Raw genomic sequence first — 57,671 nt, 5'->3', positions numbered from 1 at the left:
TCGATGTAGATGTTATCCCGGGGAATGCCGGTCGCAATCAAGTCATCCCAGGTATTCTTGGCCTGGTCGCGATCCCGATAGGCGCCGTTTACTGTTTTGCTCATGAGTGAAACCTCCTGTTTGATTTCGATTTCCTTACATCTGAAAGAATAGGCAGGGAGGGTGGAGCTGTGCAAATATTGATCAACCGGAAATTGACGGAGAGCAAGACTGGAAGGCTAAAGCAAAACGCCCCAGCCTGTGGGGTGCACAAACTGAGGCGCTTTGGACTTTATTTGGCACGGCTGGGAGGATTATTCGGGCCTTTGGCCCTCACCCCTTCGGGGTCGCCGTCGCATTGCTCCGGCGTTCCTCAACCCACTGCGTGGGTTTCGGTCGAACCTCTTATCGGTTCAAATCCTCCCAGCTATACAAAGCAAAACGCCTCAGCCTGTGAGGTTCACAAACTGAGGCGTCTTGATCCTAATATGGCGCGGCTGGGAGGATTCGAACCTCCGACCGCCTGGTTCGTAGCCAGGTACTCTATCCAGCTGAGCTACAGCCGCTTAAAACTTGTGGCAGGTTGATCGATGGCGCGGCTGGGAGGATTCGAACCTCCGACCGCCTGGTTCGTAGCCAGGTACTCTATCCAGCTGAGCTACAGCCGCACATTGATCACTTGCTGTGGTTGAGTGCTACTTCAACCTGTCTCTCTTTCCTCAAAAAGGAAATGGCGGAGAGGGAGGGATTCGAACCCTCGGTACGATTGCTCGTACGGTTCCTTAGCAGGGAACTGGTTTCAGCCACTCACCCACCTCTCCTTGAGAACGGGGCGTATACTACCATAATTTTTCTGTTTTCATAGGGTTGACACGAGATTTTTCGGGCCCGTTTCCCCACACCATCAAAAAAGCCGTTCAGGTTTCCCTTGAACGGCTTTCTGACTCTCAGCTGTTGCCGGGCTCGGGCTCTTCAGAGCCTTTTTCCGACTGAATCCGCTGGTAGATTTCTTCACGGTGTACCGCGACTTCTTTCGGGGCATTGACGCCAATGCGCACCTGATTGCCTTTCACTCCCAGGACGGTGACGGTGATATCGTCGCCGACCATCAGAGTTTCGCCCACGCGGCGAGTCAAAATCAACATATCCCTTACTCCCTATCCAGAGCTACCTGTTCCGATAAATGGTTTTTTGATCTATTTATTGCTTTTATAGTGGGATCACTTACTGATCTGTAGACGCACATTCCCTTATACGGTGCACGTTTGTCATAGGCTCAGTATATGACGCCCTTTTTTCGGAGGCCCCGCAGACCGACCTTTTATCTGCGGTTTTCAGGCCTCTTCCGATACCGCGGGCTTGTCCAGTTCAAATGCACTGTGAAGTGCGCGAACCGCAAGCTCAAGGTATTTCTCGTCGATCACCACGGAAATCTTGATTTCTGATGTGGAGATCATCTGGATATTGATTCCCTCGTTGGACAGCGCCTCGAACATCTGAGTGGCCACACCAGCGTGAGAACGCATACCGACACCCACGATACTGACTTTGGCAATCTTGCTGTCACCGGCCACTTCACGAGCACCCAGTTCGTCTGCAACACGCTGAAGCACTTCTTTCGCACGCTTGAAATCATTGCGATGGACGGTGAACGTGAAGGCTGTGCGGTTATCCTCACCCACGTTCTGCACGATCATATCCACTTCGATATTGGCGTCACTCACCGGCTTCAGAATACGCAGCGCGCTGCCCGGGGTATCCGGTACGCCGGCAATGGTCAGTTTGGCTTCATCACGGTTAAAAGCGATGCCGGAAACAACCGGTTGTTCCATGGCGTTTTCATCCTCAAGAGTAATCAGGGTGCCCTCGCCTTCCTGGAAGCTGGAAAGAACCCTTAATGGAACGTTGTATTTACCTGCAAATTCTACAGAGCGGATCTGGAGCACTTTCGAACCCAGACTCGCCATTTCAAGCATTTCCTCGAACGTAATCCGTTCAAGCCTGCGCGCAGTGTCGACAACCCTTGGGTCGGTTGTGTAGACACCGTCAACGTCAGTGTAGATCTGGCATTCGTCTGCCCTGAGCGCTGCCGCCAGAGCCACCGCTGTGGTATCGGAGCCGCCACGCCCGAGCGTAGTGATGTTTCCACTCTCGTCTATGCCCTGGAATCCGGCAACCACAACCACTCGACCAGCATCCAGATCTTCGCGCATGCGCTGCTCATCGATCTGTTTGATCCGCGCCTTGGTATGGCTGCTGTCGGTCAGGATGCGCACCTGAGAACCGGTGTAGGACCGTGCTTCACAACCGAGCTTCTGCAGCGCCATGGACAGGAGCGCAATGGTTACCTGCTCACCAGTGGATACCAGCACATCCATCTCACGCGGTGTCGGCTCCTCCATGATGTTGTTGGCCAGGGCGATCAGCCGGTTGGTTTCACCGCTCATGGCGGAAACCACGACAACAACATCATGACCTTCCTTCCGAAAACGGCTCACCTTCTCGGCTACCGCTTCAATACGCTCGGTTGTTCCAACCGATGTGCCACCAAATTTCTGAACCAACAGAGCCATTATTTTCCCAATATCCGAAACGGGGACTCACAGCGGAGTGACACTCCGCCACTAAGAAGAAACGGGCGAGATTATAAACCCCAGCCCGCCGACAAAAACAGTTGCTTAAGCGATATTTTTCTCGACCCAGCCGGCAACACCCGCCAGGGCATCCTCCAGCTTGGATGGATCGTTGCCACCACCCTGAGCCATGTCGGGTCGCCCCCCGCCCTTGCCATCGACCTGCGCGGCCAGATGCTTCATGAGGTCCCCGGCCTTGATCCGGCCCGTGGCCGATTTTGTAACACCGGCAACCAGAGTCACCTTGCCATCTTCCACGCTGGCCAGAACCACAACGCCCTCGCCCAGCTTGTTCTTCAGCTGATCAGCCGTCTCCATCAGGGCCTTGCGGTCAGCACCTTCCAACTCGGAAGCCACCACCTTGAGCCCGCCGACGTCGACAGCGGTGCTGGCCAGATCGGTACCGGCCGAGGAAGCAAGTTTTGCCTTCAGCGCGCCCACTTCCTTCTCAAGCTGACGGTTGCGGTCAATCGTCTGCTGGACCTTTTCAATGACCGACTCGCGGGAGCCTTTCACCAGACGGGCCGCCTCGCGAAGGGTACGCTCGGTGCCGTCGATCCAGTCCAGCGCGCCCATGCCGGTAACGGCTTCGATACGACGGACGCCGGATGAGATGCCACTTTCAGAGGTAATACGGAAAAGGCCAATGTCCCCGGTACGGGAAACGTGCGTACCACCACACAGTTCAACGGAGTAATTGTCGGTACCCATGCTGAGTACCCGAACCACATCCCCGTACTTTTCCCCGAACAGCGCCATGGCACCCTTTTCCTGGGCCTTTTCCATGTCGGTAATTTCGGTCTGGACCGGGCTGTTTTCCAGGATCTGCTCGTTCACCTGGCGCTCAATCTCGCGAAGCTGCTCCGGAGTAACGGCCTCGAAATGGGAGAAATCGAAACGCAGTTTATCCGGGTCCACCAGTGAACCTTTCTGGCTAACGTGCTCACCCAGTACCTTGCGCAGGGCCGCGTGCAGTAGGTGCGTAGCGGAGTGGTTACGCTTGGTTCGCTCGCGACGGGCGTGATCAATCCGCGCATCGACTTCCAGCCCCGGAAACAGCTCGCCCTCGATCAGGGTGCCAAGGTGCAGGTGGTTATCCCCCTCCTTGCGGGTATCCGTTACCTTGAACCGGCCGCCGCTCCAGGTCAGCAGACCAGTATCGCCGACCTGGCCACCAGACTCGGCATAGAACGGCGTACGTTCGAGCACCACAACGGCCTCATCACCGGCTTCGGCGGTCTTTTCCTCGCCGTTCACGATGACTGCACGGATTTTCTCGTGGCCGTCAATGTGCTCGTAACCGGTGAACTCGGTCTTGCCCTCGAGCTGTAGGCCCGCGGCGTTGTAGTCGATGCCGAATTTGCTGGCTGCCCGGGCGCGCTCGCGCTGACCTTCCATCGCCTTCTCATAACCTTCGTAATCCAGCGTCAGGCCTCGTTCGCGAGCGATGTCGTTGGTCAGGTCGACCGGGAAACCATAGGTGTCATAAAGCGTGAAGATTGTCTCGCCCGGAATCTCGGCACCCTTGAGTTCGGCAATGTCCTGCTCAAGCAGACGCAAACCCTTGTCCAGCGTCTTGGCAAACTGCTCCTCTTCCTGCAGCAGAACCTTTTCAATCTGTTTGCGGCTGCTGACCAGCTGCGGGAAGGCCTCGCCCATCAGCTCGCACAGTGCACCGGTGAGTTTGTAGAAAAACGGCCCGGTTGCACCCAGCTTGTTGCCATGGCGTGCCGCGCGGCGAATGATACGGCGCAGCACAAAACCGCGCCCCTCGTTTGAGGGCATGACGCCGTCCGCGATCAGGAAGGCGCAGGAACGGATGTGGTCCGCGACCACACGCAAAGATGCTTCCGTGGTTGCGGCACCGCCCAGAATCTGTGAGGCGGCTGCCAGCAAATCCTGGAACAGATCAATTTCATAGTTGCTGTGAACACCCTGCAGAACCGCCGTGATGCGCTCCAGACCCATGCCAGTGTCAACAGACGGCTTGGGCAGCTTCAACATCTCACCGTCAGCGGTGCGGTTGTACTGCATGAACACCACGTTCCAGATTTCGATGTAGCGGTCACCGTCCTCTTCCGGTGATCCGGGGGGACCACCAGCAACATCCGGGCCGTGATCGTAGAAGATTTCGGTGCAGGGACCGCAGGGACCGGTGTCCCCCATCTGCCAGAAGTTGTCTGAGGCGTAACGGCCGCCTTTGTTATCGCCGATACGGACGATACGGTCTGCCGGCACGCCGATTTCCTTGTTCCAGATGTCGAAGGCTTCGTCATCTTCCGCGTAAACGGTAACCCAGAGTTTCTCCTGAGGCAGGTTCAGCCAGTTCTCGCCGGTCAGGAATGTCCAGGCGTAGTTGATGGCTTCCCGCTTGAAGTAATCACCGAAGCTGAAGTTGCCCAGCATCTCGAAGAAGGTGTGGTGACGGGCGGTGTAACCGACGTTTTCGAGGTCGTTGTGCTTGCCGCCAGCGCGGACACATTTCTGGGACGAGGTTGCCCGGGTGTAGTCGCGCTCTTCACGACCCAGGAACAGGTCCTTGAACTGGTTCATTCCCGCATTCGTAAACAACAATGTGGGGTCGTCCGCAGGTACCAGCGAACTACTTGGAACAATGGTGTGACCTTGCTGCTTGAAATAATCGAGGAATGCCTGTCGCAACTCTGCGGTTTTCATAGCCCTTTGATACCTTTCCAGAAACCCGGCGGAAATGCCGCCCGGTCCGCGATTGAATACGGATACTTACATGCTTGTGCAAATCCGCTACTCTAGCACACGCCGAGAACAGGAAAAACGTGAAACATCACAGGAGATTCCATGCCCCGACGCTTCCATGACGCCGAGGAACTATTCCCACCAGCCACCGCCCTCAAACGTGCCCTTGCCATTATTTACGACGGTTTGATCAGCATTGCCGTGCTGCTTGTCGCTACCTGGGGATACACCATGGTGGCTGGCTGGATCACCGGCTGGGACAGGTACGAACAGATGGCCGAGGCAGGCCAGCTTTCCGGGGACCCGGGGCTGACGTTCACGTTGTTCCTGATCCTTTACCTGTTCTTTGCCTATTTCTGGACGCGCATTGGCCAGACCCTGGGGATGCAGGTCTGGCGGATTCGAATTGAAAACATTGATGGTACTTCGGTGAGCTGGAGCAAGGCGCTCAGGCGTTACGTGACGGCGGCGGCTGTGATCTTCCTGACACTTCTGGGCAGCTACTACCTCGGAGCTGCCACCCTGTTTCTGGGCATCCCGGCTATTGTTGCGCTGTTCTATCCGATCAATGGTCTGTCCATTACCGACCGCCTCTCTGACAGCGTGGTTGTATCCATACCCAAAGAAGCGACCAAAAAGTAATGGTTTAGCCGGTGGGATAGCAGGGCTGGTCAACCAGCCCGCCGCATCAGGATGCCACCAGCCACGGCGCTTACCGCGATGGGCACCAGCACCGCAAGCATTGGGTTGAACCCGTATACAAGGCTCATTGGCCCAAGAAAATCCTGCATATATTTGAACAGAAGCCCCACCAACAGCCCGGTAAACACCCGGAATCCCATGGTTACCGAGCGCAACGGCCCAAAGATGAAGGATATTGCCACCAGCACCATGACCGCCGTTCCCAGAGGCATGAGCGCCTTCTTCCAGAACGCCAGCCAATAGCGGGAGGCGTTGAGGCTTTGCTCGCCAAGATAGGTGGCGTATGTGTAGAGTCCGGTCATCGAAAGATTCTCAGGCTTCACGATCAACACGCTGAGAACGCCGGGCGAGAGGCCGGTTTCCCAGCGCAGGGTCCGGTCGTCAACGCGTACTGTCCGATCATCCTCGAAGCTCGTGGTGCGAACATTCTCCAGCAACCAGTGGTCGCCCTGATAAATCGCTCGCTCCGCAAAACTTGCGGCCAGCAGCTGCCGATCATCATCAAACTGGAAACGCGACACTCCATGCAGGACGCCATTCGGTTGCACGGCATTCAGATGGATGTATGAATCCCCTTCCTTGTGCCAGACCCCCGAAGCCGACGCCACGTTGCTACCGGCGCCCAATGCCACCGCCTTGTAACTCTGGGCCACGCGCTCGGCAGGCGGAGCCAGATATTCGCCTATCAATACACCCATAACCACGATAACCAGCGCCGGCTTCATTGCGGACCAGACAATACGCTTGAGCGATACGCCGGCAGCCCGTACAACCGTCAACTCCGAGGAACTGGCCATAGAACCCAGGCCCACCAGGCAGCCCATGAAGGCACCCAGCGGCAGATAATCGTAGATTCGTCTTGGCAGGGTCAGAAAGACATACCAGAGTGCGTCCTGGATCTGGTAGTTGTTGCGGATGTCATCCAGTTCGGCGATGAACGCAAAAATGAGATCAAGGGACAACACCACCATCATCACGAGGAACATCGCACCGCCAACCGTGCGCATTACATACCCGTCAATCTTGCGCACGAGCACCCCCATCCCGAATCAGGCGCCGGCGGTACAACCACGCTGGGCCGAACTGAAGCCATAGCCCGAAGCCGAGGAACAACGCGTGGACCCAGAGCATGCCCAGCCATTCCGGGACCTTGCCGGCCGCCAGCCAGTCCCGGGCGACAATGAGCAGCCCGAGATAAGTAATGTAGACAAGCATTGCCGGTAACAGATGAAAGAACCGGCCCTGGCGTGGATTCACGCGGCTCAGCCTCACTGCCAGCAACGTCACAATTGGCACGATGAGCGGCAGCGAAAAACGCCAGTGCAGCAACGCACGATCTTCCAGGCGGTCTGACTGCATCAGGCTCCAGGTACTGGCGCCCTCTTCCCGCTGCTTGGTGCCAGCCTCGCCGCCCTCAATCTTCAGACCGTAGGCTTCGAAATCGATCACATTGTAATTCAGCTGGCCCGCGGCGCCCTCAAAGCGACCGCCGTTTTCCAGAATGAGAAAACGGCTGCCGGTTTCCGGATCGATCAGCTGGGAGCCGGAATCTGCGGTTATGATCGTCAGGCCACGCCCGTCCGGCGCGTACTCGGCGATAAAAACGCCCTGCAACTGGCGCTTGTCTTCACTCAAAGCCTCGGTATAGGTCACCCGTCCGCCAGAGGAAAAATCCTGGAAGCGCCCGGGCGCAAGCATTTCAAACTCGGTTGCCTTTCGTTGTTCGTTCAGAATTTCCTGAACCTGATTCATTCCCCAGGGCGACACGTAAAGACTCATGGCACCGACAATGATCATCACTGGCAGACTGCCCAGAAGCGTTTTTCCCAACAGTGCCTTGTCACTCACCCCACAGGCGGACAGGACCGTCATTTCGCTTTCGAGATACATACGCCCATAGGCGAGCAGGATACCGATGAACAGCCCGAGGGGCAGAATCAGCTCAAGAAAACCCGGAAACCGAAAGGCCATGATCTCCAGCAGCACACCGGCCGAAATGCTGCCCTGGGCCGCACTGTCGAGATATTTCAGGAAACGGCCACTCATGAACACCAGCAGCAGGATGCCCGAAACGGCAACCATGCTGATCATGATCTGGCGTATGAGGTAACGGAAAATGATGCTCAAATCGGTCTCTCTGGCGGTATCCGCTGAAACGTGGAGGTCGCTGGGAACTGCGCGTATTCTATGTAACCTTGGTGCCGAATGACAGAGTAGCGGCATTACACCGGCATGAAGGCACACACAGGCACGGAAGCGGCGCCAATCGCTTGATAATTTCCCCGCAAGCCCCAATGCTAGACTAGATCACAATCAAGAACGATTCCCGCCGCCGGCGGGAGCCTCGTGAACAATCAACAGGAGTTGCCATGAATTTCAGCCTGAGCAGTAAAGCCATCGCCAGCACCAAAGCAGACTGTCTCGTAGTTGGCTTGCCTGAGAAAGGCACCTGGCCCGATTCGACGAATCAGGCCGATGAGGCTCTGGGCGGGATGATCAAGACACTCCAGAAGGCCGGTGACCTGTCCGGCAAGAATGCCACGACGCTGACCATTCCCCTGACCGATCAGCCCTGGACTCGCCTGCTTGTGGTTGGTACTGGCAAGGATGAAGATCGCAGCCCCGCCAACTACCGTAAAGCGTTGATCGCGATGATGACCGCGCTCAAGGACGGTCCGTCCAAAAGCGTCGCCATCGCCCTCGCAGATACCCCTGTAACCGGCGAAGAAGCTGTGAGTTCTGAAGCAGCCCGTCTCAGCCTGATTGGCCGGACCCTTGAAGATCAGCTTTACACCTTCAGCGACTTCAAGAGCGAAAAACCCGCCGCCCGGAAGCTCAACAAAGCTATTGTGCATGCCTCCAGTGCCGGCAAGGCCCTCAAGGATGCCTTCAACCTCGGCCTGGCCACCGGCCGTGGTATGAATCTCACCCGGGATCTGGGCAACACGCCGCCCAACATCTGCCACCCGGAATGGCTGGCTCAGCAAGCCAAGAAGCTGGCCAAGGATTACGACTGCATCAAGACCGAAGTGCTTGACGAAAAGCAGATGGAAAAGATGGGCATGAACACCATCCTGGCCGTGGGCAAAGGCAGCACCCAACCGCCGCGACTGATCGTGATGGAATACCGTGGTGGCAAGGCCAAGGACAAGCCCCACGTACTTGTGGGCAAAGGTATCACCTTCGACACCGGCGGTATCAGCCTCAAGCCCGGCGAGGGCATGGATGAAATGAAGTACGACATGGGCGGCTCCGCCAGTGTCTTCGGCGCCATGAAAGTGCTCGCCGAAACCCAACCCAAGATCAACGTGGTGGCTGTGATTGCCGCAGCAGAGAACATGCCGGATGGCGGCGCTTCCCGCCCTGGCGACATCGTGACCACGCTCTCCGGCATGACTGTTGAAATCCTCAACACCGACGCCGAGGGGCGCCTGGTATTGTGCGATGCCCTCACCTACGTGAAGAAGTTTGACCCGGCCGCCGTCATCGATCTGGCGACCCTGACCGGCGCCTGCATCATTGCACTTGGCAATCACGCCACCGGCCTGCTGGCCAACAACGATGAACTGGCCAACGAGCTTCTTGCTGCCGGCGAGCGTGCCGGTGACCGGGCATGGCGCCTGCCGCTCTGGGACGAATACCAGAGCCAGCTCGACAGCAACTTTGCCGACATGGCCAACATCGGTGGCCGCCCTGCAGGGACCATAACAGCGGCCTGTTTCCTTTCCCGCTTTGCCAAGGACTATCGCTGGGCGCACCTGGACATCGCCGGCACCGCCTGGCACTCCGGCAAAGCCAAGGGCTCATCCGGTCGCCCGGTGCCCATGCTGGTCGACTACCTGATGTCCCATGCAGGAAAGTAAGCCCTCCAGCTCTTCGGAGACCGGCAGCCCGGCTGCCGGCCACTCCGGACAGGAAGACCGGAACCAGCGCTACTGGTTTCACATCCTTGCCCAGAACACGCCCGCCGCACGCAATCTCCACGCTGCAAAACTCGTGGACAAAGCCTGGCAGCAGGGCGACCGCGTGTGCGTCGTGTGCGATACCATGCAACACGCAGATGAGCTGGACGACCTGCTCTGGAACTTCAGCCCGGACGCATTCATCCCCCATAGCGTTGTTCCGGACTCCGCCACAACCTGCTCCGACCCCGTTGGCATTCTGCTTTGCCCGCCGGCGCCAGAGGATTGGGATACCGTGATCATTCTCTCCGCAACCTTGCCGGCGGATGCCGACCGGTTCAAGCGACTGGCCCTGGTTGCCCATAACGACCCGAATGTTCTTAATCAGGCGCGGTCACACTTCAAGCAATTGCGGGCACTGGGGATTGAACCCCGGGTGCATGATCAGAGGAAGCGTTAGGTTCGCCGCAAACAGGGCGACCATGTATAATCGTGCGTCTCAATTTTCCCTTGTGAATCAACCAACGGTCACTGCAGAACCCCATGGAAAAAACCTACCAGCCAGAAAACATCGAGCGCCAGTGGTACGAAAACTGGGAATCCAAAGGGTACTTCCGCCCCAGCGGTGAAGGCCAGTCCTACAGCATCGCGATCCCGCCGCCCAACGTAACCGGCAGCCTGCACATGGGCCACGCGTTCCAGCACACCATCATGGACACCCTCACCCGCTTCAAGCGCATGCAGGGCCGTAACGCACTGTGGACGGTTGGTACCGACCACGCCGGCATTGCCACCCAGATGGTGGTTGAGCGCAAACTCGCTGCGGAAGAGGACAAGACCCGCCACGATCTGGGCCGGGAAGAATTCATCAAGCGCATCTGGGACTGGAAAGAGCACTCCGGGGGCACCATCACCCGCCAGATCCGCCGCCTTGGCAATTCCGTGGACTGGGACAACGAACGCTTCACCATGGACGACGGCTTCTACAAAGCCGTTCAGGAAGTGTTTATCCGCCTGTACGACGAGGGACTTGTCTATCGCGGCAAGCGGTTGGTGAACTGGGACCCGAAACTGCACACCGCCATCTCCGATCTGGAAGTTGAAAACAAGGAAGAAAAAGGCTTTTTCTGGCACCTGCGTTACCCGCTGGCTGACGGCACGCAAACCCAGGATGGCAAGGATTACCTGATCGTTGCCACTACCCGGCCGGAAACCATGCTCGGTGACACGGCCGTGGCCGTGCATCCGGAAGACGAGCGTTATCAGCACCTGATTGGCAAGCACGTGATGCTGCCGCTGGTGAACCGCCGTATCCCCATCGTTGCCGACCATCACGCCGATCCGGAGAAAGGCTCCGGTTGCGTGAAGATCACGCCGGCCCACGACTTCAACGACTATGCCGTGGGCAAGCGCAACAATCTGCCGATGATTAACGTCATGACCCAGGACGCCAACATCCGGGACGTGGCCGAGGTGTTCAATGCCGACGGCACCGAAAACACCGAACTCGACGGCACCATGCCGGGCGCCTACGCTGGCCTGACCCGCGAAGCGGCGCGCAAGCAAATCGTTGCCGATATGGAAGCCGAGGGGCTGGTCGAGAACATCGAGGATCACGCACTCAGCGTTCCACGCGGTGACCGGTCGGGCCTGATTATCGAGCCCATGCTCACCGACCAGTGGTTTGCCGATGCCAAGACCCTGGCCAAGCCGGCCATTGAAGCGGTGGAAGACGGTCGTATCCAGTTCGTACCCAAGCAGTACGAGAACATGTACTTCGCCTGGATGCGCGATATCCAGGATTGGTGTATCTCGCGCCAGCTCTGGTGGGGCCACCGCATTCCGGCCTGGTACGACGCCGACGGCAATATCTACGTGGGCCGCAGCGAAGATGAAGTGCGCCAGAAGCACAACCTGGACGCCAATGTCGCCCTCGAGCAGGATGAAGACGTTCTTGATACGTGGTTCAGCTCTGCCCTGTGGACGTTCGGCACCCTGGGTTGGCCAGAGATCACCGAGCGCCTGAAAACCTTCCATCCGACCGACGTGCTGGTCACCGGCTTCGACATCATCTTCTTCTGGGTAGCCCGGATGATCATGATGACCATGCACTTTATGAAGAACGAAGACGGCAGCCCCCAGGTGCCCTTCCATACCGTCTATGTCACCGGCCTTATCCGTGATGAGCACGGCGACAAGATGTCCAAGTCCAAGGGTAACGTGATCGACCCGCTGGACATGATCGACGGCATCAGCCTGGATGACCTGCTGGAGAAACGAACCGGCAACCTGATGCAGCCCAAGCTGGCCGAGAAAATCGGCAAGCGCACCAAAAAGGAATTCCCGGAGGGCATCACCGCCCACGGCACCGATGCCCTGCGCTTCACCCTTGCCGCCATGGCAACGACCGGCCGCGACATCAACTGGGATATGAAGCGCCTGGAAGGCTACCGCAACTTCTGTAACAAGCTCTGGAACGCAGCCCGCTACGTGTTGATGAACACCGAAGGCGAAGACTGTGGCGTGAATGACGAGCCCGTGGAACTGTCTCTGGCAGACCGCTGGATCATCAGCGAGCTGCAGAGCTGCGAGCAGGACGTGATCCGTCACCTGGACCAGTACCGCTTCGATCTGGCGGCCTACGCGCTCTATGAGTTCATCTGGAACGAATACTGCGACTGGTATCTGGAGCTGTCCAAGCCTGTGCTCAGTGATGAAGACGCCAGTGCCGAAGCCAAACGTGGCACCCGTCGCACCCTGGTGCGCGTACTGGAATCCGTTCTGCGCCTGGCGCACCCGATGATGCCGTTTATCACCGAGGAAATCTGGCAGCGGATCGCGCCCCTGGCCGGCAAGACTGGCGACAGCATCATGCTGCAGGCCTACCCGCAACCGGATGCCACCAAGCAGGATTCAGCGGTTACCGCTGATATTGAATGGCTCAAGGGGGTGATCGTTGCCGTGCGGAACATCCGGGGCGAAATGAACATCTCGCCGGCGAAGAAGATCCCGGTATTGCTGCGTGGCAAAGACGCCGAGGATCAGCGCCGCATGAATGACAATCGCCAGTTCCTGAGCTCCCTGGCCAAGCTGGAGAGCCTGGACTGGTTTGAGAGTGACAAAGCCCCCATGTCTGCCACCCAACTGGTGGGAGACATGGAAGTACTGGTTCCCATGGCCGGCCTGATTGACAAGGAAGCCGAACTCAAGCGTCTGGACAAGGAGCTGGAACGCCTGCAGAAAGAGATCGGTCGCCTGGAGGGTAAACTGGGTAACGAGAAGTTCACGGCCAAGGCTCCGGCCGAGGTGGTCGAGAAGGAACAGGAAAAACTCCGGGACGCCCAAAGCAGCCAGGCCCGCCTGAGCCAGCAAAGGGCCGATATCGAGGCCATGTAACCGGCATGATCGGTATTCTCGGTGCAGGCTCTCTGGGAAGGCTCTGGGGCGCAATGCTACCCAACGGTTGCGTTGCCTTCGTCGCCAAACCGGGCGAGCCCACCGACTCAAGCGTCGATTACCGTTTCCGGCCCTTTGAGGGGCCGGAATCCTCCATACAGATTCCCTTCCTCACGACCGGCGACACGCCGGACCTGATGCTGGTGACAACCAAGGCCGGTGATACCCTGAGCGCTGTAGCAGGCGTGATCGACCAATTACCCGTTGATATCCCCATCCTGCTTTTCCAGAACGGACTGGGCAGCCAGCAAGCTGTCGCCGAGCGGTGGCCGGAGCGCCCGATCCTGGCCGCAACCACCACCGAGGGCGCAAATCGACCTGAACCGGGGCTTCTCGTCCATGCCGGTACCGGCGATACCTGGGTGGGTCCGCTGACGGAGCAGGCCAGATTCTCGGTGGACCGCGCGGTCGCCATGCTGGAAGACTCCGGCCTGGCCATCCATCGGGAGCCGGCCATCCTTCAGCGACTCTGGCAGAAACTGATCGTCAATGCGGGCATCAATCCCTACACCGCCATCCTGAACTGCCCCAATGGCGACATCCTGTCTGCAGGGCTATATCAGAACACCATCGACGAGCTTTGCCGGGAACTATCAGAGCTGATGAGCGCCGCCGCCCAGATCACGGAAACACCGGATTCCCTGCGCCAACGCATTGAACAGGTCGCTCAAAACACCGCGGGTAACACATCGTCCATGCGTGCCGATGTTCTCCGCAAACGCCAAACCGAGATAGACTTTATCAACGGGTATCTGGCAAAACTAGGAAAAGAACTCGGTATCGACACGCCGGTGAACCAAATGCTGACCGAACGGGTACAACAACTGTCGTCACATTAACAGGAGCAGACTGATGGGCAACCGCCTTTCCAAGATTTACACCCGTACCGGAGACGATGGCTCCACGGGCCTGGCCGATGGCAACCGGATTGCCAAGAATGCCCAGCGAGTTGAAGCCATGGGCACCGCTGATGAACTCAACTGCCATATCGGGTTGCTAATCGAAACCCTGGACAGCGACGACGAACTGGTGGAGAGCCTGCGCCGCATTCAGCACCATCTGTTTGACCTGGGGGGCGAATTTGCCATCCCCGGCAGCCGTGTGATTGGTGACGAACACATCGAATGGCTGGAGGGCACCCTGGACCGGCACAACGAAGGCCTGCCACCGCTGAAGAATTTTGTCCTGCCCGGAGGCAGTCCCGGCGCCGCCCAATGTCACCTTGCCCGGGCGGTCTGCCGTCGTGCAGAGCGGGTTGTCGTCGCCCTCGGCCATGAGGACTCTATCAACACCGCTTCCCGACACTACCTGAACCGTCTATCGGATCTGTTGTTTGTCATCGCCCGCGTACTGGCCCGGCGCGAGGGTGGCGAAGAGATTCTCTGGGAACAAAAAAAATCCGGCCTCTAAGGGCCGGATTTTTTATGCGCCTGATCGCGCGCAAAGGTCGCACCGATCAGACCTTGAAGGCTTCCACCAGACGCTGAAGCGACGCTGTCAGTTGCGACATTTCTCTGGAAGAACCCAGGGTTTCTTCAGCATTGGCGGCGGTTTTCTGGCCCAGCTCGCCAATCTGCTCAACGTTCGAGTTCACGTTTTTCGCGACGGCAGACTGCTCTTCGGCGGCCTGGGCGATCTGGTGACTCATATCCACGATCACGGAGATGCCCTTGGCGATTCTATCCAGGGCCTCTGTCACCTCTCCGGACTTCTGCACCGTTGCCTCGGTCACGTCCCGGCTGTTGGTCATGGCCGACACCGCGTCTTTGACGCCGCTCTGGAGCCGGGAAATCATGCCTTCGATTTCTTCCGTCGATTTGTGCGTGCGCTGTGACAGCGAGCGAACCTCATCGGCAACCACCGCGAAACCACGCCCCTGCTCCCCGGCCCGGGCCGCCTCGATCGCGGCGTTCAGGGCGAGCAGGTTGGTCTGCTCGGCGATGGCCTTGATCTCGACCAGCACCTGACTGATGTTGTCACTGTCCTTGCTGACCCGGTTGATCACTTCCACCGCGCCTGAGATTTCACCCGCCAGCTTGTTGATGGTTTCAACCGTGTCGGCCACCACGCCCCGGCCGGTTTCTGTGTCCTGTTCGGCATTGCTCGCGCTGTCCGCAACCCGGTGCGCGCTTTCGGTGACTTCATGAACCGCCTCAACCATCTGGTTCATGGCTTCATTGATCTGGCCGCTTTCTTCCATCTGACGCGCAACCGCTTCGCTATTGGCCGCAGCGGTGTCATTGACCCGGGTGGCCTGCTGGTCTACGTCCGCCGTCGTCCGGCTGACAGAGCGGATCAGCTCGGCAATCCGGTCGGTCATGTTATTGAATTCCGTCGTCAACTCGCCCAGCTCATCGCGGTTGCGCAAACTGATGTGCGTGGTCATGTCGCCGGCGGCAACGTTCCGTGCGGCTTCGCTGAAGCGGTTGATGGCGGTACGTACGGACATGAAGAAGCCGATGTAGAGATAGACAACCACAAGCAGCACGGCGATCAGGGCAACCACAATCAGGCGACGCTGGTTGATCTCACTCTCGAGCCGTGCGCGCAGGTTCGAGTCGACCACGCTGAAGGCAGCCGTCTTGACGTCGTCGTAGTGGGCCAACTGCCCGGACATCAGATCGTCGTATTCGGTCCAGGGCATTTCCAGACGCATGGGCGTTATCACGTTCAGATCCAGATGATCCCGAACCACCATCAAACTCTCGTCAACCCGTTGAATGGCGTTGCCTGCCTGATTGGCGAGGGCCGGCGATGCTTCAGAAGCAAGAGCCAAAGCCGGTGAAAGCAAGGAGGTGCGATTGGTCAACTGGTCATAGATTTCGTTCAGGGTTTCGCTCAGGGCGTAACCTACCTGCCCCTCGACCAGTGCGAAGATTCCGTAGGATTTTGCCCGACCGATCACGGTGCGTGCAGCCGGGAGAGAGTCCTGGACCAGGCCCAGAATCAACTGGTTTTCTCTTGAGGCCCCCTGCCCCAAACCAGAGATTTCAATGGTGGCCGAAAGCAGCGCCTGTGCCTTCTGGACGAATTCCTGATAATACTTGAACTGAGGATCGAAGCTGCCCTGGTAATTGTCATCGGCCCGCAATGCTTCCCACTCCTGGCGAAGGCCTTCAACCTGATCGGCCCAGGAGCCAGTCGTATCAAACGAGCGCTCTTCTGCGGTCAGAGCCGCCAGCAGGCTGTCAATCTCAGTGGCCGCTTCTTCGGAAACTGCGGTAATGGCACTCTCATCCTTGATGATCGCCGGTGAGCGATAGTCTCGATAATCCATCGCCGCATCCACCAGCCGATCCACTTGCTGGAGTTGCTCCAGCCCCTCGACACCCCGGGTCATGGTCTGAACCGAGCGATTCAGCTCGGAAATGGCAAGCCAGGACAGCCCGCCAATTGGTAAAAGGAACAGAATGCTGATGAGACTGAACTTGTAGACCATCGGCAGCCGGTTCATCAGGGCAATGGCAGGATTAATGAGTTGCTTCACAGGGACCCTCGTGCTGGCAAATAACCACTGAACGTTAATTCTTTTCTTCTATTGTCGCCTAAAGTCTTAAAAACTTAAGCTTTATTTGTTGTTAAACTGCAATGTTTTATAAAATCCGGGCTAAACGACGCCGGAAATAACCAGCAGGGCGAGTATGCATATCCATACCAGCATGCTTCTGTTCAGCAGATCCCTTACCGCTCGCAGACTCCTTCCCCCAAACGCTGTCCACTCATCCGGGTGAATCCGGGAAAACCTCGCTGGATCCAGTGCATACCCGGTTAACGACCCGTTGGCCGAAATCATGAGTACCTCGCCCGCTTTTTTGGAGATTCCGGTCAGAGTCTGGCGAGTTTCACGCAGCCAGCCGGCCAGATCTCCGGCAATTCCGAACGTTAACGACAAAAGCCTGGCAGGAATCCAGCCGGCAAGGTCGGACATTTTTGCAAACCTGGGCCTGGCCGGCGCCTGCGGCCATTGCTCGGCGAGCGCTACCAGCCCACGCGCCAGGACCGCGAGACCGATACCGCCAACCACATACCAGAAAGCCACCAGAAAAAAGCGCTGGAACACCGAAACCATCAGTGCCTTGGACAGGGAGAGGTGCATGGCCTCGGGAGACACTGCGGCTCCCCGTTCATCGGCCGGAAGAAGGTCTTTCACATGATGCCAGGCCGACTGCATGTCTCCCCGATGCCACGCCTCCGCATAGGCCCGCAGTACCTGTCGCCAGCCCGGCGTTCCCATAAGGACGACCAGCACCAGGAACTCCAGCGGGTAAGCCGCCATTCTCCAGCCAGAAGACACCAGCAGGTATTCCGCAAGCCCCAGTATCAGGGCCGGCAACAGGACCAGTGCCAGCCCGGTTGCTATCCCCGATTCATGGCCCGCCCTGACCCGGCTGCCGTAGCGGAACCAACGGCGCCAGACCTCATCGCCAGACAGCATGTCCAGGGAATCCAGACGCCTACGTACCATGTAGGCCAGAAGAAACACAACAAATACCATTCAGACGTTCCTCCCCGATCCTCGGACTATTTCCAGGGCTGACCGGAAATACCGCCAGTCAAAAGCCGGGCCGGGATCGCTCTTCCTGCCGGGCGCAATGTCGCAGTGCCCGGTAATCCGATTGGCCGTGATATCCGGCCAGGCCGTCATAATCAGGTCCGCCACTTTCGCCAGCATGCGATATTGCTCGGTGGTGTAAGGGGTGTCGTCGGTCCCTTCCAGCTCAATCCCGATGGAAAAATCATTGCATTCCTCCTGCCCTTCAAAACACGATCGGCCGGCATGCCAGGCCCGATCAAGCAGGCTGACAAACTGCACCAGCGCGCCATCGCGGCGAATCAGCAGGTGCGCAGACACCTGGACGCCCTCGATAGTCTTGAAGTAGGGGTGCGCAGAATGGTCGAGTTGGTTGCAGAAGAAGTCTTCTATTTCGCGGCCACCAAACTGGCCCGGAGGCAGGCTGATATTGTGGACGACCAGAAGAGAGATGCCCGCTCCATCCGGACGAGGCCCGAAATTCGGCGAAGGGGTCCAGCGGGCGAAGGAAATCCGCCCGGTTTCGCGAAGCGAATTTCCATCGATACCGGAGGCGGTAGGGCGTTCGGAAAAAACGTCTGAATCGGGCAAAGTAATTCCAAAAGTTTCAGAGCATTACAGCCTCTGATTGAATCACAAAGTTGCCACGGTTGCTACGAATCAGTCCTTGCGGCTGCTGCGCAGGTTGTCGATGATCGACTCCAGTGCCCGGTCGAAGATCAGACCATCATCCAGCATGCTGATTTTCCCGGATTCCATGTCGGCGGCCAGTTCCTGACGCAGATACTCTGCCACCTTCGCGCCACTGCGATTCACAAAGATATATTTGCCAGTAGCCTTGATAAAGGCCGCAAGCTTACAGCGCACCCGGGTTTCGTCGCGGGTAAGTTCAATCCAGGAACCCACACGCAGGCTTTCGGCCTTTGACAGCCACTCTGGAGATACTGAAGCAGTCTGCGTTTCAGCGTCCGCCTGGGAGGCAGCCTCGCTGACCACAGAAACAGGCACTTCAGGCTCGGCCGGCGCGGGCGTTGCTTTGACAGCGTCTTCGGCTGCCGGCTCAGGGGGCTCGACGGGCTGCTCAGCAGCGGGTTCCGGAACGAGCAGATCCTCTGGTTCCGAAGGTGATTCCGGCCTGGACGGAGCCGTCACCAATCGCTGGAAAACGTCCACATGGGCAAGTTCAAGGTCGCGAATGGCCGCATCGGTGGCAAACGGGTCCCAGGAAATATCCTGCAGTGCCTTGCGAAGGTCGTCCACAATGGCCGGTATTGCCCTCAGCAGATCTGACCTGGTGGTATCAGTGACCGGGCGCGGATCCACACTCCAGACCAACTGCTCGGTCAGGTTCCGGGCGTGCTGCCACCGGTCGCTTTCCTCGCCCTCCCGGAGGACAACCCATTGCAGGTACCGGGTCCAGGCTTCGCTCAGGAGGCCGGCAACCGGTTCGGGTACGTCCCGCTGCTCTGTCAGCTCCTTAACCAGGCCTTCCGCCGCCTGGGACGCCCGCTCCTGTCGAGCCCGCCCTTCTTCAGCATCCCGAAGACGTTGCTCGACGAGCTCACGACGTCGGCGATCGAGATCCATGAAGTGGCTGAAATCTTTCAACAACTCCTCAAACAGAGAGACGTTGGTAGTGAACTCTGTCAGAACCCGATCTACCACCGATTCGATTTTGTCCCGAAGCGGGTCTCTTTGCCCGGCCTTCTTCTCGGTCCAGCCAATGGCCGAAAGTGCCAGCTCGTTAAGCAGTTTTCGAACCGGGTGACCGCCCCGGTTGAAAAAGTTCTTGTCACTAAGCGCCACTTTCAGCACCGGAATCTGCAGGCGCCCGATCAATGCTTTCATCACCGGATGCAGTTGGCGATCTTCCAGAATAAAGTCGAACAGCATGGAAACCAGATTGATCACGTCACTGTCGACCTGCCCAACGCTCAGGCTATTGCCATCGCCGGAACGCAGGATGGGTTGAAGCTGCTCGTTCAGAGGTACAACGGTACCTTCACCCCATTGCCTGCTGCTCGACTGCGCTTCAGTCAAACGGGCCATGAGCCTGTCGGTATCAATGTAGCTTTCGCCGACCGGGGATCCGCCAGTGACAGCATTGGACTCACCGCGATGCAACAGCGCGCTGAGCTCCGAGAAAGTAGCCTGTGACTGAGACATACCCTGACCCTGGCTGGCAGAATCCGCCCGGCCGCTGGCACTGGTCGGCACTGAACTCTCTCCTGACCCACGCTGACCGGAGCGGGAGGGCACCTTGCCGGTGGGCGGTCGTTTCATGTCAGGCATTACGCCTTCACTGATCAAGGTGCGATTGGCTTCTTTGTAGAAATCACCGAGGGTATCGGCAAGCAGGCGATCAAACAGCTTCAGAACCACCAGCTTGGCCCGGATATCAATGTCGAGGTCTGCACAGGCCTCGGCAACACCGCCACAGATGATTTCCGGGCTCAGCGGCATTTGTGCGTCTTTCAGCTCGATGCCCGGCACCAGATGCCCGACCCGGACGGTAAGCAGACGGATCTGTTCGGTATAACGGTTCCGGAGTTTATTTATGAGATTGTCGACTGCCACCTGCTGCTCAAGCTGGGAATGGTCAACGAGGCTGAGAGAGTCCTCGTCAACTTCATCCAGGGACCTGGCACTATGCTGGGGCTGGAACCTGCCGATTTCATTGAAAGCCTGGCTGACATACTGGAGGATCGAGACCACCATGGCCTTGCGACGAAGCCTGAGCTCCCGCATGGCATCAAAGTAGGCGGTCTGGTCGAGGTTGGAGCCGGCTCTGTCGGCGAGTTCAAACAGGGCATCATCGGCACGATCGAAAAAACTGGCAAGAACGGACTTGAGGGACTGACCCGATGCGTCACGCAGGCGCACAAGGGACGCAGGCAAAGAAAACCGGGCGGGCGGTTTCTGGCCTGAAAAGCTGACAACCTTGTTATCGTGCACCATCTCGCTGCTCCGCCTTGTATTACACAATTGCCTGTTTATTTCTCCACTTCACATGATACGAGCTGCCCACGTCAGGTTGTGTCAGAATTTGTCACCTTTTGTGTAGACCTGACGTGCATCACAGTTTAGCAGCCCTGCCCCAAGAGTTTGGCGATTCACCAGCGGCGCTTTAGAATTGGCAGCCTGAAACGCCGACAACCCACTGCACCGGACTTTTTGCCCTATGATTGCCCCTGAACTCCTCCGCCAGGCCAGAATTGAAAACGTTGCCCAGAGTCTGCGGGAGGACATCGGCGATGGCGACATCACGGCCAGACTGATACCCGCCGACAAACAGGCAACAGGGCGGGTAATTACGCGGGAAACCGCCATCGTCGCGGGCAGGGAGTGGGTGGACGAGGTTTTCCGACAGGTGGATCCGGCCGTTGAGCTGAACTGGCAGGTGGCCGATGGAGAGACCGTGTCACCGGATCAGGTGTTGTTTACCATGCAGGGTTCGGCACGAAGCCTGCTGAGCTCCGAACGCGCGGCTCTGAACTGGCTCCAGTCCCTGTCTGGCGTTGCGACCGCCTGCGCGGGCTATGCCGCCCGGGTTGCACACACCGGTGTTCGACTGCTGGATACCCGTAAAACCCTGCCCGGTCTGCGCCTGGCCCAGAAATACGCTGTAACCTGTGGCGGCTGCTTCAATCACCGGATCGGGCTGTGGGATGCCTTCCTGATCAAGGAAAATCACATTGCCGCCTGCGGCTCCATTGCCCAAGCTATTGAAGCCGCCCACCGGATTGCACCGGGCAAACCGGTGGAGGTGGAAACCGAGAACCTTGACGAGCTGGAACAGGCCCTTAAAGCGGGTGCAGACATCATCATGCTGGATGAGTTCTCACTTGAAGACATGCGGACCGCGGTCGCTACCACGGGTGGCAAAGCAAAGCTGGAGGCATCCGGGGGAATCAATGCCGACACCCTGGTGCCGATCGCCGAAACCGGCGTGGACTTCATCTCGATTGGCGCGCTGACCAAGGATTTGAAGGCTGTCGACCTGTCAATGAGACTGGACTGATCACTCCCCGCTAAGCAGGCGATCGATCACCTCCAGCTCCCGAACCAGCCTGCTACCGGACTCCGGTCGCCCCCGGAAATGCTCTTCGGCCATCGGCGCTATGCCGGAGGCCGAGGGCAACGGGTGGTCGTTTTCGATAATGATCTTCATTCTTTCCACAAAGACAAATTGCAGCCACTGGGTAAATTCCAGCGTATCGATGCAAAAGGGCTGCGCACTCTGGAACGCCTCGTCCGGTGGCGGCTCTGACTCCCAGAGCCCCAGCTGCCGCAACTCCATCTCAATGTTCAGAAGGCAGTCCGCAACCTGCCCGACCGGGTTACCGGATTCGGTCATATCAGTCTCGCTTCAATCGTTAAGCGGCTCAAGCTCCACGGTTTCGCCATGCAGAACCCGGAACAGGTCCTCGTACTGGCGCGTCAGCGGGTGCTTGGGTGCCATGTGAATCAGGGGCTGCCGGCTCTGGTGGGACTCTTTCATCTTCACGGAACTTGAGAGACGCACAGGCAGAACCGGCAAGCCCTCCTCGGTAAGCTCCCTGACCAGCTGCTTGGGCAGGCTGGCCCGCGGCTGGAACTGGTTGGCAACAATCCCTTCGACAACAAGATCCTCGTTGTGATCTTCCTGCAGATCACGAATCTCGTTGAGGATGTTGTACAGCGCCTGACGGGAAAAATCGTCACAGTCGAAGGGTATCAGGCAGCGCTGGGCTGCAATCAGGGCAGACCGGGTATAGAAATTGAGCGCCGGCGCGGTATCGATGTAGATCGCATCGAAGGATTCACCCAGTTTTTTCAGGGCTTCCCTCAGCTTGTATATCTTGTGCTTGGCCTCCAGCTTGCGCTCGAGAAAATCCAGCTCCGGGCTGGAGGGCATCACAAACAGGTTCTTGAACGGTGAGGCATGGACAAATTCGTCCGGACGGCGATTGAACACGGTAAAGGCCACCGTCTGCTCCAGCATATCCGCAACGGTGTCCTTGAGCTCGCTGGCAGGCTTGCCCAGCAGATAATGGGTGGAGTTTCCCTGCGGATCAAGATCCACGACCAGGGTGCGCTTTCCACGAGCGGCGCTGATAGCTGCGAGATTGCACGTGATACTGGACTTGCCGACACCGCCTTTCTGGTTGAATACCACCCGTCTCATATTGCCTCTCCCTTGATGAATCCGTTATCGATTTCTGCCCTGCGATGAACCCATTCCAACTCACCACCCCATCACTGTCTTCACAAACGGAATAGTAAGCCGCCGCTGTGCCTGAAGTGAATTTTCATCCAGTATATCCAGAATCCCCAGCAAATCACCGAGCCTTCGGGGCGCCCGGCGCATTATATAGCTGGCCACATCATCCGCCATCACCAGGCCACGTTTCTCGGCACGGGCCCTGAGAATGGTCAGGCGATCCTCATCCCGGTAAATACCCAACTGGATGATCAGCCCGTGACTGAATCTGGAGACCAGATCCGGCAACTCAAAGGGCAAACTGGCCGGCAAATCGGCCAGACTCACCAGCAAGAGGCCGCCTCGATCGAGAATCCGGTTATAGAGATGAAAAATGGCCTCTTCCCAGACCCGCTGGCCTGCGATGCGGTCGACATCGTCAAGACAGACGATCTCATGGGTCTCAAGCCCCGACAAGGCATCGGGACCAAAAGGCTCTAGCTCTGCGATGCTGATACACACCGCTGCCCTGCCCTGCTTTTCGCCCAGGTGGCACACTGCCTGTAGAAGATGGCTCTTGCCGGTATCGGCATCACCGCACAGAACAACGACAGGCATATCATCAGGTTGCTGACAAACGCTTTCAAGACGCTGGGCTGCGCTCGTGTTCCGGTCGCCATGGAAATTGTCGAATCGGGCGTCGTCACGCAGCTTGACCCCGAGCACCAACTGGGATGCGGTCATGGCCGGGTAGCCCTCCAGGCCCGCAAGCCCCACACAAACAGGTAATGCGCCCCGCTGAACACGGTGGAAACAGCCACCAGGATAATGCCGGCATCCACCACCCAGGGCTGCATCGGCAGGTCCGCCAGAAGCACGATGATGGCCAGGGCTACAAGAATCTGGATAAACGTATTGATCTTGCCGGGAATGCTGGGCTCCATATCGTATCGACCAACCTTGTAGTGGTAGGCCAGAGCGCCGACCACAATCAGCAGATCACGCCCCAACACCAGCAGAAACAGCCACACGGGCAGAACCTCGGTGAGAGTAAGCATCAGGTACGCGGTGATCAACAAGGCCTTGTCGGCGAGAGGATCTGCAATTGCACCAAGCCTGGAACGCCAATTGAAATGGCGGGCAAGGAAGCCGTCAACCGCGTCTGTGCCGGCGGCCAGAAAGAATATCAGCAACGCCCGGCGATAATCTCCGATCAGTAACGCTCCCGCGAAGGGAGCGATCAGAAGAATGCGCAGGAACGTCAGGGCATTGGGAATCCAGCGCCAGCGGTGCAAATTCAAAAGACTCCCTCCGGTTACACCTTATTCGCCGCCATCGCTCCCGATGACAGAAGACGGTTGCCAACGATAATACAGAACCTGGTACAGGGATTCGAACGCTTCCCTGGCATCTTCCTCATCGACGGGCACCGGCTGATAGGTAAACAGGGCAGTCTCTTCAGACGCCTCCGCAGAGGTTTGCTGATCCGGGCCAGCCGGCTGCGATACCTCGCTCTCGAGCGCCTCTTGCGGGTTCGGCCCAGACGACGCCACCTGGTCCTCTGCTGTGCGGGCGGTAACCGGAGGTTCTGCCGGAACGTCGGCCTCCATTGGAACGAAGCGCGGATCCAGGGCGATGTACTCCCGCAGCTGGTCCAGCTCACCGGAGAAAGCCACCCGCAGGGTCAGTTGCTCGTCCCGTACCCGATGGGCACCAACGCTAACCACGGGGGTCAGTCCTTCCAGCACCTTATTGGCGCCGGCATAGTCTTCAAGCGACGTAACGCCACGCAGCACAATGTCCACCTGGGGCGAATCGCCCACTTCCGACGCAGCAACCGCGTATCGGCTGGCGTATAACTCCGCCCAGCGGTTTATCGTCGCCTCCGCCAGCGCTTCCGGGGTATCGGCGGTTACCGACTCTTCCCCGGCATTCATGGCCATACCATCGAAGACCCAGCCGGCACGCCATTGCCCGCCAGCACGGCTGACCCGCACCAAAGCGAGCACATCATGGTCCAGATTCCCGGATGCAGACTTCACCCGACCAATAAACTGCCCCCAGATATCCGAGAGCAATTCGCTGTCAGAGCTGAAATCTGACGGGGGCAGCGCCACGGGCAAGCCACGCTTTCTGGCCGCCTCATCGAACGCAGCCCTCCAGGCTCCTGCGTCTTCCTGACCAGAGCCGGCCCCGGGCCGTGTTACGAGTGTTCTCGAGCCACGATCCTCGGCAGCAATCCAGGCCAGTGTGAGCGGTCTGTTGGCACCCCACACCGGCGCATCAATTGCAGCCAGCGCGCGATTCACGCCAACCGCTCCGAAGGACATGCTCAGAACACTCTGGCCGGACTCGCCACGGGCAACCTGATAGGAAAGAAGTAACGACTCGGCATCGGACAGCAGGGCTTCAACGCCCTCCATCGCCAGTACGTCTCGGGTACCGGAAACCCTTACCAGTACCTGGCTCAGCCCGTCTGCATATCCCTGGGCGAGTTGACCCGACGAGGACCCTTCCACTGGCACCTTTGCCGAATAGAGACCGGAAACCGTCACGGCACTCGCCTGGGCGGAAAACCCAGACAGCAGAACGGTGAACAACGCAACTACCCACGTCCCGGATAAAGACCTGTGTGCCGGCTTTTGCCCTGATACTGACATGAAACACCCTGCAATTCGCATGAATGGCGCATAGGATACACCATGCCCCAGGGTGTGAGTAGCGGCCCCGGATTTCGGAAAAGCAATATACATTTGGAGCGCCACACCGCACCTGTTAAAATCCGCCGCCTGACCCACTGGCCAACGGTTAAGTACACCATGAGCGAACAGAAGCCCTCCCTGACCTACCGCGATGCTGGCGTAGATATTGATGCCGGCAATGAACTCGTCAGCCGAATCAAGGACACCGCCGCGCGCACCCGCCGCCCCGAGGTTCTTGGCGGTCTCGGCGGCTTCGGCGCCATGGTCTCCATCCCCGCCGGATATAACGAACCGGTTCTGGTTTCCGGCACCGACGGAGTGGGCACAAAGCTCAGACTGGCCATGCAACTGGACAAGCACGACAGCATCGGCATCGACCTGGTCGCCATGTGCGTGAACGATCTGGTTGTCGGCGGCGCTGAACCGCTTTTCTTCCTCGACTACTACGCGACCGGCAAGCTGAACGTAGACGTTGCCACTCAGGTGGTTGCCGGAATCGGCGAGGGCTGCGAGCAGGCTGGCTGTGCGCTGGTCGGCGGTGAAACCGCTGAAATGCCGGGCATGTACGAAGGCGACGACTACGATCTGGCTGGCTTCTGCGTAGGCGTTGCCGAACGCAGCGAGATTATTGACGGCGGCCGCGTCCAGGCCGGAGACGTGCTGATTGCCCTGGGCTCTTCCGGCCCTCACTCCAACGGCTACTCCCTTATCCGGAAAATTCTGGAAGTCAGCAACGCTGACCTTGAGCAGCCAATGGGCGACACCACCCTGGCCAACGCTTTGATGGCACCGACTCGAATCTACGTAAAGAATCTTCTGCAGCTGATTCGCGAAGTCGACGTTCGCGCCCTCTCCCACATCACTGGTGGTGGCCTGCCGGAAAATATTCCCAGGGTGCTGCCGAACGGCACCATCGCTGCCATCGATACCAACAGCTGGTCATTGCCCCCGGTATTCCAGTGGCTCAAGGACAACGGCGGCGTTGCCACTGAAGAGATGTACCGCACCTTTAACTGTGGTATCGGCATGATTGTCTGCGTGCCTGCCAACCAGAGGGAGCTGGCCCTGGATACCCTGAAAGCCCTGGGCGAGCATGCCTGGCAGGTAGGCCTGATCGAACGTGCCGATGACGAACAGGCAGATGCCTGCGTTCGCTATGCACCGGGGCTGCTGTCGGCATGAAGGCAGATCAGACCCCGTTACCGAAAATCCTGGTGCTCGCCTCCGGAAGCGGCACCAACCTTCAGGCACTGATTGACGCCACCCGGGAGCGGGATTTTCCCGGGCAGATCATTGCCGTTGGCTGCAACCAGCCCGGCGCGTTTGCCCTTGAGCGCGCGGCCCAGGCCAATATCGAAACCTTTGTGGTAAACCACAAGAATTTCGAATCCCGGGATGAGTTTGATGCCTCCCTGATGGCGGAAATCCTCCGATACAATCCGGATCTGATTGTCCTGGCAGGCTTCATGCGTATTCTGACCACGGATTTTGTTCGGGCATTCCGGGGCAAGATGCTGAACATTCACCCGTCCCTGTTGCCGAAGTACACCGGGCTGAATACTCACCGTCGTGCACTGGAAGCGGGCGATACCGTACATGGCGTTTCCATCCACTTCGTTACCGAAGAGCTGGATGGCGGCCCCGTGATTGCCCAGGCAGAAGTGGCGATTGTTTCCGATGACACGCCAGAAAGCCTCGCGGAGAAGGTACAGGCCAAGGAACACATTCTCTACCCCATTGTTGTGCGCTGGTTCTGTGAGGGCCGGATTCAACTGGGTAGCGATTATGTGTTGTTCGACGGCGAACCCTTGAACGCTCCGATGCGCTTGCCGGACAACTGAGGCATCGCCTGAACGAATTGTCATCCCCGCATCCTGCCCGAGCAGCTACACTGTCGCCATTGATGACGGTAATTGTTCGGGTTTAACAAGATGCTTTCACGACGTCTCATCAGATTTGGTTGCGCCGCACTGCTGGCCTGTCTCGGCATTCTCGCCGGACCGGTCACACTGCATGCCGAGACCGAAGCGGACCTGACCCCCTTCGAGGCCAGCTATACCGCAGCCATGGAGAAGGGTCTCTCTCTCAATGGCACCGCAAAACGCACACTCTCCTCCCAGGGCAACGATGTCTGGCTGTACCGCACGGATGTCGACTCCTTCATTGTCAGCATCGATGAATCGCTGGTATTCCGCTGGGAGGACGGGCACGTCATACCCATGCGATACCGATACCGCTTATCCGGTTTCCTGATCAGCGACCGCAAGAACTCTATCGACTTCGACTGGTCCGCAGGCGTCGCAACCGGGGAATACAAGGGAAAGCCCTTCGAACTGGCGCTGGAAGAAGGCCTCCTGGATCCGCTGGGCTACCAGCTTCAGCTGCACCAGGACATCAAGAATGGCAAGCGGGAAATGACCTATCGGGTGCTCGACGGTAATTCTATCGACACCGATCGCTTCGCGGTGATCAATGGCGAGAATATGAGCACCGGCAACAAACAGAGCGCCACCCTGAAGGCGGAGAAGGTTCGCGAGGATTCCAAGCGCCAGACGCTGATGTGGTTCTCGCCGGAGCAGAATTTCCTGCTAGTCCGCCTCAGGCAGGTTGAGCCGGACGGCAGCACCTACGAATTGAAACTCAAGGAAGCAGAGTTCGAGCGCTAGACCTCACGCCCGGCCTCGCGCCACACGGCCTTGACCTCATCGGCAATGATCCGGAGGCCCTCGGCAACCCGATCGTCGTCCTGGGAGTAGGTCACGCGCAGACACTCATGCCGGTGCCTCCAGCCATCTTCCGGTAATCCGGGAAAGAAATAGTGTCCGGAAACGACCAGAACCCCTCGGCTCTTCAACCGCTGATACAGCTCAAGGCTGCAGATCGGCAGATCCGGGAACCAGAGCCACAGGAACATGGCGCCCTCGGGCTTGTGCACATACCAGCGGCAGCTGTCCTCTCCCATGGCCTCCCGGAACGCGGATACCGCCCGTTCCATCTTCGCCTTGTAGAACGGGCAAACCACATCCCTGCTCAGGGACAATATTTCGCCGGAACGAACCAGAGGCTCGGCCAGCATGGCGCCAAAACTGCCCGTGGCCAGGTTCATAATGGCATTAATGCCTGACAACGCCTTGATCACCGGCTCGGCGGCAATCACGATTCCGGTCCGCGCTGCCGGCAAACCAAGCTTCGAGAGGCTCAGGCAGAGGATGATCTGGTCGTTCCAGGTGGGTGTTGCATCAACGAACAGCAAGCTCGGAAATGGTGTGCCATACGCGCCATCGACGATCAGTGGTATGTCGTGTTGGCGGGCGAGCTCTTCAAGCCGGGCAAGCTCTTCGTCAGTAACGACGTTACCGGTCGGATTGGTGGGACGTGACACACAGATAGCGCCGGTCTCACCGGTAACCTCTACGGCATCAAAATCCACCCGGTATTTGAACTCGTGGGCGTCGGTGAACGAGATGTCCGGCTGCACCGCATGGAACAGGCCCGGTTCAATGCCAGCGTCAGCGTAGCCGATGTACTCGGGCGCAAGCGGCAAAAGAATATGCTTGCGGTTACCGTCGCCGTAGTCTCCGCCAAACATGTTGAACAACATGAAGAAGGCCGCCTGGCTGCCGTTGGTCAGGGCGATATTCTCAGGTTTCAGGCCCCAGCCATATTCGCGGTTGAGCAGCTCGGCGAGCGAGGCGATAAACTGCTTTTCCCCCTGAGGCGGATCGTAGATGCCGACCAGACGGCGAACATCGCCCTCGTTACGACTCATATCCGCGAGAATTTCCTGTACTCTCTGCTGGATCTCGGGAATATGCCCGGGATTTCCCCCGCCCATCATGATCATGTCGTCGCCGGATGCCATGGCGTTACCCAGGTCATCCATGAGGGACGTGATACCGGCATCGGCGGTGAACTTGCGACCAAAAGCAGAGAGTTTCATGGGATAAAATCCATCTGACCTATTCTGAATACAACGGGTAATACCGAAAGTGTAGCTTGCTCGCTCCCCAACGTTTATTCGGTGAGCGAAATGCCAAGGTTACTGACGCCCTCGTTGGCTGCATCCTCCCGGAGACGGGCCACGAACTGATCGGTTGGCGTGCGTTGGCGCTTCAGCTCCAGGATCAGGTCCCGCTGGAAGGTTTTGTCTTCTTTCATCAACGGGTGATGATCAAGCAGACGGACGAGCTCGTCTTCCTCGAGGTCTTCCCCTTCGGACAGCTCAATAAAGTTCATCACGGTTCCGGTCGCCATCTGTGACGCATCGGTAGCGCGGTGTTTGGAGGGGTTCAGGCGGTTCAGCAGCGCCTGCTCCAGTAGCTGACAGAAGTCGAAGGCCGGGTAAACACCGTAGGCGTCGTAGGCGTCCACGTCCGGCGACAGGGTTTCCAGTTTGGCGAGCAACTGCGGGATCGCCGATTCGGAGACGTCTTTTTGGAGCAAGTCCCAGCCAAGATCGAGAAGCTGGCGCATTTTGGCACCGGTCTTCAGGCCCATGGCATCGGCAAACAGGGCGTAGTTCGGGAATGAGCGCTCAGCCAGAGCGAGCAGGAAGGCGCATTCGCGCCATCCCTGCAGTTGTGAAACGGCTTTCAGGAACTGGTTGGCGTTCATGTCCTGGGCAGGGTCACGCCGGTCTGGCCAAGATATTTGCCACCCCGGTCTTTGTAGCTGGTTTCACAGATCTCGTCGGATTCAAAGAAGAGCATCTGGGCGACGCCTTCGTTGGCGTAGATCTTCGCCGGCAGGTTGGTGGTGTTAGAGAATTCCAGCGTAACCTGGCCTTCCCATTCTGGTTCCAGCGGGGTGACGTTGACGATGATGCCGCAACGCGCATAGGTGGACTTGCCCAGGCAGATGGTCAGGACGCTTCGTGGAATGCGGAAGTATTCAACGGTGCGGGCCAGTGCAAAGGAGTTCGGCGGGATGATGCAGACGTCGCCGGTGTAGTTGACGAAGCTGTTTTCGTCGAAGTTCTTCGGGTCCACGGTGGCGGAGTGGACGTTGGTGAAGATTTTGAATTCGTTGCTGCAGCGTACGTCGTAGCCGTAGCTGGAGGTGCCGTAGGAGATCACGCGGCCTTTTTCGGTTTCACGAACCTGTCCGCTTTCGAACGGTTCGATCATGCCGTGTTGTTCGGACATCCGGCGAATCCACTTGTCGGATTTGATGCTCATTGGCGAAGTCTCGTATCCACTGGGAAAATTGGGGCGTAGTTTACCTGTTCCCTTGGGGTCTGTCGAAGCCCTAACATCGAGTTCCGCGGCTGGTGTCTCAGACCTCCAGATTGGCGGGCTGCGGCCATAGGAACCGTCTTCCAAAAACCGCTACGAGCACATCCATGTGCGCTTGACGAAGGCCATCCTTGGCCTTCGACATTTTTGGAAGACGGCCCCTATGCCCGCGAACTTACCTTGGTCAAGAACTCCGCGAGATTGAGCGTATCAGTGCTCGGTCACTGAAACGCTTGAGATCGAACCGGAGAGGTTCCGCTCGCGGGTCGAGAGCTCGGCCCCTACCCTTCTTGCGATATCCCGGTAACGACGGGCCACTTCGGAATCCGGTTCGGCGATCACCGAGGGGGTGCCGCCATCGGTTTGTTCGCGGATGGTCATGTGCAGGGGCAGCTGGCCGAGGAGCGTTGTGTCGTATTCCTGGGCAATGCGTTCGCCGCCGCCGTGGCCGAAGAGGGGCTCTTCGTGGCCGCAGTTGCTGCAGATGTGGACGCTCATGTTTTCGACAACGCCCAACACGGGGATGTCGACTTTGCGGAACATTTCGATGCCTTTCTTGCCGTCCAGCAAAGCGATGTCCTGGGGTGTGGTGACGATGACCGCGCCGGTTACCGGGACTTTCTGGGCCAGGGTGAGCTGGATGTCGCCGGTGCCGGGGGGCATGTCGACGATGAGGTAGTCGAGTTCATTCCAGAGGGTCTGCTGGAGCAATTGCATCACGGCGCCACTGACCATGGGGCCGCGCCAGACCATGGGGGTTTTCTCGGTAACGACAAAAGCCATGGAGTTGGCCTGGAGGCCGTGGGCATCCATGGGGACGAAGTATTTGTTTTCGCGGGTGTCCGGGCGTTTGCCTTCGGGCACGCCGAGCATCATGCCGATGCTGGGGCCGTAGATGTCGGCGTCGAGGATGCCAACCCGTGCGCCTTCGGCCTGGAGTGCCAAAGCCAGGTTGACGGCAGTGGTGGATTTACCGACGCCACCCTTGCCCGACGCGACAGCGATGATGTTTTTCACGCCGGGTACTGCGGGCAGGTCTTTCTGGACTTTGTAGGAGTGGATTTTCTGGCCCACGTGGACGTCCACATTTTCGACACCGGCGACGTCTTCCAGAGCATTACCGACAAGCTGCTTGAGGGCACCTGCAATGCCTTTCGAGGGGTATGGCAGCTCGACCATGAGGGTGACGTTTCCGCGCTCGTCGGCGTTCAGGGATTTTACGGCACCCAGTTGGTAGAGGTCCTTGTTGAGGTAAGGATCACGGTACTCGCGAACCGCTGATTGCAGGGCCTGCTCAGAAATCTGTGTCATCGGGTTCTCCGGAATAAGCTCATGCTCGATTTTAAGCACGGAAACAGGTGATTCGGGTGAAAATTATCTGCTCGGAAGGTATCATCTGTGCCCGTTTCTGACCATATGGGGTCTTTACCTGGGGCAATCAATCAAGACAGCCACCAGTTCCCCGTTTTGTCTTTCCAACCCGTGTCAACATAAGGTTCGGACATCACCATGACGCAAGCGAGCAAGCAACAGCGCGATATTCTGGTTACCAGCGCCCTGCCGTACGCCAACGGCCCTATCCATCTCGGGCACCTGCTGGAATACATTCAGACCGATATCTGGGTACGCTACCAGAAGATGCGGGGCCAGAATTGTTTCTACGTTTGCGCCGACGATGCCCATGGCACCGCCATTATGCTCCGCGCCGAGCGGGAGGGTATTACGTCCGAGCAGCTGATCGACCGGATCCGTGAGGAGCACCAGGAAGATTTCGCCGGGTTCCACATCCGCTTTGACAACTATTACACCACGCATTCCGAAGAGAACCGCCAGTTCTCGGAGTACATCTACCGTCAGTTGCAGGAAAACGGGCACATTGCCACGCGCAAGATCATCCAGTCCTACGACCCGGAAAAGAACATGTTCCTGGCGGACCGGTTTATCAAGGGTACGTGCCCGAAATGCAAAACCGAGGATCAGTACGGGGACAACTGTGAAGCCTGTGGCGCTACCTACACGCCGGCGGAGCTGATCAACCCGCGCTCGGCCGTGTCCGGGGCGACGCCCATCGAGAAGGAGTCCGAGCACTATTTCTTCAAGCTGCCGGACTTTGCCGATTTCCTGGCTAAATGGACCCGTAGCGGCACATTGCAGCCACAGGTGGCAAACAAGCTGGCTGAGTGGCTGGATGCCGGGCTGCAGGAGTGGGATATCAGCCGCGATGCGCCCTACTTCGGCTTCGAGATTCCGGATGCGCCGGGTAAATACTTCTATGTCTGGCTGGACGCTCCTATTGGCTACCTCGCCAGTTTCAAGAACCTGTGCAACCGGGAAGGCATCGATTTCGAGCACTTCTGGAAGGCCGATTCCACCGCCGAGGTGTACCACTTCATCGGCAAGGACATCATCAACTTCCACGCCCTGTTCTGGCCATCCATGCTGCACGATGCCGGTTTCCGCACGCCAACGGCGGTCTGGGCCCATGGCTTTGTGACCGTGAACGGCAAGAAGATGTCCAAGTCCCGTGGCACCTTTATCATGGCCCGCACCTATCTGGACCACCTGAATCCGGAATACCTGCGTTACTACTTCGCGGCCAAACTGACCGGCAGTGTCGATGATATGGACCTGAACCTGGAAGACTTTGCTGCCCGGGTAAACTCGGATCTGGTGGGCAAGGTCGTGAACATCGCCAGCCGCAGCGCCGGTTTCATCACCAAGCGCTTCGACGGTCAGCTTGGCCAGGTTACCGAGCATGCCAAACTGAAGGAATTCATCGAAGCTGGCAAAGAGATCGAGGAGTTCTACGAAGCCCGTGAGTTCGGCCGCGCCATGCGCCGGATCATGGAACTGGCCGACATTGCCAACCAGTACGTCAATGACGAGCAGCCCTGGGTGATCGCCAGGCAGGAAGGCCAGGATGGGAATCTTCAGGCTATCTGCACCAACGCCATCAACATGTTCCACCTGCTGATGACCTACCTGGCACCGGTACTACCGGAAACCGCCAAGGCCTCCGAGGCGTTCCTGAATGCGCCGCTGGACTGGAACAAACGCGCAGAACGCCTCGAGAACCATGGCATCAACAAGTTCAAGCCGTTGATGAACCGTGTCGACATGGCTCAGATTGAGAAAATGCTGGATGCCTCAAAAGAGGAACTGCCCGCAGCAACCGGAAAGCCGGCGCCTGCTGCCAAGGCTGAGCCGATCGCCGACGAGATCGAATTCGGGGAATTCGCGAAAGTGGATCTCAGGGTCGTTAAAATAGTGAAAGCCGAACAGGTTGAAGGCGCTGACAAGCTCCTTCGCCTCACCCTTGACGTGGGGCACGGCGACCGCAACGTGTTTGCTGGTATCAAGTCTGCTTACAGGCCGGAAGATCTTGAGGGCCGCCTGACCGTGATGGTTGCCAACCTCAAGCCCCGGAAAATGAAGTTCGGCATGTCCGAGGGCATGGTTCTGGCAGCGGGGCCCGGTGGCAAGGACCTCTTTATCCTGTCTCCGGATTCCGGTGCCACGCCCGGCATGCGGATCATGTAACGGCCGGCAGCCGGGTCAATGGAGCAAGGCAAATGACCGAATATCTTCTGATTCTGGTCAGCACCATTCTGGTGAACAACTTTGTGCTGGTTCAGTTCCTGGGCCTGTGCCCGTTCATGGGCGTTTCAGGGAAGCTCGAAACGGCCATGGGCATGTCTCTGGCAACCACCTTCGTGCTGACTCTGGCGTCGGTGTGCAGCTACCTTGCCTACACTTACCTGCTTGAACCGCTGGATCTGGCGTTTCTGAGAACCATCACGTTCATTCTGGTGATTGCCGTGGTGGTCCAGTTCACCGAGATGGTGGTTCGCAAGACAAGCCCGTTGCTTTATCGGGTGCTGGGTATTTTCCTTCCGCTGATCACCACGAACTGCGCGGTGCTCGGCGTTGCCCTTCTGAACATCAACAAGAACAACAACTTTGTTGAGTCGGTTCTGTATGGATTTGGCGCAGCAGCGGGCTTTTCCATGGTTCTGGTGCTGTTCGCGGCCATGCGTGAGCGCATCGCCGTGGCCGACGTGCCAGTTGCCTTTCGCGGTGCTGCCATCGGCCTGGTTACGGCCGGGCTGATGGCTCTGGCTTTCCTGGGCTTTGGCGGCCTGGTCAGCGTTTGACCGGCTGGCAGGATTAGGAGTAACAGGTTATGTGGACAAGCGTTCTTGTTGCCGTTGTGGTTCTTCTGGCCCTTGCCGTTGTTTTCGGCGGCCTGCTCGGATTTGCCGCCGAACGATTCAAGGTGGAAGTCAACCCCCTGGTCGACCAGATCGATGCCCTTCTACCCCAGACCCAGTGCGGCCAGTGCGGCTATCCCGGCTGTCGGCCCTATGCCGAATCCATTGCCGAAGGTGGCCCCATCAACAAGTGTCCGCCAGGTGGCGAGTCCACTATCAAGGCGCTGGCAGACCTTCTGGATGTGGAGCCGGAACCATTGGATGCCGAGCATGGCGTTGAGCATGTCAAACGGTTTGCGGTGATTCGCGAAGACGAGTGTATCGGTTGCACCAAGTGCATCCAGGCCTGCCCCGTGGATGCCATTCTCGGCGCCGCCAAACACATGCACACGGTGATTGAGAGCGAATGCACCGGCTGTGATCTGTGCGTTGATCCCTGCCCGGTGGATTGCATCGACATGGTGACAGTGGAACCGGATATTCGCACCTGGACCTGGACACCGCCCAAATCCGGACTCATTGCCACCGATCGCCAGGGAGCCAGCGCCTGATGACTCAACTCTGGGACTTCTCCGGCGGCATTCATCCCCCGGAACACAAAGACATTTCCACAGCGCGCCCGATTCGCAACGCCGGCGTGCCGGACTACCTGGTGCTGCCACTTCAGCAACACATCGGTGACCCCGCCGAAGCCATTGTTGAGGTGGGTGAACGGGTATTGAAGGGACAGAAACTTGCCGATGTGAAAACGGGCATGGGCGTTCCCGTTCATGCGCCGACATCCGGCGTGATCGAGAGCATTGCCGACTTCCCGGTTCCCCACCCTTCAGGCATGGCAGACCGGTGCATCACCCTGAAACCGGATGGCGAAGACCAGTGGTGCCAGCGCAGTCCAGTGGCGGATTATCGTTCTCTGGAGCGCGACGAGGTTCTGCAAATTATCCGTGATGCCGGTATTTCCGGTATGGGTGGAGCCGGCTTTCCCACCAATATCAAACTCCGGCCACCAAGGGATCGCAAGGTCAGCACGCTCATTCTGAACGGCGCAGAATGCGAGCCCTATATCACCGCTGATGACATGACCATGCGGGAAAAGGCCGACGAGGTAGTTGCCGGGCTAAAAATCATGGCGTGGATTCTGCGCCCCGAGCGTTGCGTGATCGGTATTGAGGACAACAAACCCGAAGCCATTGCCGCGCTGCGAAAAGCCACCGAAGGCACCCAGACCGAAATTGCGGTTGTTCCCACCAAGTATCCCTCAGGTGGCGAGAAACAGCTGATCCAGATACTGACCGGCATGGAAGTGCCCAGCGGCGGAATTCCCGCCGATATCGGCGTGATGTGCCAGAACATCGGAACCGCCGTTGCCGTGGCAAATGCGGTCCTGGAGGGTACGCCGCTGATTTCCCGAATCGTTACCATCACGGGGGAAGCCGTTCGGGAACCGGGTAACTTCGAAACGCTTATTGGCACACCGATTGAGCATCTGCTCGGGCAGGCTGGTGTAAACCAGGATGCGGTCAGCCGCCTGGTGCTTGGTGGCCCCATGATGGGTTACACACTCACGACCGAAGCGGTACCGGTCATCAAGACCACCAACTGCGTGATTGCGGCAACGGCAGCTGAACTGCCGGCACCACCACCGGAGCAACCCTGCATCCGCTGTGGCCAGTGCGCCGAAGCCTGCCCCATGGAGCTGTTGCCACAGCAACTTTTCTGGCACGCCAAGGCCACCGAATTTGAAAAGGCGGAGCACCTGAACCTGTTTGACTGCATAGAATGTGGCGCCTGTTCCTATGTTTGCCCGAGTTCGATTCCGCTGGTTCAGTACTATCGGTTCGCCAAGGGTGAAATACGTGCCCAACAGGCAGAACAGTTGAAAGCCGACCGGGCCCGGGAACGCTTCGAGGCACGCCAGGCCCGCCTCGAGCGCGAGCAACAGGAGAAAGAACTGAGGCGCAAGGAGCGGGCGCAGGCCGCAGCCGAAGCAGCCGCGAAAAAACAGGCAGAGGCGGAGAAAGCGGCCGCCGACGGTCAGGCTGTCGACGAACGTGCCGCCAAGTCGGCGCTTGTGGAGCAGGCCCTGGCCCGCAAGAAAGCAAAGGCACAAGCGTCCCAGTCGCCTGCCCCCAGTGCACCGCCGACCGAAGAAAAGCCCGACATCGAGGCCCTTGAGAAGCAGCTGGAGCAGGCCAGGTCCAAGCTGGAAACCATGCAAGGCATGCTTGATGACGCCAAAGCCCAGCAGGCAGACAACGTCGAGAAGCTGGAGCGGGCCGTGGCCAAGAATCACGATCGGGTGCAAAGAGCGGAAGAGGCGCTGTCTGAGGCCAGAGAAAAGCTGGCCGCCGGTCCGACTGAATCCCAGACAACCCACTAAACGAGATCAGGCAACACATCCATGGCATTTGTTCAGCAGTCATCGCCACACGCCCACAAGGCCCGGCCAACATCCCGCGTGATGTTGTGGGTTCTTATTGCGGCATTGCCTGGCCTGTTGGCCCAGACGCTATTCTTCGGCTGGGGCAACCTGATCAACGTGGTCTTCTGTATTGCCCTGGCGATCGCCTCTGAAGCTGCCCTGCTCAAGCTCAGAAAAAAGCCGGTCGCCTTCTTCATCAAAGACAATACGGCCGCCGTCACCGGCCTTCTGTTAGGTCTGTCGCTGCCACAGTTTGCGCCCTGGTGGGTATCTGCTGTCGCAGTGATCTCGGCTATCGTTGTAGCCAAACAACTCTATGGCGGGCTGGGCTCAAATCCTTTCAACCCTGCCATGGTTGGTTACGCCCTGGTTCTGGTGTCTTTTCCGGTGGCAATGACAACGAACTGGGCAGAGCCCGCCATGCTCTGGGACGGTGCTCCGGGCTTTGGCGAGACCCTGGCGACCATAGCCTCCGGCCACCAAACAGCGGTCGATGGCTGGACGATGGCAACGCCTCTTGACGAGTACAAACACAAGATCACCACCCACACAGCAACCGAGGTGCTGAACCACCCAACGTTTGGTGAGGGTATCGCCAGAGGCTGGGAATGGGTCAATGCGGCATTTCTGGCAGGAGGCCTTCTGCTCATCGCCCTGCGGATCATTACCTGGCACATTCCGGCAGGATTTCTTGGTGGGATGATCGTAATGAGCCTGGCCTTTGGCAACAATGCCGACCTCTATGCACCACTATCCCTGCATCTGCTTGCAGGCGGGACCATGCTCGGTGCCTTTTTTATCGCTACCGACCCGGTGTCAGCAGCTACGAGCCACCAGGGGAAACTCATCTATGGGGCGGGAATTGGCATCCTGATCTACCTGATCCGCACCTGGGGCAATTATCCCGACGCCGTGGCGTTCAGCGTTCTGCTGATGAATTTTGCCGTTCCTTTCATTGATCATTACACACCTCCACGCACTTACGGCCACCACAAGGCCCGTCGGGGTGTACCGGGGAGCCAGGGGTAATCATGGCTGCAGTTGCACAGTCCATCCGCCGCAGCGCCATCGGGCTCGGCCTGTTCGCCGTGATCACCGGCGGCACCATTGCCGTAACCCAGGTGGCCACGGAAGAGCGAATTCGTGAACAGGCCGCCCGCGCAGAGGCCCAGGCCCTGTATGAAATCATTCCCGAAAGCCGGCACAACAACGACCTGCTCAGGGATACGGTACAGTTGCCTGCCAGTGAGCGCCTGGCACAGCCCGGCCCTCTGAACGTCTGGGTAGCTCGACAGAACGAGCAGCCCATTGGCATGATAATGCCCGTGGTAGCACCCGACGGGTATTCCGGCAAGATTCATCTCCTCGTGGGAGTGGACATGACGGGGACCATTCTCGGAGTGAGGGTAACCAGTCACAAGGAAACGCCGGGGCTGGGAGACCAGATTGAAACCCGCAAATCCGACTGGATCAAGAGTTTCGATGGCCGCTCGCTGGGCAAACCGCCGCATCGGGAATGGAACGTTAAAAAGAATGGTGGAGAATTCGATCAGTTCACAGGCGCAACGATCACGCCAAGGGCTGTAGTGAAAGCGGTTCAGAAAGCACTGATCTATTTTCGGGAAAACCGTCAGATTATCCGTGAGCGGCTCAACGAAGAGCCGTCACCGAGAGACAAGATCCTGAACCCTGAAGCGATTGCCGGCGAATCGTCCAATACGGAGCATTCCTGACCATGGCAACCAAATCATCGAGCGAAATCATCCGCGACGGGCTCTGGGACAACAACCCGGCCCTCGTCCAGGTGCTTGGGCTATGCCCGCTTCTGGCCGTGACCAGTACCGTTGTTAATGCCATCGGGCTGGGGCTGGCTACACTCATGGTGCTCATGGGGTCCAATCTTGCGGTGTCACTGATTCGCAATTTCGTAAGCGAGTCTGTGCGCCTGCCCGCATTCGTCATGATCATCGCTTCATTCGTAACCTGCGCCGAACTGCTCATGCAGGCCTTTACCTATGAGCTTTATCTGATTCTTGGCATCTTCATTCCACTGATCGTCACCAACTGCGCCATCCTCGGCCGGGCTGACGCTTTTGCTTCCAGAAATCCACCACTTCCGGCACTGCTGGATGGCGCCATGATGGGCCTTGGCTTTCTGGCGGTGCTGGTTGTCCTGGGCGGCCTTCGGGAACTCATCGGACAGGGCACCCTGTTTGTGGACATGCACCTGCTGCTGGGCCCCGTTGCTGCCGACTGGGTGATCCGCCCCTTCGACAACTACCCGGATATGCTGTTCATGATTCTTCCGCCCGGCGCCTTTATCGGGCTAGGACTGCTGATCGCGCTCAAAAATGGTATCGACAACCATCTGGAAGAGCGCCGCAAGGCACATGAACCAGCGCCTGTAGCAGCAGGCAGCAAGCGGGTCCGGGTTACCGGGAACGTATCCTGAGTCCGCACTTGCACAAGACTGAGAGCTGATGAACAAACAGAAACGCATTGAGATCTTCACCCGCCTCAGGGAGGCCAACCCCAACCCGACCACCGAGCTGAACTATTCCAGCCCGTTCGAGTTGCTGATTGCCGTTATTCTTTCGGCCCAGGCCACGGATGTGGGTGTCAACAAGGCTACCGACAAGCTTTTCCCGGTCGCCAACACACCTGAGGCCATCCTGGCCCTGGGAGTCGATGGCCTGAAGGAATACATCAAGACCATTGGCCTGTTTAACAGCAAGGCCGAGAACGTGATCAAGACCTGTCGAATCCTGATTGAGAAACACGGCGGCCAGGTGCCGGAGCGGCGGGAGGATCTGGAGGCGTTGCCCGGAGTCGGTCGCAAAACCGCAAACGTGGTCTTGAACACCGCTTTCGGCCACATGGCCATGGCAGTGGACACTCACATCTATCGCGTGTCGAACCGCACCGGCATTGCGCCCGGCAAGAACGTTCTGGAGGTGGAGAACCGGTTGATGCGCCTGGTGCCAAAGGAGTTCCTGCTGGACGCGCACCACTGGCTGATTCTGCACGGGCGCTATACCTGTACCGCCCGCAAACCGAAATGCGGCGCCTGTATCATTGAGGACCTGTGCGAGTTCAAGCAGAAACGGGATTATCTCTGAATCCGCGGCGTAAAAAAGCCGGCATCTTGCCGGCTTTTTGTTTCAGATGCCAAGCCGCGGTTAGCGCTGACCCAGCATTTTCTCCTTCAGATCCTTCTGAGCCGGCTTATCGGACAGCCAGATTCCGAACAGGGCCTTTTTAAAGGCCAGGTCGCCAACCGTGTCCTTTTGCTCGCCGTTCTTGAGGACCCGCACGCCTTCGCCCGGCAGGTACACCAGATCGAAAACGTCACCCTCGGTGATTTCTTCCTGGAAGACCGCCATAAACTGGTCCACATCCTCCTGGATAGAAGCCATATCGCCGTCGGTGGAGGCCTCGAAACCTTCCAGGGTGGCCTCTGTCATGCGTTCGCTGGTAATCATGCCGGAGATGATGTGCAGAGTGATGGCCTGGGGCTCATCTGCGTTAATCACGGCCTCACCATCGTCGATGGTCTCGGGAACGTACAGACCGCCGACATACAGGTCCATAAACCATTTGGAACGGGTACCTGCGCCATTAAGCGTGAGTTCGGTATCCATGGCGGAATAGGTATCCGGAACATCAACACCTTCCACGGTGAGGGCGGCGGCTGGAGCAGACAGCAGGGCCGTCAGCGTCAGAGACGCAAAACCGGTTGTAAGAGCCTTCTTCATAGTCCTTTCCTTTTCGATCGTTATTATTGACGTGTTTCATTCGTGCACCGGGTTTCGACACCCTTATCCCCGCCCGGTCACGGCATTCTATCAACGGCGCTGGCGGGCGGGACGCGCCCTGGTTCTCATTTGGAGCGATCCTGAAACACAAAAAAGCCGGCCAGGGATTCCCTGGCCGGCTTTGGATCGAAAGAAAAGAAAGACGTTACTTGAACAGCAGGTTTCCTGACAGGCCTTCCTTCTCCAGGATCTCCCGAAGACGACGAAGCGCCTCGACCTGGATCTGTCTTACTCGCTCACGGGTCAGACCAATCTCCTGGCCGACTTCCTCCAGCGTGCTCACCGGGTAGCCCCGCAGACCAAAACGTCGTGACAGAACTTCCTGCTGCTTGTCGCTAAGCTGGTCAATCCACTTCTCCAGGCAGGAACACATATTGTTGTCCTGCAAGAGATCCGCCGGATCCGAAGCCCCTTCATCCGCTACGGTATCCAGAAGCGACTTTTCGCCACCGGCACCAATGGGAGTGTCCATGGAAGCGACGCGCTCATTGAGACCCAACATCCGCTTAACGTCGGCCACGGGCTTATCGACCATTCTGGCGATTTCCTCCGCCGAGGGCTCATGATCCAGTTTCTGGGTCAGTTCCCGCGCTGCACGGAGATACAGATTGAGTTCCTTGACCACATGAATCGGCAGACGGATGGTGCGGGTCTGATTCATGATGGCCCGCTCAATGGTCTGGCGAATCCACCAGGTGGCGTAGGTGGAGAATCGGAAACCCCGCTCCGGATCAAACTTTTCCACCGCCCTGATCAGGCCAAGGTTGCCCTCTTCGATCAGGTCCAGCAGGGTCAGCCCGCGGTTCACGTAACGTCGTGCGATCTTCACCACAAGGCGAAGGTTGCTCTCGATCATCCGTTTGCGGCCGGACTCCTCTCCCTTGCGTGCCAGACGGGCAAAATAGACCTCTTCTTCCGGCGTAAGCAGGGGGGAAAAACCAATTTCGTTGAGATACAGCTGAGTGGCATCCAGCTGCTTTTGACTGGTGAAATAACGTCCCTGGGTGGGGATGTCCTCTTCTACTTCGGCCACTTCTTCGGTGGACTCTTTTTCAACTTTCTCTTCTGCTAACAATTGATCCTCGGCATCGTCCATGTCCGATACACGATCAATGATGATGTCTTCTTGCTCTGCTGACATTTGTCTTGCCCCGCCTCTCAATAATCCTGGATGTTCGCCCGATACTTCTTGTTATTGCGGACGTCTTTGTCTTCACGCTTTTTTCTTCAGGACATTTTGTTGGTCGGCCTGTCATGGCCTTTACCGTTCTTGTTTTTCTTGCGAACGCGGTGTTTTGTCAGTGCCAGGGTGTGCGATCAGGGCAGCCCTCTGACTGCGTCATTCATTAGCGCGGCGGCAGATAATGGACTGGGTCAACCGGATTGCCATTTTTGCGAATTTCAAAATGCAACATGGGTCGTTCAGCGCCACTGCTACCGAGCTCTGCGATCACCTGCCCGGCTTTCACATCCTCCCCTTCCTGCACCAGAATCTTCCGGTTATGAGCGTAAGCACTTAAATAGTGCTCGTTGTGATTCACGATAATCAGGTTGCCGTATCCAAGCAACCCGTTGCCGGCATAGACCACATTCCCGGTGGCCGCAGCTCTTACAGCATCCCCGGCTTGCCCGGCAATATCAATACCTTTATTGACTTTTCCGGATGTTGAATATCCAGCAATTACAGTGCCAACGTGAGGCCAGCGCCATTCAATCCGGGCCACGGTCTGGGTCTGGGAAGCGAGCGGCGCGCCCTTGTTCGCTGCTCTCGTCACCGCAGGTTTGGGTGCCGTGGCGGCTGTCTGTTTTGGAGGCGAAGCACGACTCGCCGTTTTCGGCGGTTGCGATCCAGACGGCTTTTTGGCAGCTGTAGTCTGGCTGCCCGAGGTTACACTTCCGCGAAGATCCAGACGAATCACCTGACCTGCTTTGAGATTCCAGGGCGGGCCAATGCCATTGGCGTCGCCAAGCTCGCGGTAGTCCCGACCATACCGCCAGGCTATGCTGTAAAGGGTTTCACCGGGTTTGACGACGTGACGGCCCCAATAGACCGGGGGATTGTAAATGTCGTCCTGGTAGAGTGCCGGCGTGTTACAGCCGGAAAGTAGCAGCAGGGCCATGAGGGGCAGGAGTGCAAGGCGGCTGGCCAGCACCTTTTTCGCGGGGCGATCAGGCTCTGAGGCACCGGACGGGAACCGCGGGGACGCCGGTGAAACGGCATTGATGAGCCCACGCATGAATCTCACAGGAATAAAACTGACCCAGTTATGAAAAATCCGTATAACCGCTGTCGGTTGTCGAAGCAGTTTCTAAAGTTTTTATAGTAACTTGCTAATATATTGCACATTTTTCTCGCGAAGCCAAGTTACTAACCGACCTCCCTTGTTACCTCCAGAAACATCCGTTTTGTGCGTTAGGTAACACTCTTCGCACACAGTCGCCTCAAATCACCTCGATGGTGCGACCTCTCCATGCCGGGAACCGAGCCACTCCACCAGCAGAACGAGGGCAAAACCGGCCGCCGCCATGAGCAGGGCAAATAGCACCTGGGGATCCTGGCCGGCCTGCTCCGCAAAGGTAGAGGGCCAGATACTCGTCTCATTAAGAGGAACTTGTTCACCGGAGCTGTTGGTACGCCAACTGAGAGTCTCCTTCCAGGGCCAGACCTTGTTGAGCGCTCCAATCATGAAGCCGGTGAGCAAGGCGAGCACGAGATCATGAAAATGGTGGAACGCCCAGGTGATCAGGCGGGCGATGGATAAAAGACCCACCACGCAACCTGCCATAAACAGAAGCAGAATGCCCGCGTCCAACGATTTGATCGCGGCGAGCACGGGCGCATACATACCAATAATCACCAGGATAAAGCTGCCCGAGATGCCAGGAAGAATCATGGCGCAGATGGCCAGCGCGCCGGCACCAAAGAACGCCAGAGTGGAAGGCGCAACCTCGCTGGCAGACAGGGTGGTTATCCACCACGCGATAACAATGCCGAATAACAGCGGAACCAGCAGTGCGGGCTTGTAGTGTCGCACCTGACGCCCGACATGCCACACCGAAGCGACGATCAATCCAAAGAAAAAGCTCCAGATCAGGATCGGGTAGGCTACCAGCATATAGCTGATCCCAGATGCCAGGGTAGCAATACTGGTCAGGACGCCCGCCAGCAAGGCGACCAGAAAAGTTCCGTCACAGGCGTGCCAGAACCGACTGAACCGGCCGCGAATCAAGTCATGGAAAACTGCTCCCGGAACCGCGTTGATAGCTTCCAGGAGGCGGAAATAGATACCGGTGATGAAGGCAATGGTGCCACCGGAAACCCCTGGAACGATATCAGCGGCACCCATGGCGATTCCCCGAAGAAATACGGCTGCAGGGTGGTGGCTGCGTGCAATATCGTTGTCCGGGTTTGGTTTACTTTCTGAAGAGTCGACCATGATTATCGGACAACCCCGCCCAGAAGCGGCACAAACCGGACCGGTTCCAGCTCCTTGTGATCAAAGCGATCTCCCCGCCGGGTTACCTGCACCAGCACCTGATTCTCCTCACCGACAGGGGCAATCAACACGCCACCGTCTGCCAGTTGGGCGAGCAATTCGGCTGGAACTTCAATGGGCGCTGCGGTCACGATAATACCGTCAAAAGGGCCACGTTCAGGCCAGCCCATGCCACCATCAGCATGTTTCAGGAACACGTTTCTGGCGTTCAGTTGTCGCAACCGGTCCCGGGCTCTGTCCTGAAGCGCCTTGATCCGCTCGACGCTGTAGATTTCGGCGAACAGGCGGGAGAGCACCGAGGTCTGGTAACCGGACCCGGTGCCAAGCTCCAGGACCCGTGAGGGCCCGTGGGCAAGCATCAATTCAGTCATGCGGGCCACTATGTAGGGCTGTGACAAGGTTTGGCCGTAGCCAATCGGTAGCGATGTATCTTCGTAGGCCCTATGGGAAAGCGCCTCATCCAGGAAAATGTGCCGTGGCACCTCTCCCATAATCTCAAGTACCCGGTCCGACTCGATGCCGGCTTCCCTGAGGCGCTGAACCAGTCGCATCCGGGTGCGTCGGGAGGTCATCCCGATGCCTTCGAGCTGCGCTGTCATCCCCGCCCCTCCAGCGAAACCTCCAGGGTATCGACCCAATCCCGGAGCCGTGAGAGCGCCTCATGCCGGGTCATGTCGATGTGAACCGGGGTAACCGAGACATAACCTTCACGCACGGCATTAAAATCGGTGCCGGGACCGGCGTCACCGCCGACACCTGCCGCCCCGATCCAGTAACGCTCTTTGCCGCGCGGACAGGTCATCGGGACGGCACCCTCTGCCCGTTCACGGTGGCCCAGGCGGGTCACCCGAATGCCAGCCAGTTCCTCCCAGGGAACATCCGGGACATTCACGTTGAGAATGGAGCGTGGCCCCAGCACCAGGGGACGCTCGTTCTCAAGCAGCACCCGGACAACCCGGGCGGCGGTCTCGTAGTGAAAGTGGCCATCGTTGACGAGGGAGACGGCAATGGCGGGGAGTCCGAGGTGGCGACCCTCGGTTGCTGCTGCAACGGTACCGGAGTAGATAATGTCGTCGCCAAGGTTGGCGTGGGTGTTGATACCCGACACCACCCTGTCGAACGGCTCACGGAACAATCCGTTCACCGCCAGATGTACGCAGTCGGTCGGTGTTCCATCGACCGAACGAAAACCGTTGGGATGTTCCTCAACCGTCAGAGGGCGATTGAGCGTCAGGGCGTTACTGGCGCCGCTGTGATCCCGGTCAGGCGCCACGACCTCAAGCTCACCCAGTCCTTTTAATCCATCAAACAGGGCTATAAGCCCCGGTGAATGAACGCCGTCATCGTTCGACAACAGAATACGCACAGTGTTCTCCGCTAGCCTTGTTGTTCGTTGTGTCGGCCGAGGCTCATGTCCTCAAGCTCGAAAATATCACTCAAAATCGTTGTCGCGTACTGGCCGGGCGAAAGAAAAAACGCCAGCTCCAGACAGTCTTCAGCGACCCACTGCCAGGAGAGGCTCTCCGGTTTTACCGCCAATGGCCTTCGCTCCGGTTTCATCCGGGTGACCGAAAAAAGGGCGGCCAACTCCGGGGTTTGCGCGACAATGCCCCGCTCGAAGGTTTCCAGGGGACCGCAAGCGGTGGTGCCGCCGTCACCCCACAGTGGACCTGTCGCTCCTGACTCGGCCCAGCTGCCATCGTCTACCCGAGCTGCCAGCACCTCATTGAACAGCCAGGAGCGCGCTGCCGAAAAATACAATACGTTTTTCGAGCCGTCGCTGCCAGCTCGCTTTTTGCCACCCCGGCCTTTTCCACCGGACCGGCCACGTCGGTTCAGGGTAGCGGGATCGAGATGCACCGCACGGTCAAGGTTAGCGCCATCATTGCCAAACCGTTGGGGGCCAAAGTAGTTTGGAGCCCCAATATCGCCCAGACGCTCCAGCGCTCGGTCAATAACCTGGTGCTCACCGGAGACGGCCCTCAGGGTAATCGTGAAGCCATTACCCCTGTGCTCCCCGCGCCGCAATTTCCGCGCCTGCCGCGAAACCGCCAGAACCTGCCAGCGTAGGCCAATCTCCCGGATCAGAGCGGTGTCCCGATCCTCGTTTCCGGGACGGTACAGACTGAACCACTGGCGGGTCACAGCATGCCTATCCTTGAGCCCACAGAAACCGACATCAAAGTGACGACACCCGGCGATCCTGGCCAATTCGCGGGCAACATACTCTGTGTTATCACCCACTTTCTCCAGTTTCAAACAAAGATGCTCGCCACTGCCTGCGATTACATCTCCCTCGACGGCCGGGCCGCTTTCCGGCAGCTCCAGCAATTCGTCGACAATGAAATCGCCCGGGGCGGTTTTCAGGCGGCCAGAGGCAATACGACTGCCGCCGGAGGTTGGCCAGTCAAGGCGCCAGTTGCTCAAGATTCCACCGGTTCAAGCAGGCAGATCGCCTGGCAGGCAATGCCTTCGCCGCGCCCGGTAAAACCCAGCTTTTCCGTGGTGGTGGCTTTCACGCTGACACGACTGGCCGGCACACCCAGATCTTCGGCAATGTTCAAACGGATGGCATCGATCTGGGGCGCCATCTTGGGAGCCTGGGCAATGATTGTGGTATCCACGTTAACGACGGAGAAACCCTCGTCCCGGACCCGGTTCACAACCCGACGCAAAAGGTCCCTGCTGTCGGCCCCTGCCCACTCGTCACTGGTGTCCGGGAAGAAATGCCCGATGTCGCCAAGCGCGGCAGCGCCCAGCAATGCATCTGCCAACGCATGCAGCAGGACATCACCATCAGAATGAGCCTTGAGCCCGTGGGAATGCGGAATGCTTACGCCGCCAATAATCACAGAGTCGCCTTCGCAGAAGGCGTGGACATCGAAGCCCTGACCAATACGCATAATGTGCTCCGGAACACTCCGAAAGTTCAGAATTGGCTCAGAATGAAGCCTGCCAGTGCCAGATCGGCGGGCACGGTGATCTTGATATTGTCCGGCCGCCCTTCAACCAGCACCGGCATGTTACCGGAAAACTCCACCGCGGAGGACTCATCGGTCACCGGAAGCTCTCGGGCAAGAGCTGCCTCCAGAGAATCAACAAGAACACGATAGCGAAACATCTGGGGCGTCAGAGCCCGCCACAACCCCGTGCGATCAACGGTCTCAATCACTTCCGGGAGTTCAGCAGTACCGGCTTTCTTTAAAGTGTCGGCAACCGGCGAGGCAAGCAGCCCCCCAACCGGATGGCTGTAGAGCCGGTCAATCAGATTGGAAAGATCCCGGGTATCAAGGCAGGGCCTCGCCGCATCGTGCACCAGAACCCAGTCGTCATCTTTCACCTGTTCCGCCATGGCGTGCAGCGCCGACAACACCGAACCAGCTCTTTCGGAACCGCCGGTACAGGTCTGGATTCGGCTATCGCCGCTGGCTTCGGTATCCGGCCACCAATGGTCGGCCGGGTGCAATGGCACCATGCAGCCGGAAAAAGGCGCGGAATCCATGAGTCGGGAAAGGGTGATGTCGAGAATGAAACGCTCGCCAAGCCGAAGGTACTGTTTCGGTTGCTCAGCCTGCATACGCTGGCCGATGCCGGCGGCAGGAACAATCAGCCAGAGTCTCGGAGCAGGCATAGACAATCAGTTTTCAACAACCAGGAAAAAGGTCTCGTCGTCTCTTATCAGGCCGAGGTTCATTCTGGCCCGTTCTTCAACGGCGCCCTGCTCGTTACGCAGATTCCTGACTTCCGCATAGAGACGTTCATTGCGGGTAGCTAGCTCGGCATTTTCTTCACGTTGCTCGGCAATGGACTGCTCCAGAGCCCATACCTGCGCAAAGCTGCCCTCCCCGACCCACAGGCGCACCTGCAGCAGGAGAATCACAACCACCATTAAGGTCCAGAGCAACTTCATTGCCGATTCCGTTCAAAATTCAATCAATCAAAATACCAACGCCGGACGTTGAGTATAGACCTTAGAGTAGATTAGCAACAAATTCTTCTAACTGCCTGTACAAAAAGGCCATCATGTCCGGAATTTCGCCCAGAACACGATGGCCTTAACAGTTTTTCGCCAATTACCGGCCAGACACTCTGCCAGAACCGGTGGGATCAGTCGATCAGCCCTGCCCTTTGATTTCGCTCAGGCCGCGGTAAGGCGCCTTACCGTCCAGCGCTTCTTCGATGCGCAGCAGCTGGTTGTACTTGGCAACACGATCCGAACGGCACAGGGAACCGGTCTTGATCTGGCCGGCGCAGGTCGCCACCGCCAGATCGGCAATGGTGGTGTCCTCGGTTTCACCGGAACGATGTGAAATCACGGCAGTGAAACCGGCATCCTGGGCCATCTTGATGGCATCGAGGGTTTCGCTCAGGCTGCCGATCTGGTTGAACTTGATCAGGATGGAGTTACCCACGCCCTTCTCGATACCCTGCTTCAGGATTTTGGTGTTGGTCACAAACAGGTCGTCACCGACCAGTTGAACCTTGGCGCCCAGTTTGTCGGTCAGCACCTTCCAGCCATCCCAGTCGCTCTCGTCCATGCCGTCTTCAATGGAGACAATCGGGTATCGCTCACACAGACCTGCCAGGTAATCGGCAAAGCCCTCGGAATCGAAGCTCTTGCCTTCGCCGGACAGCTGGTACTGGCCATCCTTGTAGAATTCGGAAGACGCACAGTCCAGGGCGAGGGTCACATCGGTACCAAGCTTGTAACCGGCCTTCTCGACCGCTTCCTGGATAACCGCCAGCGCCGCTTCGTTGGAGGGCAGGTTGGGAGCAAAACCACCCTCATCACCGACCGCTGTGTTCAGGCCCTGGGCCTTAAGCACTTTTTTCAGGCTGTGAAAAATCTCCGCGCCAACACGCAGGGCTTCAGAGAAGCTCTTGGCGGAAACCGGCTGAACCATGAACTCCTGGATATCAACGTTGTTATCCGCGTGCTCACCACCGTTCAGAATGTTCATCATCGGCACCGGCATGGAGAACTGGCCAGAGGTGCCGTTGATGTCTGCAATGTGCGCATACAGCGGCTTGCCCAGGGAGATAGCTGCAGCCTTGGCCGCCGCCAGGGAAACTGCCAGGATGGCGTTGGCGCCCAGGTTGGCCTTGTTCTCGGTACCGTCGAGGTCCAGCATGATCTGATCCAGGGCACGCTGATCAGCTGCATCTTTGCCTACCAGTGCATCACGGATCTTGCTGTTCACGGCTTCCACAGCCTTCAGAACACCCTTGCCAAGGTAACGGGATGCATCACCATCACGCAGTTCCAGGGCTTCCCGGGAACCCGTGGAGGCACCAGAAGGCGCGCAGGCGCTGCCGACGGTGCCGTCTTCCAGGATAACGTCGGCTTCTACTGTCGGGTTACCGCGGGAATCCAGAACCTCACGGCCCTTGATGTTGGCAATCTTGGTCATTCTTCTCTGTCTCCAAGTTCATGTTCAAATTCGGGAGTCAGAGCGAGAGGGAACGGCCCTCTACATTTTCGCAGGGCCGTTCCCGCTCGCTCCCATAGTCCGCGTAAAACGCCAACACCGCCAATCAGGCGGTGTCGATAGGTTTAAAGCTTTTTACCAGATCATCCACAGCTTTCACCCGCTGCAGGAAGGGCTCAAGCTGGCTCAGCCGCAAAGCACAGGGGCCATCGCACTTGGCTTTGTCCGGGTCCGGATGGGCCTCAAGGAACAATCCGGCCAACCCCTGGGACATACCCGCCAGCGCCAGGTCAGTCACCTGGGCACGTCGGCCACCGGCCGAATCCGCGCGTCCGCCGGGCATTTGCAGGGAGTGGGTCACATCGAACATCACCGGTACGTTCATGGCTTTCATGATGCCAAAGCCCAGCATGTCGACAACCAGGTTGTTGTAGCCGAAGCTGCTGCCCCGCTCACACAGGATCACCTTGTCATTGCCGGCTTCCTCGCACTTGGTGATGATGTGCTTCATTTCCTGGGGAGCCAGGAACTGGGCCTTCTTGATGTTGATCACCGCACCGGTTTTCGCCATGGCGACCACCAGGTCGGTCTGGCGGCTCAGGAAAGCCGGCAGCTGGATGATGTCGCATACCTGCGCTGTGGGAGCGGCCTGGGCCGGCTCGTGGACGTCCGAAATAATGGGAACACCAAACTTGCTTTTGATGTCCGCCAGAATCTGCAGCCCTTTCTCAAGGCCTGGACCACGAAACGAATTCACCGACGAACGGTTGGCCTTATCAAACGACGCCTTGAAAACGTAGGGAATGCCGAGTTTACCTGTGGCCTCAACGTAGGCCTCGGCAACCTCCATGGCCAGCTCCGGCGACTCGAGGACGTTCATGCCACCAAAGAGCACAAACGGCTTGTCGTTGGCGACGTCGATTCCCGAAACGTTTACAGTGTTCTGCGCCATGCTCAGGATCCTTTCTTGCAGGCCAGTGCTGCCTCAACAAAGCCTTTGAACAACGGGTGGCCGTCCCTGGGCGTGGAAGTAAATTCCGGATGGAACTGACAGGCGACAAACCAGGGATGATCCGGCGCTTCAACCACTTCGACCAGACGACCATCGGTCGAACGACCTGAGATCTGAAGACCGGCCTCTTCCAACTTTGGCAGGAAGTGGTTGTTGACCTCGTAACGATGGCGATGACGCTCGCGAATGGTTTTCTTGCCATAGCAGTTGGCAATGGTGGAACCTTCGGTAAGCACGCAATCCTGGGCGCCGAGACGCATGGTCCCGCCAAGATCAGATTCTTCCGTACGCTCTTCGCGCTCTCCGGTGGAATCCAGCCATTCGGTGATCAGGCCCACCACCGGCTCCGGCGTGTGCTCGCGGAATTCTGTGCTATGAGCGTCGGTCAGGCCGGCCACGTTCCGCGCGTATTCAATTACAGCAACCTGCATACCCAGGCAGATGCCAAGGTAAGGCACCTTGTTCTCACGGGCATACTGAACCGTGCGGATCTTGCCTTCCACGCCGCGCTCACCGAAACCGCCCGGCACCAGAATCGCGTCGGCACTGGCCAGCGCACCGGTGCCATCACGCTCGATGTCTTCGGAATCGATGTAGTTGATATTGACCTTGGTGCGGGTCTTGATGCCGGCGTGCAGCAGGGATTCGATCAGCGACTTGTACGCGTCGAGAAGCTCCATGTACTTGCCAACCATGGCAATGGTCACTTCCTGCTCGGGATTCATCAGTGATTCAACAACGTTGTCCCACTCACTGAGGTCCGCAGGACGTGCATCCAGGCCGAATCGTTCGATAACGAGCTGATCCAGGCCATGCTCATAGAGCATGCGAGGAATGGCGTAAATGGATTTGGCATCCTGGAGAGGAATAACGGCCCGCTCTTCGACGTTGGTGAACAGGGCAATCTTGCGACGTGAACTGGCGTCCACCTCGTGCTCGGAGCGGCACAGCAGGATATCCGGCTGCAGGCCGATAGAGCGCATTTCCTTGACCGAGTGCTGGGTGGGCTTGGTCTTGATCTCACCCGCAGTGGCAATGTACGGAACCAGGGTCAGGTGCATGAAAAGTGCACGCTGGGGACCGACTTCAACCTTCAGTTGGCGGCAGGCTTCTAGGAACGGCAGGGATTCAATATCGCCTACCGTGCCACCAATCTCGATCAGCGCTACGTCGGCGCCAGCAGCACCTTCAACGACCCGGCGCTTGATCTCGTCAGTGATGTGGGGGATTACCTGCACAGTTCCCCCCAGGTAGTCGCCACGGCGCTCCTTGCGGATTACTTCCTCGTACACCCGACCGGTGGTGAAGTTGTTGCGCTTGCTCATCGGGGAGCGGATGAAGCGCTCGTAGTGGCCCAGATCGAGGTCTGTTTCCGCGCCATCCTCGGTGACAAAAACCTCACCGTGCTGGAACGGGCTCATGGTGCCGGGGTCCACGTTGATGTACGGGTCCAGCTTGAGAATAGTGACCTTCAGGCCGCGTGCCTCGAGGATCGCAGCCAGAGAGGCTGATGCGATACCTTTCCCCAAGGAGGACACGACACCGCCGGTGACGAAAATATAACGCGTCATGCAGATTCCGTGATTGTCTGGTTCGGTGAAGGAGGGAGATTGTCATCTCAAGATGGGACGCCAGACTACCAGAAAGGCCCCATTGACTCAATCACATTCCCGCTCTATGACCAGCCGCCAACCGGCGGCATGGGCGCCTCCCGAGTATTGTTCAGAACACCATAAATCGCCAATGGCAATGAGCTCTGCTGCGCCCTCTGAACCCGCGAAAACCAGCGGCAGACGGGCCCTTTCCCAGGGTGGAACGCCGACTTCCTGCAGCCATTTCTTGAGCGAACGGGACGGCCCATCGGGACGGAAACGGACCCGCTCGCCACCCTGCCTCGTAAATATCCGTATTGGCGGCAACGACTGTTCCGGGGTAACGACAGATTCCAACCTGAGGGACCACTCTCCCCACGCCACGCCCTCCCCCGGCTCGAGATCGACCGGAGCGTCCGGTAAAGGGCCGCGGTCGGGAACCAGGCAAAGATCACCCTGGAAACGTCGCAGACTGAAACCGTCGGACCGGAACTCCGGCTCCCGATCCTCTGCGGCAAACAGCAGGTCCCGAATGACCTGCTGCCAGTCACCAGGGGTGGGCGCATGAAACCCGCGTTCCCGTGCCCACCAACGGACCAGATTCTTCTGCTCCGCCAGAGGCAGTGTTTTCAGGCCATCAACGGGGAGACGGTCCCGGTCGCCGCCGATTGCCTGCCACTGCAAAGCGGCCAGTTTGCGGTTCAGCGCTTCGCTCTCGCCACAGGATTCCGCCGTGTGCCGCAGCCTGCGATTCAACCCCGGCCAGCGATCCCGCAAGAGCGGCAACACAGTGTGACGGAGGAAATTCCGGTCAAATCGCTGGTCGGTATTGCTGGGGTCATCAACCCATGACAGGCCAGCGACCCTGGCCCAGCGCTCGAGTTCGGCCCTCTCAAACGCGAGCAGGGGCCGGACGAGGGTCGCGGCGCCCAGCTCACGACTGGCCGGCATGCCCGCCAGCCCGGCCAAACCGCTGCCCCTGAGCATCCGGAACAGAACGGTTTCCGCCTGGTCATCCCCATGGTGAGCCATCAAGACCAGGTCGCCCTTCCCGACCAGCGCCTCGAGGGCGGCATAGCGAGCCTTGCGGGCAGCTTCCTCTATACCCGCACCCGAGCTACGACCACCATCGACGGTTACCCGCTCAACCACAAGCGGCACGCCAAGTCGCTCACATTCACCGCGACAAAACGACTCGGTATCCGATGCATTGGGTTGAAGCTGATGATTGATATGGATCGCCCGGACAGCGCCGGAACAGCCATGGCAGTGGGCTGCCAGGTGCAATAACAGGGTGGAATCGAGGCCACCGCTCAGGGCGACCCAAAGACGGGCGTGATCGGGGAGTTCTCTGACCGGGGCACACAGGGCCTCCGGCCAGTGGAATCCGGAACCGGGCTCAGCGCCCGGTGTCATAGCGGGTCAGCCGCTCGTAGCGGCGGGATACCAGCTCATCCAGTGGCAGGCGGCTGAGCTCAGCGACGCCTTTCGCCAGAACCTCTTTGAGGGATTCCGACATTTTTTCAGGGTTGCGGTGAGCACCGCCGAGGGGCTCGGTTACCACGTTATCCGCCAGCCCCAGATCTTTAAGCCGGTCAGCCGTAACACCCATGGCCTCCGCCGCCTGGGCAGCGTATTCGGCACTTTTCCAGAGGATCGACGCACAGCCCTCTGGGGAAATCACCGCGTAGGTGGAATACTGCAGCATGTTCAGCTGGTCACAGACACCGATGGCCAGCGCGCCACCGGAACCGCCCTCACCGATCACCGTGGAGATAATGGGTGTCTTGAGGCGGGACATCACGGCCAGGTTGAAGGCAATGGCCTCACTCTGCCCACGCTCTTCCGCACCAATGCCGGGATAGGCACCCGGCGTGTCGATGAACGTGAGAATGGGCATCTTGAACCGCTCGGCCATTTCCATCAGGCGCAGGGCCTTGCGATAGCCCTCAGGGCGCGGCATACCAAAGTTGCGCTTTACCTTGTCCCGCACTTCCCGGCCCTTCTGGTGACCAATCACCATTACCGGCTTGTCGTCCAGCCGGGCAGTACCCCCTACGATCGCCAGGTCGTCTGCATAACGGCGATCGCCGTGCAGTTCATCGAAATCCTCAAACATGGATTCGATGTAGTCCAGGGTGTAGGGCCTGCGGGGATGGCGAGCCAGTCGGGCAACGTCCCAGGGTTTGAGATCGGAGAAAATGCTCTCTGTGAGGCTGACGCTCTTTTTCTTCAGCCGGGTGATCTCGTCGGTGATATTGATGTCGGTGTCATTGCCAACCATCCGAAGCTCTTCAATCTTGGCTTCCAGGTCGGCGATTGGCTGTTCGAAATCCAGATAGTTAGGGTTCATGATGTTCCATCATTTTTTGCCAGGCGGGAAAATGCTCCGCCAAACCAGAATTTACACAAAGATAGCAGCGCCCGGTCAGTGGCTAAAGCGGACATTGGTATGAGTCCGCTATCTGACAAACTTTTAATTTTCAGCTTACTCAATCATAGACCAGTTCTACCGACTGGTCGCCTACGAGGTAACGGAGCTCCAGTAGCAGGTTGTCATCCGGCTGCACCCGCCAGGATTCACCCAGCTCGATCCGGGTGGACGCCTCGGGGCTGCTGTACTCAATCCAGACCGGACTGCCATCACAGCGGAACGGCCTCAGGGTGGTGTCCAGTTTCTCCAGCAGTCCGTTCTGCAGCTGATCGGCGTGCAGGTTGAGCTTCAACCCACGGCTAAACTGCTGACGAGCGCTCGCGACATCCATCACCGAGCTCACCCGCATCTTCATCTGGCCGGAATAGTCGTCGTGGCTCACCTGACCTTCCACCACAATCACCTGGTCAGATTGCAACAGCTCCCGATTTTCAAAGAAGGCTTCCGAGAACAGGGTCGCCTCTATCCGCGCGCTCCTGTCATCCAGCGTAATGAAACACATGGTGGAACCGGTGCGGGTTTTCATGGTGCGCTGGGCAACCACCAACCCGGCGACGCGCTGGGGTGACTTGTTCGGCTTCAGATCGGCGATGGAGGACCGGACAAACCGCCGAACCTCTTTCTCGTATTCATCAAACGGGTGGCCGGTGAGGTAAAGCCCCAGGGTATCTTTCTCCCCTTTCAGCCGCTGTTTTTCGGGCCACTCGCGCATGCCGGCCACGTCCTCGTAGGGATCGCCACCATCACCGGCCTCGAGCATTTCGCCGAACATATCCATCATGCCGACGGACTCGTTACGGGATTGCTGGCCGGCCTGCTGCACGGCCTTATCGATGCTGGCCATCAACTGAGCCCGGCTGGCGCCAAGCTTGTCCATGGCGCCGCACCGGATCAGCGCTTCCATGGCGCGCTTGTTGACCTTTTTCAGGTCAATGCGTCGGCAAAAATCGAAAATATCCTGATAGGGCTCGCCATCGCCACGACCTTCCACGATGCTCTGAATCGGGCCCTCGCCCAGGCCTTTGATAGCACCGAGGCCATACACAATCTGGCCTTCGTCGTTGACGGTAAAGGTGTATTCCGAACGGCTGACGTCTGGCACCAGAAGATCCAGTTTCATGTTCCGGCACTCTTCTACCAGCGTGACCACCTTGTCGGTGTTCTGCATATCGGCAGTCAGTACCGCGGCCATGAATTCTGCCGGGTAATGGGCTTTCAGCCAGAGTGTCTGGTAGGACACCAGTGCATAGGCGGCGGAGTGGGATTTGTTGAAGCCGTAGCCGGCAAACTTCTCTACCAGGTCAAAGATGTTTTCGGCCAGGGTCGTGTTGATCCCGTTCTGCTCACAGCCATCCAGGAAAAACTGCTTCTGCTTGGCCATTTCCTCGGGCTTTTTCTTACCCATGGCGCGCCGCAGCATGTCCGCATTACCAAGGGTATAACCGGCCATCACCTGGGCGATCTGCATGACCTGCTCCTGGTACAGGATAACCCCGTAGGTGGGCTCCAGAACCGGCTTCAGGCCTTCATACTGGTAATCCGGATGCGGGAAGGACATGGGTTGGCGGCCGTGCTTACGGTCGATAAAGTCGTCCACCATGCCCGATTGCAGCGGCCCCGGCCGGAACAGGGCCACGAGGGCGATCATGTCTTCCAGTGAGTCTGGCTGCAGACGGCGAATCAGGTCCTTCATGCCCCGGGATTCCAGCTGAAACACCGCCGTGGTTTCCGCTTTCTTGAGCATGTCGAACGAGGGCACGTCATCCAGCGGAATCTCGTTGATGTCGAGCGGCTGCATGCCCTTCTTTTCCCGGCGTGGATTGATCATGTTCAGCGCCCACTTGATGATCGTGAGCGTCCGCAGGCCCAGGAAGTCGAACTTCACCAGCCCGGCGTCTTCCACGTCGCCCTTGTCGAACTGGGTCACCAGGCTTCCGCCCTCGTCGTCGCAGTACAGGGGCGAAAAATCGGTGATCTTGGTGGGCGCGATCACCACGCCGCCGGCGTGTTTACCGGCGTTCCTGCACACCCCCTCGAGCTTCAGGGCCATTTCCCAGATTTCCTGGGCTTCCTCGTCGTTCTCAAGAAACTCGACCAGCTGTGGCTCCTGCTCCAGAGCCTTCTCAAGGGTCATGCCCGGCTCGAACGGAATCATTTTAGACAGCTTGTCGGCCAAGCCGTAGGATTTGCCCTGGACCCGGGCAACATCCCGCACAACCGCCT

General features: G+C 58.3%; 53 protein-coding genes, 3 tRNA genes and 1 other RNA gene (2 of these 57 only partly in view). 18 read left to right on the top strand and 39 right to left on the bottom strand.

Annotated elements, in window-relative coordinates; genetic code table 11:
• The 8 genes from ACP86_RS17635 to alaS form a co-directional block, all read right to left on the bottom strand.
• A protein-coding gene (locus ACP86_RS17635; protein ID WP_053114925.1) for an SPOR domain-containing protein crosses the window boundary here: on the bottom strand, positions 1-104 show its 5' portion. Its footprint begins 88 nt before the window's first position; 104 of the gene's 192 nt are visible here — the first part of the coding sequence; its start codon is at positions 102-104; its stop codon lies off the left edge, out of view.
• A 172-nt stretch (positions 105-276) separates the two neighbouring features.
• Positions 277-419, bottom strand: a non-coding RNA gene (locus tag ACP86_RS22250) — RtT sRNA.
• Between the two features lie 49 nt (positions 420-468).
• Positions 469-545, bottom strand: a tRNA-Arg gene (locus tag ACP86_RS17630).
• A 25-nt stretch (positions 546-570) separates the two neighbouring features.
• A tRNA-Arg gene (locus ACP86_RS17625) sits at positions 571-647 on the bottom strand.
• A gap of 63 nt (positions 648-710) precedes the next feature.
• A tRNA-Ser gene (locus ACP86_RS17620) sits at positions 711-800 on the bottom strand.
• A gap of 126 nt (positions 801-926) precedes the next feature.
• Positions 927-1,124, bottom strand: a complete 198-nt coding sequence (gene csrA, locus ACP86_RS17615; RefSeq protein ID WP_008172808.1) for a carbon storage regulator CsrA — start codon at positions 1,122-1,124, stop codon at positions 927-929.
• A gap of 189 nt (positions 1,125-1,313) precedes the next feature.
• Positions 1,314-2,552, bottom strand: a complete 1,239-nt coding sequence (locus ACP86_RS17610; RefSeq protein WP_014576751.1) for an aspartate kinase — start codon at positions 2,550-2,552, stop codon at positions 1,314-1,316.
• Positions 2,553-2,657: 105 nt separating this feature from the next.
• Entirely contained in the window at positions 2,658-5,288 is a 2,631-nt protein-coding gene (gene alaS / locus ACP86_RS17605; protein WP_008172812.1) for an alanine--tRNA ligase, read from the bottom strand.
• 141 nt (positions 5,289-5,429) lie between these two features.
• Between alaS and ACP86_RS17600 the strand changes: the two genes are divergently transcribed.
• Positions 5,430-5,969, top strand: a complete 540-nt coding sequence (locus ACP86_RS17600; RefSeq protein WP_008172814.1) for an RDD family protein — start codon at positions 5,430-5,432, stop codon at positions 5,967-5,969.
• 29 nt (positions 5,970-5,998) lie between these two features.
• Here ACP86_RS17600 and lptG read toward each other — a convergent pair whose 3' ends face one another.
• On the bottom strand, positions 5,999-7,060 hold the full coding sequence (gene lptG, locus ACP86_RS17595; protein WP_053115564.1) for an LPS export ABC transporter permease LptG: 1,062 nt from the start codon (positions 7,058-7,060) through the stop codon (positions 5,999-6,001).
• Entirely contained in the window at positions 7,047-8,156 is a 1,110-nt protein-coding gene (gene lptF, locus ACP86_RS17590; protein WP_008172817.1) for an LPS export ABC transporter permease LptF, read from the bottom strand. The genes lptG and lptF overlap by 14 nt, the downstream gene beginning before the upstream one ends.
• A 242-nt stretch (positions 8,157-8,398) precedes the next feature.
• Here lptF and ACP86_RS17585 point away from each other — a divergent pair, with 242 nt between their 5' ends.
• The 5 genes from ACP86_RS17585 to ACP86_RS17565 all read left to right on the top strand — a co-directional run bounded on the left by ACP86_RS17585 (position 8,399) and on the right by ACP86_RS17565 (position 14,797).
• The gene (locus tag ACP86_RS17585) at positions 8,399-9,892 is read left to right on the top strand and encodes a leucyl aminopeptidase (RefSeq protein ID WP_014576747.1); all 1,494 of its coding nucleotides are present in this window, start codon (positions 8,399-8,401) and stop codon (positions 9,890-9,892) included.
• Positions 9,879-10,391 (top strand): DNA polymerase III subunit chi, encoded by a 513-nt coding sequence (locus tag ACP86_RS17580; RefSeq protein ID WP_053114924.1) that lies wholly within the window; start codon positions 9,879-9,881, stop codon positions 10,389-10,391. The genes ACP86_RS17585 and ACP86_RS17580 overlap by 14 nt, the downstream gene beginning before the upstream one ends.
• An 83-nt stretch (positions 10,392-10,474) precedes the next feature.
• Positions 10,475-13,327, top strand: coding sequence for a valine--tRNA ligase (locus ACP86_RS17575; RefSeq protein ID WP_053114923.1), 2,853 nt, complete (start codon positions 10,475-10,477; stop codon positions 13,325-13,327).
• Positions 13,328-13,332: 5 nt separating this feature from the next.
• On the top strand, positions 13,333-14,226 hold the full coding sequence (locus tag ACP86_RS17570) for a ketopantoate reductase family protein (protein WP_053114922.1): 894 nt from the start codon (positions 13,333-13,335) through the stop codon (positions 14,224-14,226).
• A 13-nt stretch (positions 14,227-14,239) separates the two neighbouring features.
• Positions 14,240-14,797, top strand: a complete 558-nt coding sequence (locus tag ACP86_RS17565; RefSeq protein WP_014576743.1) for a cob(I)yrinic acid a,c-diamide adenosyltransferase — start codon at positions 14,240-14,242, stop codon at positions 14,795-14,797.
• Between the two features lie 46 nt (positions 14,798-14,843).
• On the opposite strand, the gene ACP86_RS17560 is transcribed toward ACP86_RS17565, so the two are convergent.
• The 4 genes from ACP86_RS17560 to ACP86_RS17545 form a co-directional block, all read right to left on the bottom strand.
• Entirely contained in the window at positions 14,844-16,874 is a 2,031-nt protein-coding gene (locus ACP86_RS17560) for a methyl-accepting chemotaxis protein (RefSeq protein ID WP_053114921.1), read from the bottom strand.
• Positions 16,875-16,994: 120 nt separating this feature from the next.
• Positions 16,995-17,882, bottom strand: coding sequence for a hypothetical protein (locus ACP86_RS17555; protein WP_008172824.1), 888 nt, complete (start codon positions 17,880-17,882; stop codon positions 16,995-16,997).
• Positions 17,883-18,464 carry a 1,6-anhydro-N-acetylmuramyl-L-alanine amidase AmpD gene (gene ampD / locus ACP86_RS17550; protein WP_228732831.1) on the bottom strand — a complete coding sequence of 194 codons (582 nt, stop codon included), beginning with the start codon at positions 18,462-18,464 and terminating at the stop codon, positions 17,883-17,885.
• Positions 18,465-18,578: 114 nt separating this feature from the next.
• Entirely contained in the window at positions 18,579-20,876 is a 2,298-nt protein-coding gene (locus ACP86_RS17545; protein ID WP_053114920.1) for a DUF1631 domain-containing protein, read from the bottom strand.
• Between the two features lie 223 nt (positions 20,877-21,099).
• Here ACP86_RS17545 and nadC point away from each other — a divergent pair, with 223 nt between their 5' ends.
• Positions 21,100-21,939: a carboxylating nicotinate-nucleotide diphosphorylase gene (gene nadC, locus ACP86_RS17540; RefSeq protein WP_053114919.1), complete on the top strand. Its 840-nt coding sequence runs from the start codon at positions 21,100-21,102 to the stop codon at positions 21,937-21,939.
• Here the strand turns inward: nadC and ACP86_RS17535 are convergent, their stop codons facing one another.
• From ACP86_RS17535 to ACP86_RS17515, 5 genes are read right to left on the bottom strand one after another with little or no spacing between them, the layout of a single operon-like run.
• On the bottom strand, positions 21,940-22,275 hold the full coding sequence (locus tag ACP86_RS17535; protein WP_008172829.1) for a YqcC family protein: 336 nt from the start codon (positions 22,273-22,275) through the stop codon (positions 21,940-21,942). It abuts the gene before it with no gap.
• A 12-nt stretch (positions 22,276-22,287) separates the two neighbouring features.
• On the bottom strand, positions 22,288-23,085 hold the full coding sequence (locus tag ACP86_RS17530) for a ParA family protein (RefSeq protein ID WP_008172831.1): 798 nt from the start codon (positions 23,083-23,085) through the stop codon (positions 22,288-22,290).
• 60 nt (positions 23,086-23,145) lie between these two features.
• Positions 23,146-23,844 carry a DnaA regulatory inactivator Hda gene (gene hda / locus ACP86_RS17525; protein ID WP_008172833.1) on the bottom strand — a complete coding sequence of 233 codons (699 nt, stop codon included), beginning with the start codon at positions 23,842-23,844 and terminating at the stop codon, positions 23,146-23,148.
• Positions 23,841-24,401, bottom strand: coding sequence for a CDP-alcohol phosphatidyltransferase family protein (locus ACP86_RS17520; protein ID WP_175497385.1), 561 nt, complete (start codon positions 24,399-24,401; stop codon positions 23,841-23,843). The genes hda and ACP86_RS17520 overlap by 4 nt, the downstream gene beginning before the upstream one ends.
• Positions 24,402-24,422: 21 nt before the next feature.
• Complete coding sequence (locus tag ACP86_RS17515; protein WP_094182486.1) at positions 24,423-25,700, bottom strand: DUF2066 domain-containing protein; 1,278 nt, start codon at positions 25,698-25,700, stop codon at positions 24,423-24,425.
• Positions 25,701-25,919: 219 nt separating this feature from the next.
• Between ACP86_RS17515 and purM the strand changes: the two genes are divergently transcribed.
• From purM to ACP86_RS17500, 3 genes are all read left to right on the top strand, one after another.
• A complete protein-coding gene (purM, locus tag ACP86_RS17510; RefSeq protein ID WP_053115563.1) occupies positions 25,920-26,984 on the top strand; it encodes a phosphoribosylformylglycinamidine cyclo-ligase in 1,065 nt (354 codons plus the stop codon).
• The gene (gene purN, locus ACP86_RS17505; RefSeq protein WP_053114917.1) at positions 26,981-27,643 is read left to right on the top strand and encodes a phosphoribosylglycinamide formyltransferase; all 663 of its coding nucleotides are present in this window, start codon (positions 26,981-26,983) and stop codon (positions 27,641-27,643) included. Before purM ends, purN begins: the two co-directional genes overlap by 4 nt.
• Positions 27,644-27,733: 90 nt before the next feature.
• Entirely contained in the window at positions 27,734-28,468 is a 735-nt protein-coding gene (locus tag ACP86_RS17500) for a DUF3108 domain-containing protein (protein WP_008172842.1), read from the top strand.
• Here ACP86_RS17500 and ACP86_RS17495 read toward each other — a convergent pair.
• From ACP86_RS17495 to apbC, 4 genes are all read right to left on the bottom strand, one after another.
• Entirely contained in the window at positions 28,465-29,742 is a 1,278-nt protein-coding gene (locus ACP86_RS17495; protein WP_053114916.1) for a valine--pyruvate transaminase, read from the bottom strand. The two genes, ACP86_RS17500 and ACP86_RS17495, sit on opposite strands and share 4 nt — an antisense overlap.
• A gap of 74 nt (positions 29,743-29,816) precedes the next feature.
• Positions 29,817-30,416 (bottom strand): YjaG family protein, encoded by a 600-nt coding sequence (locus ACP86_RS17490; RefSeq protein WP_008172846.1) that lies wholly within the window; start codon positions 30,414-30,416, stop codon positions 29,817-29,819.
• A complete protein-coding gene (dcd, locus tag ACP86_RS17485) occupies positions 30,413-30,979 on the bottom strand; it encodes a dCTP deaminase (RefSeq protein WP_008172848.1) in 567 nt (188 codons plus the stop codon). The genes ACP86_RS17490 and dcd overlap by 4 nt, the downstream gene beginning before the upstream one ends.
• 267 nt (positions 30,980-31,246) lie before the next feature.
• The gene (apbC, locus tag ACP86_RS17480; RefSeq protein ID WP_053114915.1) at positions 31,247-32,347 is read right to left on the bottom strand and encodes an iron-sulfur cluster carrier protein ApbC; all 1,101 of its coding nucleotides are present in this window, start codon (positions 32,345-32,347) and stop codon (positions 31,247-31,249) included.
• 198 nt (positions 32,348-32,545) lie between these two features.
• Here apbC and metG point away from each other — a divergent pair, with 198 nt between their 5' ends.
• Genes metG through nth form a run of 8 tightly spaced genes read left to right on the top strand, consistent with a single transcriptional unit; the run spans position 32,546 to position 40,788 of the window.
• Positions 32,546-34,576: a methionine--tRNA ligase gene (gene metG / locus ACP86_RS17475; protein WP_053114914.1), complete on the top strand. Its 2,031-nt coding sequence runs from the start codon at positions 32,546-32,548 to the stop codon at positions 34,574-34,576.
• Between the two features lie 32 nt (positions 34,577-34,608).
• Positions 34,609-35,190 carry an electron transport complex subunit RsxA gene (gene rsxA, locus ACP86_RS17470; protein WP_008172856.1) on the top strand — a complete coding sequence of 194 codons (582 nt, stop codon included), beginning with the start codon at positions 34,609-34,611 and terminating at the stop codon, positions 35,188-35,190.
• Between the two features lie 29 nt (positions 35,191-35,219).
• Entirely contained in the window at positions 35,220-35,798 is a 579-nt protein-coding gene (gene rsxB, locus ACP86_RS17465) for an electron transport complex subunit RsxB (protein WP_008172857.1), read from the top strand.
• Positions 35,798-37,627, top strand: coding sequence for an electron transport complex subunit RsxC (gene rsxC / locus ACP86_RS17460; protein WP_053114913.1), 1,830 nt, complete (start codon positions 35,798-35,800; stop codon positions 37,625-37,627). Before rsxB ends, rsxC begins: the two co-directional genes overlap by 1 nt.
• A 21-nt stretch (positions 37,628-37,648) precedes the next feature.
• On the top strand, positions 37,649-38,698 hold the full coding sequence (rsxD, locus tag ACP86_RS17455; RefSeq protein ID WP_053114912.1) for an electron transport complex subunit RsxD: 1,050 nt from the start codon (positions 37,649-37,651) through the stop codon (positions 38,696-38,698).
• A 2-nt stretch (positions 38,699-38,700) separates the two neighbouring features.
• Entirely contained in the window at positions 38,701-39,402 is a 702-nt protein-coding gene (gene rsxG / locus ACP86_RS17450) for an electron transport complex subunit RsxG (protein ID WP_014576722.1), read from the top strand.
• Between the two features lie 2 nt (positions 39,403-39,404).
• A complete protein-coding gene (locus ACP86_RS17445; protein ID WP_008172865.1) occupies positions 39,405-40,121 on the top strand; it encodes an electron transport complex subunit E in 717 nt (238 codons plus the stop codon).
• A 28-nt stretch (positions 40,122-40,149) separates the two neighbouring features.
• Positions 40,150-40,788, top strand: a complete 639-nt coding sequence (gene nth, locus ACP86_RS17440) for an endonuclease III (protein ID WP_008172868.1) — start codon at positions 40,150-40,152, stop codon at positions 40,786-40,788.
• 60 nt (positions 40,789-40,848) lie between these two features.
• Here nth and ACP86_RS17435 read toward each other — a convergent pair whose 3' ends face one another.
• The 16 genes from ACP86_RS17435 to dnaE all read right to left on the bottom strand — a co-directional run.
• Positions 40,849-41,424 carry a chalcone isomerase family protein gene (locus tag ACP86_RS17435; RefSeq protein ID WP_014576720.1) on the bottom strand — a complete coding sequence of 192 codons (576 nt, stop codon included), beginning with the start codon at positions 41,422-41,424 and terminating at the stop codon, positions 40,849-40,851.
• A gap of 205 nt (positions 41,425-41,629) precedes the next feature.
• Positions 41,630-42,625, bottom strand: coding sequence for an RNA polymerase sigma factor RpoS (rpoS, locus tag ACP86_RS17430; RefSeq protein WP_053114911.1), 996 nt, complete (start codon positions 42,623-42,625; stop codon positions 41,630-41,632).
• A gap of 205 nt (positions 42,626-42,830) precedes the next feature.
• On the bottom strand, positions 42,831-43,721 hold the full coding sequence (locus tag ACP86_RS17425) for a peptidoglycan DD-metalloendopeptidase family protein (protein ID WP_053114910.1): 891 nt from the start codon (positions 43,719-43,721) through the stop codon (positions 42,831-42,833).
• Between the two features lie 210 nt (positions 43,722-43,931).
• The gene (locus ACP86_RS17420; protein WP_053114909.1) at positions 43,932-44,921 is read right to left on the bottom strand and encodes a DUF368 domain-containing protein; all 990 of its coding nucleotides are present in this window, start codon (positions 44,919-44,921) and stop codon (positions 43,932-43,934) included.
• 2 nt (positions 44,922-44,923) lie between these two features.
• The gene (locus ACP86_RS17415; RefSeq protein ID WP_014576717.1) at positions 44,924-45,580 is read right to left on the bottom strand and encodes a protein-L-isoaspartate(D-aspartate) O-methyltransferase; all 657 of its coding nucleotides are present in this window, start codon (positions 45,578-45,580) and stop codon (positions 44,924-44,926) included.
• Positions 45,577-46,347 (bottom strand): 5'/3'-nucleotidase SurE, encoded by a 771-nt coding sequence (surE, locus tag ACP86_RS17410; RefSeq protein WP_008172880.1) that lies wholly within the window; start codon positions 46,345-46,347, stop codon positions 45,577-45,579. Before surE ends, ACP86_RS17415 begins: the two co-directional genes overlap by 4 nt.
• Positions 46,348-46,358: 11 nt before the next feature.
• Positions 46,359-47,408: a tRNA pseudouridine(13) synthase TruD gene (gene truD / locus ACP86_RS17405; RefSeq protein ID WP_053114908.1), complete on the bottom strand. Its 1,050-nt coding sequence runs from the start codon at positions 47,406-47,408 to the stop codon at positions 46,359-46,361.
• A complete protein-coding gene (ispF, locus tag ACP86_RS17400; RefSeq protein ID WP_053114907.1) occupies positions 47,405-47,884 on the bottom strand; it encodes a 2-C-methyl-D-erythritol 2,4-cyclodiphosphate synthase in 480 nt (159 codons plus the stop codon). The genes truD and ispF overlap by 4 nt, the downstream gene beginning before the upstream one ends.
• Before the next feature lie 26 nt (positions 47,885-47,910).
• Positions 47,911-48,612, bottom strand: coding sequence for a 2-C-methyl-D-erythritol 4-phosphate cytidylyltransferase (ispD, locus tag ACP86_RS17395; protein WP_008172885.1), 702 nt, complete (start codon positions 48,610-48,612; stop codon positions 47,911-47,913).
• Between the two features lie 6 nt (positions 48,613-48,618).
• Positions 48,619-48,891 carry a septum formation initiator family protein gene (locus ACP86_RS17390; RefSeq protein ID WP_008172887.1) on the bottom strand — a complete coding sequence of 91 codons (273 nt, stop codon included), beginning with the start codon at positions 48,889-48,891 and terminating at the stop codon, positions 48,619-48,621.
• A 205-nt stretch (positions 48,892-49,096) separates the two neighbouring features.
• Positions 49,097-50,392 (bottom strand): phosphopyruvate hydratase, encoded by a 1,296-nt coding sequence (gene eno, locus ACP86_RS17385; RefSeq protein ID WP_008172888.1) that lies wholly within the window; start codon positions 50,390-50,392, stop codon positions 49,097-49,099.
• 124 nt (positions 50,393-50,516) lie between these two features.
• Complete coding sequence (gene kdsA, locus ACP86_RS17380) at positions 50,517-51,362, bottom strand: 3-deoxy-8-phosphooctulonate synthase (protein ID WP_008172890.1); 846 nt, start codon at positions 51,360-51,362, stop codon at positions 50,517-50,519.
• Positions 51,363-51,364: 2 nt separating this feature from the next.
• Positions 51,365-52,993, bottom strand: coding sequence for a CTP synthase (locus tag ACP86_RS17375; protein ID WP_008172892.1), 1,629 nt, complete (start codon positions 52,991-52,993; stop codon positions 51,365-51,367).
• A gap of 87 nt (positions 52,994-53,080) precedes the next feature.
• On the bottom strand, positions 53,081-54,430 hold the full coding sequence (gene tilS / locus ACP86_RS17370) for a tRNA lysidine(34) synthetase TilS (protein WP_053114906.1): 1,350 nt from the start codon (positions 54,428-54,430) through the stop codon (positions 53,081-53,083).
• On the bottom strand, positions 54,414-55,367 hold the full coding sequence (gene accA, locus ACP86_RS17365; protein ID WP_008172897.1) for an acetyl-CoA carboxylase carboxyl transferase subunit alpha: 954 nt from the start codon (positions 55,365-55,367) through the stop codon (positions 54,414-54,416). Before accA ends, tilS begins: the two co-directional genes overlap by 17 nt.
• A 139-nt stretch (positions 55,368-55,506) precedes the next feature.
• A protein-coding gene (gene dnaE / locus ACP86_RS17360; RefSeq protein ID WP_053114905.1) for a DNA polymerase III subunit alpha crosses the window boundary here: on the bottom strand, positions 55,507-57,671 show its 3' portion. The gene runs 1,318 nt beyond the window's last position; 2,165 of the gene's 3,483 nt are visible here — the last part of the coding sequence; its start codon lies beyond the right edge, outside the window; the stop codon is at positions 55,507-55,509.

The organism is Marinobacter sp. CP1 (assembly GCF_001266795.1).
Taxonomy (GTDB): domain Bacteria; phylum Pseudomonadota; class Gammaproteobacteria; order Pseudomonadales; family Oleiphilaceae; genus Marinobacter; species Marinobacter flavimaris.
The sequence above is the reverse complement of the archived record's forward strand: the minus strand, read 5'-3'. Positions and strand labels throughout refer to the sequence as shown.

Excerpts from the sequence above, each read along its gene's own strand:
- ACP86_RS17600 (WP_008172814.1), top strand. The coding sequence starts at position 5,430 with ATGCCCCGACGCTTCCATGACGCCGAGGAACTATTCCCACCAGCCACC.
- accA (WP_008172897.1), bottom strand. The coding sequence starts at position 55,367 with ATGAACCCTAACTATCTGGATTTCGAACAGCCAATCGCCGACCTGGAA.
- ACP86_RS17610 (WP_014576751.1), bottom strand. The coding sequence starts at position 2,552 with ATGGCTCTGTTGGTTCAGAAATTTGGTGGCACATCGGTTGGAACAACC.
- ACP86_RS17585 (WP_014576747.1), top strand. The coding sequence starts at position 8,399 with ATGAATTTCAGCCTGAGCAGTAAAGCCATCGCCAGCACCAAAGCAGAC.
- ACP86_RS17415 (WP_014576717.1), bottom strand. The coding sequence starts at position 45,580 with ATGACAGCGCAGCTCGAAGGCATCGGGATGACCTCCCGACGCACCCGG.
- metG (WP_053114914.1), top strand. The coding sequence starts at position 32,546 with ATGACGCAAGCGAGCAAGCAACAGCGCGATATTCTGGTTACCAGCGCC.
- ACP86_RS17565 (WP_014576743.1), top strand. The coding sequence starts at position 14,240 with ATGGGCAACCGCCTTTCCAAGATTTACACCCGTACCGGAGACGATGGC.
- dcd (WP_008172848.1), bottom strand. The coding sequence starts at position 30,979 with ATGAGCATCAAATCCGACAAGTGGATTCGCCGGATGTCCGAACAACAC.
- rsxA (WP_008172856.1), top strand. The coding sequence starts at position 34,609 with ATGACCGAATATCTTCTGATTCTGGTCAGCACCATTCTGGTGAACAAC.
- ACP86_RS17555 (WP_008172824.1), bottom strand. The coding sequence starts at position 17,882 with ATGGTATTTGTTGTGTTTCTTCTGGCCTACATGGTACGTAGGCGTCTG.
- ACP86_RS17575 (WP_053114923.1), top strand. The coding sequence starts at position 10,475 with ATGGAAAAAACCTACCAGCCAGAAAACATCGAGCGCCAGTGGTACGAA.
- ACP86_RS17535 (WP_008172829.1), bottom strand. The coding sequence starts at position 22,275 with ATGACCGAATCCGGTAACCCGGTCGGGCAGGTTGCGGACTGCCTTCTG.
- ACP86_RS17580 (WP_053114924.1), top strand. The coding sequence starts at position 9,879 with ATGCAGGAAAGTAAGCCCTCCAGCTCTTCGGAGACCGGCAGCCCGGCT.
- apbC (WP_053114915.1), bottom strand. The coding sequence starts at position 32,347 with ATGACACAGATTTCTGAGCAGGCCCTGCAATCAGCGGTTCGCGAGTAC.
- ACP86_RS17445 (WP_008172865.1), top strand. The coding sequence starts at position 39,405 with ATGGCAACCAAATCATCGAGCGAAATCATCCGCGACGGGCTCTGGGAC.
- nth (WP_008172868.1), top strand. The coding sequence starts at position 40,150 with ATGAACAAACAGAAACGCATTGAGATCTTCACCCGCCTCAGGGAGGCC.
- ACP86_RS17390 (WP_008172887.1), bottom strand. The coding sequence starts at position 48,891 with ATGAAGTTGCTCTGGACCTTAATGGTGGTTGTGATTCTCCTGCTGCAG.
- ACP86_RS17490 (WP_008172846.1), bottom strand. The coding sequence starts at position 30,416 with ATGAACGCCAACCAGTTCCTGAAAGCCGTTTCACAACTGCAGGGATGG.
- ispD (WP_008172885.1), bottom strand. The coding sequence starts at position 48,612 with ATGCCTGCTCCGAGACTCTGGCTGATTGTTCCTGCCGCCGGCATCGGC.
- ACP86_RS17570 (WP_053114922.1), top strand. The coding sequence starts at position 13,333 with ATGATCGGTATTCTCGGTGCAGGCTCTCTGGGAAGGCTCTGGGGCGCA.
- ACP86_RS17495 (WP_053114916.1), bottom strand. The coding sequence starts at position 29,742 with ATGAAACTCTCTGCTTTTGGTCGCAAGTTCACCGCCGATGCCGGTATC.
- ACP86_RS17435 (WP_014576720.1), bottom strand. The coding sequence starts at position 41,424 with ATGAAGAAGGCTCTTACAACCGGTTTTGCGTCTCTGACGCTGACGGCC.
- purN (WP_053114917.1), top strand. The coding sequence starts at position 26,981 with ATGAAGGCAGATCAGACCCCGTTACCGAAAATCCTGGTGCTCGCCTCC.
- ACP86_RS17420 (WP_053114909.1), bottom strand. The coding sequence starts at position 44,921 with ATGGTCGACTCTTCAGAAAGTAAACCAAACCCGGACAACGATATTGCA.
- tilS (WP_053114906.1), bottom strand. The coding sequence starts at position 54,430 with ATGACACCGGGCGCTGAGCCCGGTTCCGGATTCCACTGGCCGGAGGCC.
- alaS (WP_008172812.1), bottom strand. The coding sequence starts at position 5,288 with ATGAAAACCGCAGAGTTGCGACAGGCATTCCTCGATTATTTCAAGCAG.
- ACP86_RS17375 (WP_008172892.1), bottom strand. The coding sequence starts at position 52,993 with ATGACGCGTTATATTTTCGTCACCGGCGGTGTCGTGTCCTCCTTGGGG.
- ispF (WP_053114907.1), bottom strand. The coding sequence starts at position 47,884 with ATGCGTATTGGTCAGGGCTTCGATGTCCACGCCTTCTGCGAAGGCGAC.
- rsxC (WP_053114913.1), top strand. The coding sequence starts at position 35,798 with ATGACTCAACTCTGGGACTTCTCCGGCGGCATTCATCCCCCGGAACAC.
- ACP86_RS17545 (WP_053114920.1), bottom strand. The coding sequence starts at position 20,876 with ATGGTGCACGATAACAAGGTTGTCAGCTTTTCAGGCCAGAAACCGCCC.
- hda (WP_008172833.1), bottom strand. The coding sequence starts at position 23,844 with ATGACCGCATCCCAGTTGGTGCTCGGGGTCAAGCTGCGTGACGACGCC.
- kdsA (WP_008172890.1), bottom strand. The coding sequence starts at position 51,362 with ATGGCGCAGAACACTGTAAACGTTTCGGGAATCGACGTCGCCAACGAC.
- nadC (WP_053114919.1), top strand. The coding sequence starts at position 21,100 with ATGATTGCCCCTGAACTCCTCCGCCAGGCCAGAATTGAAAACGTTGCC.
- eno (WP_008172888.1), bottom strand. The coding sequence starts at position 50,392 with ATGACCAAGATTGCCAACATCAAGGGCCGTGAGGTTCTGGATTCCCGC.
- ACP86_RS17425 (WP_053114910.1), bottom strand. The coding sequence starts at position 43,721 with ATGCGTGGGCTCATCAATGCCGTTTCACCGGCGTCCCCGCGGTTCCCG.
- ACP86_RS17500 (WP_008172842.1), top strand. The coding sequence starts at position 27,734 with ATGCTTTCACGACGTCTCATCAGATTTGGTTGCGCCGCACTGCTGGCC.
- rsxG (WP_014576722.1), top strand. The coding sequence starts at position 38,701 with ATGGCTGCAGTTGCACAGTCCATCCGCCGCAGCGCCATCGGGCTCGGC.
- rsxB (WP_008172857.1), top strand. The coding sequence starts at position 35,220 with ATGTGGACAAGCGTTCTTGTTGCCGTTGTGGTTCTTCTGGCCCTTGCC.
- ACP86_RS17530 (WP_008172831.1), bottom strand. The coding sequence starts at position 23,085 with ATGAGACGGGTGGTATTCAACCAGAAAGGCGGTGTCGGCAAGTCCAGT.
- rpoS (WP_053114911.1), bottom strand. The coding sequence starts at position 42,625 with ATGTCAGCAGAGCAAGAAGACATCATCATTGATCGTGTATCGGACATG.
- rsxD (WP_053114912.1), top strand. The coding sequence starts at position 37,649 with ATGGCATTTGTTCAGCAGTCATCGCCACACGCCCACAAGGCCCGGCCA.
- csrA (WP_008172808.1), bottom strand. The coding sequence starts at position 1,124 with ATGTTGATTTTGACTCGCCGCGTGGGCGAAACTCTGATGGTCGGCGAC.
- purM (WP_053115563.1), top strand. The coding sequence starts at position 25,920 with ATGAGCGAACAGAAGCCCTCCCTGACCTACCGCGATGCTGGCGTAGAT.